This is a genomic window from Variovorax sp. SG517 (genome assembly GCF_013376045.1).
Lineage (GTDB): Bacteria > Pseudomonadota > Gammaproteobacteria > Burkholderiales > Burkholderiaceae_C > Variovorax.
Window position 1 is genome coordinate 443,462 of record NZ_JABMJG010000002.1, and the last position, 57,671, is coordinate 501,132.

The 57,671-nt window shown below is 68.7% G+C and carries 48 protein-coding genes (1 of these 48 cut by a window edge); 25 read left to right on the forward strand and 23 right to left on the reverse strand.

The annotated features are described in order from the left end of the window. Positions 1-19 precede the first annotated feature (19 nt). Entirely contained in the window at positions 20-694 is a 675-nt protein-coding gene (locus FHT32_RS07610; protein WP_256098914.1) for a helix-turn-helix domain-containing protein, read from the reverse strand. 235 nt (positions 695-929) lie between these two features. On the opposite strand from FHT32_RS07610, the gene FHT32_RS07615 reads away from it, so the two are divergent. The 4 genes from FHT32_RS07615 to FHT32_RS07630 are packed head-to-tail and all read left to right on the forward strand — an operon-like array spanning position 930 to position 4,951. Continuing rightward, a complete protein-coding gene (locus tag FHT32_RS07615; RefSeq protein WP_176664030.1) occupies positions 930-2,396 on the forward strand; it encodes an amidase family protein in 1,467 nt (488 codons plus the stop codon). Positions 2,397-2,405: 9 nt separating this feature from the next. Then, the gene (locus tag FHT32_RS07620) at positions 2,406-3,368 is read left to right on the forward strand and encodes a tripartite tricarboxylate transporter substrate binding protein (RefSeq protein WP_176664031.1); all 963 of its coding nucleotides are present in this window, start codon (positions 2,406-2,408) and stop codon (positions 3,366-3,368) included. A gap of 40 nt (positions 3,369-3,408) precedes the next feature. After that, a complete protein-coding gene (locus FHT32_RS07625) occupies positions 3,409-4,263 on the forward strand; it encodes a prephenate dehydratase domain-containing protein (RefSeq protein WP_176664032.1) in 855 nt (284 codons plus the stop codon). 13 nt (positions 4,264-4,276) lie between these two features. Next, positions 4,277-4,951 carry a hypothetical protein gene (locus tag FHT32_RS07630; RefSeq protein ID WP_176664033.1) on the forward strand — a complete coding sequence of 225 codons (675 nt, stop codon included), beginning with the start codon at positions 4,277-4,279 and terminating at the stop codon, positions 4,949-4,951. A gap of 102 nt (positions 4,952-5,053) precedes the next feature. Here the strand turns inward: FHT32_RS07630 and FHT32_RS07635 are convergent, their stop codons facing one another. After that, entirely contained in the window at positions 5,054-5,947 is an 894-nt protein-coding gene (locus FHT32_RS07635) for an NAD(P)/FAD-dependent oxidoreductase (RefSeq protein WP_176664034.1), read from the reverse strand. 96 nt (positions 5,948-6,043) lie between these two features. Between FHT32_RS07635 and FHT32_RS07640 the strand changes: the two genes are divergently transcribed. Then, entirely contained in the window at positions 6,044-6,682 is a 639-nt protein-coding gene (locus tag FHT32_RS07640) for a TetR/AcrR family transcriptional regulator (RefSeq protein ID WP_176664035.1), read from the forward strand. Between the two features lie 69 nt (positions 6,683-6,751). On the opposite strand, the gene FHT32_RS07645 is transcribed toward FHT32_RS07640, so the two are convergent. Together FHT32_RS07645 and FHT32_RS07650 are read right to left on the reverse strand one after the other, a co-directional pair. Then, positions 6,752-7,039 carry a hypothetical protein gene (locus FHT32_RS07645; RefSeq protein WP_218088124.1) on the reverse strand — a complete coding sequence of 96 codons (288 nt, stop codon included), beginning with the start codon at positions 7,037-7,039 and terminating at the stop codon, positions 6,752-6,754. Between the two features lie 60 nt (positions 7,040-7,099). Continuing rightward, the gene (locus FHT32_RS07650; RefSeq protein ID WP_176664036.1) at positions 7,100-8,437 is read right to left on the reverse strand and encodes a PLP-dependent aminotransferase family protein; all 1,338 of its coding nucleotides are present in this window, start codon (positions 8,435-8,437) and stop codon (positions 7,100-7,102) included. Positions 8,438-8,529: 92 nt separating this feature from the next. Here FHT32_RS07650 and FHT32_RS07655 point away from each other — a divergent pair, with 92 nt between their 5' ends. Further along, positions 8,530-9,132, forward strand: a complete 603-nt coding sequence (locus FHT32_RS07655) for a DJ-1/PfpI family protein (protein ID WP_176664037.1) — start codon at positions 8,530-8,532, stop codon at positions 9,130-9,132. On the opposite strand, the gene FHT32_RS07660 is transcribed toward FHT32_RS07655, so the two are convergent. The 18 genes from FHT32_RS07660 to FHT32_RS07745 form a co-directional block, all read right to left on the reverse strand. Then, the gene (locus tag FHT32_RS07660) at positions 9,110-10,558 is read right to left on the reverse strand and encodes a mannose-1-phosphate guanylyltransferase/mannose-6-phosphate isomerase (RefSeq protein ID WP_176664038.1); all 1,449 of its coding nucleotides are present in this window, start codon (positions 10,556-10,558) and stop codon (positions 9,110-9,112) included. The genes FHT32_RS07655 and FHT32_RS07660 overlap by 23 nt on opposite strands. Before the next feature lie 55 nt (positions 10,559-10,613). Further along, entirely contained in the window at positions 10,614-11,390 is a 777-nt protein-coding gene (locus FHT32_RS07665) for a response regulator transcription factor (RefSeq protein ID WP_176664039.1), read from the reverse strand. After that, positions 11,383-12,492 carry a UDP-glucose 4-epimerase GalE gene (gene galE, locus FHT32_RS07670; protein WP_176664040.1) on the reverse strand — a complete coding sequence of 370 codons (1,110 nt, stop codon included), beginning with the start codon at positions 12,490-12,492 and terminating at the stop codon, positions 11,383-11,385. The genes FHT32_RS07665 and galE overlap by 8 nt, the downstream gene beginning before the upstream one ends. Positions 12,493-12,520: 28 nt before the next feature. Continuing rightward, positions 12,521-13,768 carry a glycosyltransferase WbuB gene (locus FHT32_RS07675; protein WP_176664041.1) on the reverse strand — a complete coding sequence of 416 codons (1,248 nt, stop codon included), beginning with the start codon at positions 13,766-13,768 and terminating at the stop codon, positions 12,521-12,523. Then, the gene (locus tag FHT32_RS07680; RefSeq protein ID WP_176664042.1) at positions 13,765-15,024 is read right to left on the reverse strand and encodes a polysaccharide biosynthesis protein; all 1,260 of its coding nucleotides are present in this window, start codon (positions 15,022-15,024) and stop codon (positions 13,765-13,767) included. Before FHT32_RS07680 ends, FHT32_RS07675 begins: the two co-directional genes overlap by 4 nt. A 24-nt stretch (positions 15,025-15,048) precedes the next feature. Further along, positions 15,049-15,981, reverse strand: a complete 933-nt coding sequence (locus tag FHT32_RS07685) for a hypothetical protein (RefSeq protein ID WP_176664043.1) — start codon at positions 15,979-15,981, stop codon at positions 15,049-15,051. Positions 15,982-16,033: 52 nt separating this feature from the next. Beyond that, a complete protein-coding gene (locus FHT32_RS07690) occupies positions 16,034-16,984 on the reverse strand; it encodes a hypothetical protein (RefSeq protein ID WP_176664044.1) in 951 nt (316 codons plus the stop codon). Next, on the reverse strand, positions 16,981-18,081 hold the full coding sequence (locus FHT32_RS07695; protein ID WP_176664045.1) for a glycosyltransferase: 1,101 nt from the start codon (positions 18,079-18,081) through the stop codon (positions 16,981-16,983). The genes FHT32_RS07690 and FHT32_RS07695 overlap by 4 nt, the downstream gene beginning before the upstream one ends. Before the next feature lie 27 nt (positions 18,082-18,108). After that, entirely contained in the window at positions 18,109-19,431 is a 1,323-nt protein-coding gene (locus tag FHT32_RS07700; protein WP_176664046.1) for a hypothetical protein, read from the reverse strand. Positions 19,432-19,456: 25 nt separating this feature from the next. Then, on the reverse strand, positions 19,457-20,452 hold the full coding sequence (locus tag FHT32_RS07705; protein ID WP_176664047.1) for a GDP-L-fucose synthase: 996 nt from the start codon (positions 20,450-20,452) through the stop codon (positions 19,457-19,459). 70 nt (positions 20,453-20,522) lie between these two features. Further along, the gene (locus tag FHT32_RS07710) at positions 20,523-21,245 is read right to left on the reverse strand and encodes a sugar transferase (protein WP_176664048.1); all 723 of its coding nucleotides are present in this window, start codon (positions 21,243-21,245) and stop codon (positions 20,523-20,525) included. Then, the gene (locus FHT32_RS07715; RefSeq protein WP_176664049.1) at positions 21,242-23,569 is read right to left on the reverse strand and encodes a polysaccharide biosynthesis tyrosine autokinase; all 2,328 of its coding nucleotides are present in this window, start codon (positions 23,567-23,569) and stop codon (positions 21,242-21,244) included. Before FHT32_RS07715 ends, FHT32_RS07710 begins: the two co-directional genes overlap by 4 nt. 46 nt (positions 23,570-23,615) lie before the next feature. Next, positions 23,616-24,830 carry a polysaccharide biosynthesis/export family protein gene (locus tag FHT32_RS07720; RefSeq protein WP_176664050.1) on the reverse strand — a complete coding sequence of 405 codons (1,215 nt, stop codon included), beginning with the start codon at positions 24,828-24,830 and terminating at the stop codon, positions 23,616-23,618. A gap of 85 nt (positions 24,831-24,915) precedes the next feature. Then, positions 24,916-25,869, reverse strand: coding sequence for a hypothetical protein (locus tag FHT32_RS07725; protein WP_256098915.1), 954 nt, complete (start codon positions 25,867-25,869; stop codon positions 24,916-24,918). Continuing rightward, on the reverse strand, positions 25,862-26,686 hold the full coding sequence (locus tag FHT32_RS07730) for a serine aminopeptidase domain-containing protein (protein ID WP_176664051.1): 825 nt from the start codon (positions 26,684-26,686) through the stop codon (positions 25,862-25,864). Before FHT32_RS07730 ends, FHT32_RS07725 begins: the two co-directional genes overlap by 8 nt. Then, positions 26,683-27,471 carry a 4'-phosphopantetheinyl transferase superfamily protein gene (locus tag FHT32_RS07735; protein ID WP_176664052.1) on the reverse strand — a complete coding sequence of 263 codons (789 nt, stop codon included), beginning with the start codon at positions 27,469-27,471 and terminating at the stop codon, positions 26,683-26,685. The genes FHT32_RS07730 and FHT32_RS07735 overlap by 4 nt, the downstream gene beginning before the upstream one ends. 5 nt (positions 27,472-27,476) lie before the next feature. Further along, complete coding sequence (locus FHT32_RS07740; RefSeq protein WP_176664053.1) at positions 27,477-32,474, reverse strand: non-ribosomal peptide synthetase; 4,998 nt, start codon at positions 32,472-32,474, stop codon at positions 27,477-27,479. After that, the gene (locus FHT32_RS07745) at positions 32,471-39,763 is read right to left on the reverse strand and encodes an amino acid adenylation domain-containing protein (RefSeq protein WP_371132144.1); all 7,293 of its coding nucleotides are present in this window, start codon (positions 39,761-39,763) and stop codon (positions 32,471-32,473) included. Before FHT32_RS07745 ends, FHT32_RS07740 begins: the two co-directional genes overlap by 4 nt. A gap of 728 nt (positions 39,764-40,491) precedes the next feature. Between FHT32_RS07745 and FHT32_RS07750 the strand changes: the two genes are divergently transcribed. From FHT32_RS07750 to FHT32_RS07840, 19 genes are all read left to right on the forward strand, one after another. Next, entirely contained in the window at positions 40,492-41,310 is an 819-nt protein-coding gene (locus FHT32_RS07750; protein ID WP_256098916.1) for a class I SAM-dependent methyltransferase, read from the forward strand. Between the two features lie 76 nt (positions 41,311-41,386). Next, positions 41,387-42,136, forward strand: a complete 750-nt coding sequence (locus tag FHT32_RS07755; RefSeq protein ID WP_371132145.1) for a peptidoglycan DD-metalloendopeptidase family protein — start codon at positions 41,387-41,389, stop codon at positions 42,134-42,136. 149 nt (positions 42,137-42,285) lie between these two features. Beyond that, the gene (locus FHT32_RS07760) at positions 42,286-42,468 is read left to right on the forward strand and encodes a hypothetical protein (RefSeq protein ID WP_176664056.1); all 183 of its coding nucleotides are present in this window, start codon (positions 42,286-42,288) and stop codon (positions 42,466-42,468) included. 115 nt (positions 42,469-42,583) lie between these two features. Further along, entirely contained in the window at positions 42,584-43,717 is a 1,134-nt protein-coding gene (locus tag FHT32_RS07765) for a DNA repair exonuclease (protein ID WP_176664057.1), read from the forward strand. Further along, positions 43,714-46,356, forward strand: a complete 2,643-nt coding sequence (locus FHT32_RS07770) for an AAA family ATPase (RefSeq protein WP_256098917.1) — start codon at positions 43,714-43,716, stop codon at positions 46,354-46,356. Before FHT32_RS07765 ends, FHT32_RS07770 begins: the two co-directional genes overlap by 4 nt. A gap of 246 nt (positions 46,357-46,602) precedes the next feature. Beyond that, positions 46,603-46,749: a hypothetical protein gene (locus FHT32_RS07775; RefSeq protein ID WP_176664058.1), complete on the forward strand. Its 147-nt coding sequence runs from the start codon at positions 46,603-46,605 to the stop codon at positions 46,747-46,749. A 16-nt stretch (positions 46,750-46,765) separates the two neighbouring features. Continuing rightward, positions 46,766-47,350 carry a prepilin peptidase gene (locus FHT32_RS07780; protein WP_176664059.1) on the forward strand — a complete coding sequence of 195 codons (585 nt, stop codon included), beginning with the start codon at positions 46,766-46,768 and terminating at the stop codon, positions 47,348-47,350. 33 nt (positions 47,351-47,383) lie between these two features. Beyond that, complete coding sequence (gene cpaB / locus FHT32_RS07785; RefSeq protein ID WP_176664060.1) at positions 47,384-48,226, forward strand: Flp pilus assembly protein CpaB; 843 nt, start codon at positions 47,384-47,386, stop codon at positions 48,224-48,226. Positions 48,227-48,317: 91 nt separating this feature from the next. Then, positions 48,318-49,811: a type II and III secretion system protein family protein gene (locus FHT32_RS07790; protein WP_371132156.1), complete on the forward strand. Its 1,494-nt coding sequence runs from the start codon at positions 48,318-48,320 to the stop codon at positions 49,809-49,811. Between the two features lie 11 nt (positions 49,812-49,822). After that, entirely contained in the window at positions 49,823-50,119 is a 297-nt protein-coding gene (locus FHT32_RS07795) for a hypothetical protein (protein ID WP_176664062.1), read from the forward strand. A gap of 146 nt (positions 50,120-50,265) precedes the next feature. Then, positions 50,266-50,475, forward strand: coding sequence for a Flp family type IVb pilin (locus FHT32_RS07800; RefSeq protein WP_176664063.1), 210 nt, complete (start codon positions 50,266-50,268; stop codon positions 50,473-50,475). A gap of 108 nt (positions 50,476-50,583) precedes the next feature. Continuing rightward, entirely contained in the window at positions 50,584-50,760 is a 177-nt protein-coding gene (locus FHT32_RS07805) for a Flp family type IVb pilin (RefSeq protein WP_176664064.1), read from the forward strand. A 40-nt stretch (positions 50,761-50,800) separates the two neighbouring features. Next, positions 50,801-52,066, forward strand: a complete 1,266-nt coding sequence (locus tag FHT32_RS07810; protein WP_176664065.1) for a pilus assembly protein TadG-related protein — start codon at positions 50,801-50,803, stop codon at positions 52,064-52,066. A gap of 16 nt (positions 52,067-52,082) precedes the next feature. Further along, positions 52,083-52,541, forward strand: a complete 459-nt coding sequence (locus FHT32_RS07815) for a TadE/TadG family type IV pilus assembly protein (RefSeq protein ID WP_176664066.1) — start codon at positions 52,083-52,085, stop codon at positions 52,539-52,541. Then, positions 52,538-52,969: a TadE/TadG family type IV pilus assembly protein gene (locus tag FHT32_RS07820; protein ID WP_176664067.1), complete on the forward strand. Its 432-nt coding sequence runs from the start codon at positions 52,538-52,540 to the stop codon at positions 52,967-52,969. The genes FHT32_RS07815 and FHT32_RS07820 overlap by 4 nt, the downstream gene beginning before the upstream one ends. Before the next feature lie 24 nt (positions 52,970-52,993). Then, complete coding sequence (locus tag FHT32_RS07825) at positions 52,994-54,145, forward strand: AAA family ATPase (RefSeq protein WP_176664068.1); 1,152 nt, start codon at positions 52,994-52,996, stop codon at positions 54,143-54,145. A 44-nt stretch (positions 54,146-54,189) separates the two neighbouring features. After that, positions 54,190-55,560 carry a CpaF family protein gene (locus tag FHT32_RS07830; RefSeq protein WP_176664069.1) on the forward strand — a complete coding sequence of 457 codons (1,371 nt, stop codon included), beginning with the start codon at positions 54,190-54,192 and terminating at the stop codon, positions 55,558-55,560. A gap of 29 nt (positions 55,561-55,589) precedes the next feature. Further along, complete coding sequence (locus FHT32_RS07835) at positions 55,590-56,582, forward strand: type II secretion system F family protein (protein ID WP_176664070.1); 993 nt, start codon at positions 55,590-55,592, stop codon at positions 56,580-56,582. 11 nt (positions 56,583-56,593) lie between these two features. Continuing rightward, positions 56,594-57,508: a type II secretion system F family protein gene (locus FHT32_RS07840; protein ID WP_176664071.1), complete on the forward strand. Its 915-nt coding sequence runs from the start codon at positions 56,594-56,596 to the stop codon at positions 57,506-57,508. Between the two features lie 75 nt (positions 57,509-57,583). On the opposite strand, the gene FHT32_RS07845 is transcribed toward FHT32_RS07840, so the two are convergent. Further along, positions 57,584-57,671, reverse strand: the 3' end of a protein-coding gene (locus FHT32_RS07845; protein WP_176664072.1) for a response regulator transcription factor. 599 nt of this gene lie beyond the right edge of the window; only the last 88 of its 687 coding nucleotides appear in the window; its start codon lies off the right edge, out of view — the gene reads right to left on this strand; it ends in the stop codon at positions 57,584-57,586.

Below are 57,671 nucleotides of genomic sequence, written 5' to 3' on the forward strand. Positions count from 1 at the left end.
GGCCCAACCTACAACACCCTTAGTCCCTGAGGGTAAACACAACCGAAAGATAGCTGACGGGCCGCTCGAGGATGGCCTCGGCCCCGTGAAGCGCGGTGGCGTCGAACAGGAGCGAGTCGCCCGGACCGATCGACATCACTCTGTTCCCATAGCGGTATTTCAGTCGACCACTGAGGAAGTAGAGGAACTTGGTTCCGGGATGTTGAAACGTCGTATAGGGCTCGGCCTCTGCAGTCAACTCGACCTTGTAGGGCTCCACGAAAAGGTTGCCCGAGAGCAGGTGGCCGATCAGTTCGTAGCTGTAGCCGCGGATGACACCTTCGCGCTCGACTCGCAGTCCCTTTCCCGCAGGTACGTACGAGCAATCGGTCCGTCGGATCTGATCGACGAAGAAGCGCGACATGGGCACATCGAGAGCGGTGGAGATGCGGTGCAGCGCCTCGATGGAAGGCGACACGAGCCCGTGCTCGATCCGCGACAGCATGGAGCGCGACAAGCCGGCCCCTTTGGCAAGAGAAGCTGCCGAGATGTCACCGGCCAGTCGCAGTGAACGAATCTGCCCCCCGAGTTGCGCCGCCGCTTGACTGCGCTTGAGTGCTTCTTTCTCGACGCGCGGGCGGGGCTTGGCAAGACGCGCGGGGACACGCGACTTCGTGGCGGTCGGGAATGGCGAGGGAGTTTGCTTGGCAGCCAAAACGCGATCTCCTCGGAAGAAAGGTCTGAGCAGATGTTGAGTGTGGGTAAACAGCGCCCATTGTCTCGGAGGAAACGCAGCCTTGCGCGACATCGACGCAAATGCATGCGATGCAAGTCTTGAGGCCTATCCATCGTTACTGAAGAATTCTCGTGTCGAGCGGCCTGCGAACTGACCCGACAAATCAGCAAAGCGCTGCTCGCAAGGGCGCGAATCGAACCAAGGACCCTTCGAAGTGATCGATTACGAGAAATATGACGCCCTGGCGTTGGCCGACCTGGTGCGGCGTCGCGAGGTGTCTCCCAAGGAGTTGCTCCACGAGGCATGCAAGCGCATCGACGAGCGAAACCCCGAACTCAACGCCGTGGTCTGGGAGAACCGCGAACTCTCAGCCCAACTGATCGAGGACGGCTTGCCCGATGGGCCGTTCTGCGGTGTCCCCCTTCTGGTCAAGGACAGCGGCATGCCGGTGACGGGCTTCGTGTCGACCAACGGGTGCCGGTTCTTCGAAGGGGCGACGCAGACAGCCGACTCTGAGCTCACGTCACGCATGCGCAAGGCCGGCTTCGTGTTCGCCGGAATGACTACTTCCCCCGAGTTCGGCATGAACATCACCACAGAGGCGCGCATCTATGGCCGGCCGACACGCAACCCGTGGAATCTCGAACGCAGCGCCGGCGGGTCCAGCGGCGGGTCCGCCGCTGCGGTTGCCGCTGGCATCGTCCCGATGGCTGCTGCCTCCGATGGCGCGGGTTCCATCCGCATCCCCGCGTCCGCATGCGGACTGTTTGGGCTGAAGCCGTCCCGTGGCCGCGTTCCGGCGGGTCCGAAGAAGGGCGAAGGTCTCGCCGGACTGGCCAGCTATCACGCGGTCTCACGATCCGTGCGAGACAGTGCAGCAATGCTCGACGCCTTGGGCGGCGCGGATCTTGGTGCGCCCTATGCAGCACCCACCCCCGACAACGGCTTTCTGGAGGCCACCCGGCGAGCGCCCGGCCGCTTGCGGATTGGTCTGGTCGAAACCTCGCCCAACGGCACACCGATCGCCGACGAATGCCTCGCCGCGATCCGCGAAACCGCCAGGCTGTGCGAATCGCTGGGCCATCATGTGGAGCCGACGACCCTGCCCAATATCGAGTACGAGCAGCAGACGGGCATCTTCAAGCTGCTGATCGGGGTCTCTGCACTCGGTGCGATCGAGGCGCGATCGGCGATCCTGGGGCGACAGCCGAACCGCGATGAACTCGAGCCGGTGACCTGGGAGGCGATGGAATACGCCTCGAGATGCTCCGCATTCGACTATAGCAAGATCGTGTCTCTCGCACATGCCTTGGGTCGCAAGCATGCGCAACACATGCTCGGCTTCGACGTACTGCTGACGCCGACACTGCAGCACCCGCCGGCACCGCTCGGAACGCTGGCGTCGCCCGACATGACCTTCGAGGGGATGTTCGCCCACCATGCCGGCCATATTTCCTTCCTGTCGCTGGCCAATGCGGCGGGCGTACCGGCGATGTCGGTGCCTCTCGCGTGGACATCCGACGGTCTGCCGATCGGATCGCACTTCCTGGGTGCCTTCGGCCAGGAACAGTTGCTCTTCTGCCTGGCCGCGCAACTCGAAATTGCCGAGCCATGGTTCGACAAGCGACCACCCATGGCTCTGCAAGAGTCTCCCGCTCCCGCCCGTTCCATCCAAGCCTAGGAAACATCCATGCGCAGATTGCTCATCACGCTCGCTCTCACGATCGGGCTGATCCAGGCGGCCTCGGCCGACACCTTTCCGTCGAGGCCCATCACGATCATCGTCCCGTATGGCCCCGGAGGCGGCACCGATCTCTTCGCACGCGTTCTCGCCTCTTCGCTCGGCTCCAGACTCGGGCAGAGCATCGTGATTGACAACGTCCCCGGAGCGGGAGGAACGATCGGCATCCAGAAGCTCAACAACGCGCGCAGCGACGGATACACCCTCATCGTCGCGAGCGGGATGGAGTACGAGATGCAGGCGCTCTCGAATCCCGACGCACCGGTCCGGACCACGGACCTCAAGGCCATCGGCAACTTCGGGACCCAGCCGATGGTGCTTGTCGCGCGGCCGGGCCTCGGCGTCAAGACCGTGGATGAATTCGTTGCACTGGCCAAGTCCAAGCCTGGAAAGATCTCGATGGCGGCGGTGGGACCGGGCACCGCCCTCCAGATCACGGGGCTCATGATCCAGCAGGCGGCCGCCATCCAGCTGATCGACGTTCCCTACAAGGGCTCCGGTTCGATCGTGACCGACATTCTTGCGGGTAACGTCGACGTCGCAATCATGTCACCGCCCACCGTCCACGGGCTCGTGCGCGAGGGAAAGCTGATTCCCCTGGCGGTCTCCGAGGCGGCCAGATCTCCCGTTATGCCGGGCGTTCCGAGTCTTTCCGAGACAGCTGCCTTCAAGAACATTGACACGAAGATCGGCTACCCGCTCTATGGACCGAAGTCCCTTCCGCAGCCAGTGGCCGAACTCCTGGTGAAGCATGCCAACGAGATCCAGGCGGACCCACAGTTCCAACAGGCGCTCCTGAAGTTGATGGTGGCCCCCACTAAGCGCATCGCCGCGGAAGATGCCGACGCGCTGAACGCTTCGCAGCTTGCCCAGTTCAAGGCGGCGCTGGCAGGCAAGCCAGCTGCCAAGTGAAACACACTCACATCCATCAAACGCTTGACCAAGGAGCACCATGCTGCGTCTTCTGAAAATCGGGGTGTTCTCGTCCATGCTAGCTACTTCAGCCGTGCACGCCGGAGTCGGCTATCTTGGACCGGCTGGCAGTTGGACCCACCAGGCATGCATCGACCTCTACGGCGAACAGGCACTGGTGCCCTACAGCAAGGACCAGCTGTTCGCTGCGTTCGCAGAAGGAAAGATCGACAAGTTCTGCATCCCGGTGACGACATCCGTCGTCGGTGTGACGCCTTACCTGGATGACGTCCTGGCGATGAACGGAGCAACTATCGTCGCGGAGTATCCCAAGATGCTCGGCTACAGCATGCTCGTGAAGTCCGGCACGACGCGCGATCAGGTGAAGACGGTCGTGGCTCATCCTGTGGCTCTCGAAGAGGTCAAGCCGTGGCTCGACAAGGAAATGCCGAGCGTGACGCGCAAGCCTGCGGCAACCGGCGGAGCAGCCGCGCAGGAGGTGGCCAATTCTTCGACTCCGGACCTGGCTGCCATGGGGTCGCCATCTGCCGCGAAGATCTACGGCCTTGTTCCGCTGATCAACGGCATTGAAGAAGGACCCCACAACGTGACGCGTTGGTGGGTCATGGGACACGACATGCCTGCAGCGACCGGCAACGACAAGACGACGCTGCTGCTGTCGACTTCGGACAAGGCATTCGGTCAGGGCATGAAGTCGCTCTCACCGGTGTCAGACCGCGTGCTGACGATCTATGAGCGGCCCAGCAAGAAGACGCTGGACAGCCATGCGTACGTCGTCGAGCTCATCGGTCATGCAACGCAGGAGCCGTTGAAGGGATTCCTGCGCAAGCATCCCGAGTTCAAGCTACTCGGCTCTTACCCGCGAACGTATTGAGGATCACCTAGACATGCCAGCAACCAATTCTTCTACAAGTCCTGCTGCAGGGACAGTCAGATTCGCGACCCTTGGCCCCGGCGGCACCAATCATGAGTTGATCACGCGGCGCTATCTCGCGTCACAGGGCATCGACGACTTCGAGATCAAGCTGATCCTTTCGTTCAAGGATGCGATCACGATGCTGCTGGAAGACACTGTCGACTATGTCATGCAATGCGCCGTGCATCCGGAGACGCCACAGACCCTCGGCGAAAACTTCAGATCGGTCTTCGCGATCGACTGCTTCATCTCCGACAGCCAGGAGCTCGCTGTCCTCTCGCGCCGCGATGTCCAAAGGCCTGAGTCGATCGGCGTGCTGTTGCCGGCGAACGAGAAGTACACGGATCTATCGAGATGGAAGCAGGTCGTTTCCTATAGCTCGCTGCCCTTGATCAACGAAGCCCTGCTGGTTGGCGAGATCGATTCCGGGCTCGTTTATCGGGCCTACGCTGACAAACATCCCGAAGTGCTGCGCGTGGACGAAGTCATCGGATCGCCCGACGATGTGTGGATCGTCTACGGCAGAAAACGCGCCTTCAAGGAAAAGCTCATCGGCTTCGGCGACGGCGCATTCCTGGATGACGTTCGAGTTCGCCTCACCGAGAGGGCCGCGGCGCGCCCACGAGCTGCTGTGCACATCGACTGAATGTAAGCGTGGCCTCAAGACCCTCTGGCGAGACGACACGGGCAGCTGACGCGCCGGTTCCCGGCCAATGCCGCTGAGTCCAGTCGAGGATGACCTTTGCTTTCAAGCCAGCATCGACTGCTGGGCGAAGATGCCCGCCATTGCGCCCTGCGACGATGCCTGGGTGACCGAGGGCAAGAAGGGCGTCGCGAGGTCGCCCGCGGCGTAGATGCCGGGCATGCTGGTCTGGCGGCGCTCGTCGACCTTGAGGACGATGCCAGTGGGCGTATCGACCGTGGCGAGGCCCAGCGATTCATGCAGGCTTGCGGACGGCTTGTTGCGCGGATGGGCGAACAGGACATCGACCGCGACATTGCGGCCGGTGTCGAGATTGACGGTGGAGATATGGCCCTTGTGATGGGCGATCTCGATGACCCGGCCGTCGACGACCGCGATGTTGCGATTCGCCAGATCGGCCCGGATATCGGGCGCAATGTCGCGTCCGTCGGCAAAGACGGTCAACTTGTCGGTCCAATCTTGAAACAGCCTGGCGGACTGGTGCGACTGCGGGCTGGACCAGACGAGGCCCCAATGCTGGCCGGCGACTTCAAAGCCATCGCAATAGGGGCAGGGCACGATGGACGTGCCCCAGCTTTCGGCAAAGCCCGGAACATCAGGCATCTGGTCGACGATGCCATAGCTCAGGATCACGCGGCGCGCCCTCAGGCTTTCCTTGTCGTCAGTGACGACGCAGAAGTCGTCGATGGCGCCGGACACGCTCTCGGCCCGGGCATTGACCAGCCTGATCGCTGGATAGCGCGCCAGCTGTTGCCGCGCCTCGGCCAGGATGTCCAGCGGTGGCTTGTGATCGTGGCCGAGCAGGCCATGCGAGTGGCCGGCAAAGCGGTTGCGCGGCCGGCCGGTGTCGAGAACGATGACCTTGCGGCCGGCACGGCCGAGCTGCAGGGCCGCCGCGAGGCCGGCAAAGCTGCCGCCGATGATGATGACGTCATTCATGGTGATGGTTTCCGGGTGAGTCGGTTTATTAATGGACTTTCAAGTACAGTAATGTGGTGCATATATAGTAGACTGTCAAGTCCACTAAATATGCCCATGACCCGATCCTCAGTTCCCGCTCAGAAGCCTCAGCGTGGGCGGCCGCGCGATCCCGAGCGCAGCCGGCGCATCCTGGAAGCGGCGCAGACGCACTTCGACCAGCATGGTCTGGAGCGAGCCAGCGTGGATGCCATCGCCGCCGACGCGGGCGTCTCCAAGATGACCGTGTACAGCAACTTCGGCTCCAAGGAAGGGCTGTTCCAGGCGGTCGTGCGCGACAGGACGACAGCAGTTTTGGCTGGCTTCCCGGGCGCCGGGACGCTCGACCCGGATCAGCCGGAGAAGGTGCTGCTGGCGATCGGCGCCCGGTTTCTCGCGCTGGCGCGCGGGGACGCGCTGGGCGCGTTGCGCGCTGTTTATGGCGTCGCCGGGGTGCAGCCGGAAGTCTGCCGTGCGTTGTACAAGGAGGGCCCGGAGCGTGTGATGGACGAGCTGGCTGCATACCTGCGCCTTGCCAACTCGGCGGGCACGCTGAAGGTGCGGAACCCGCTTCAGGCGGCGGACCTGTTCCTGTCGATGTTCCTGGGCTCCGGGCACATCCGCGGAATGCTGAAGCTCGAGATGCCGGATACCCGGGAAGACAGGGCTCTTCTTCGCGAGGCCGTGAGGGTCTTCATGGCGGCATACGGCACGTAGGCTCCGCGGTGCAGCATGAGGGCGCGAACACTTGGCGGGAGGCAGAGATCCGGGCGCCGATCCCGCATCTCACGCTTCGGTGGCGGCGCCTTTCTGTCCTTCAGCGCCATCGGCCTGCTCGGTTTCTAGCGTGATCTGGCTGACTCGAACGCGGTGAACAACGAGCTCATCGATCTCCAGCCTGCGGATTCGAGCCCGCCCCACAAAAAGCCGCCCGATGGACAAGGCCCCGATGGCCAGCGCACCGAGCGCTGCGGCGCCGATCACGATGGAGCCCATTGCGGTCGTGCCGACAGCGTGCGCGCCCGTTGCGGTTGCCGGCGACGCGCGTACGGACTTTGATGGCTTCAGGTTCATCGAAACTCCTTGGAACGGTGGCTCTGCTGCCAGGCCCGATTGTCGCGCCCGCAGGCGCTTTCAGAACGCCTGCTCCCCAACCACCCGCCGTACCGTCCGCAGCGCACCGCGCAACCCATCCAGCCCCACGGACCCCAGCGCCAGCCGCAGCGCATGCGGCACGTGTTTCGAGGTGGCGAAGGGCTCGGCGGTGGATACCGAGACGCCTTCGCGCATGAGCGCAGTCGCGACGCGGTCGGCGCGCGTTTCCTCCGGCAGGGGCAGCCACGCGAAGTACGACGACGGGTGCCGCACGCACTTCAGCCCCGCGAGTTCTTCGCCGGCGATGAGCTGTCGCGCCATCGCGTCCTGCCGCTTCTGCGATTCGAGGCGCTCGACCGTGCCGTCTTCCAGCCACGCGCAGGCGATGGCCGTGGTCACGCCCGGCGTGCACCAGGTGGTGGCGCGTATCGCGCGTTCGAGCTTCGGCACGCAGGCCTCGGGCGCGGCGACGAAGCCCACGCGCAGCCCGGTCGCAACGCTCTTGGAAAGGCCGGAGACATACACCGTGGTTTCGGGCGCCAGCGTTGCCAGCGGCGGCGGCGGGTCTTCGGCCAGGAAAGCGTAGGCCGCGTCCTCGATGACGAGCAGGCCGTGCCTTCTTGCGATGGCCGCGAGGCGGCGGCGACGGCTCGCGCTCATCACCCAGCCCAGCGGGTTGTGCATGGTCGGCATGGCGTAGACGGCACGCACGCGGCGCCGCGCGCACAGGCGCTCCAGCGCGTCGAGGTCGGGGCCCTGGCCTGACGCGGGTATGGGTGCCATTTCGAGCCGGAGTGCCTCGGCGAGCACCTTGAAGCCCGGGTAGGTGAGGGCGTCGATCGCGACCACGTCGCCCGGCTGCAGCAGCGCCATCACCGTCACTGCGAGTCCGTGCTGCGCGCCGTCGACCAGCAGCACCCTCGACGGCTCGACGGCCAGCCCGCGCGATTCGAGGAGGTGCCGGGCGAAGCAGGCACGTTCGTGCATTCGCCCGCCGTGCGGCGCGTAGCGCAGCATCGCCTCCAGCTCGCCGCCGGTGGCGAGTTGCCGCAGCGCGCCGCGCAGCAGTTCGGCCTGTCCGGGCAGGGCGGGGTAGTTGAAGTTCAGGTCGAGCATGTCGGCGGGCAGCGCCCGCTGGTCGGCCTCGGTGCCGCCGGGCATGGCGGTCTCGCGCACGAAGGTGCCGCGGCCGACCTCGCCGCTGACCAGGCCCATGGCCTCCAGCTCCGCGTAGACGCGCGAGGCCGTGACCAGGGCCAGCCCGTGGCGCTCGGCCAGCCGCCGGTGCGTCGGAAGGCGGGTGCCGGGCTTCAGCTGTCCGGCGCGGATCTGGACGGCGAGTTCGTCCACCAGTTGCTTGTATCGGGCTTCGGCCATCGTGCTGCGGATGTATCCATGACAATTTTTTGATTGTATTGATCACCGTCACTACGATGGCGAATCCACCTCGCATCCCACGGACCGACACCATGCACATCGCCATCCTCACCTTCGACGGCTTCAACGAACTCGACTCGCTCATCGCGCTGGGCGTGCTCAACCGCATCAAGAAGCCGGGCTGGCGCGTGAGCATCTGCTGCCCGACGCCGGAAGTCACGTCGATGAACGGCGTGACCATTCGCGCGCAGACGCTGCTGGAAGAAGCGCGTTCCGCCGACGCGGTGGTCGTGGGCAGCGGCGTGAAGACGCGCGAGGTGGTCGCCAGCCCGGAGCTGATGGGGCGCCTCGCGCTCGACCCGGCACGGCAGCTGATCGCGGCGCAGTGCTCCGGCACGCTGGTGCTGGCCAGGCTCGGACTCGTCGAGGGTGTTCCGGCCTGCACCGACCTCACCACCAAGCCCTGGGTGCAGGAGACCGGCGTGGAGGTGCTGAACCAGCCGTTCTTCGCGCGCGGCAACGTCGCCACCGCGGGCGGCTGTTTCGCTTCGCCGTACCTGGCCGGCTGGATCATCGCCCGCACAGAGGGCGTGGAGGCCGCGGCGGACGCGCTGCACTACGTCGCGCCGGTGGGCGAGAAGGAGGCCTACGTGGCCAACGCGCTGAAGAACATCAGGCCGTATCTGCCGCAATGACCTGCTGGTCGGCCGGCGCGCACCGGCCGTAGGTGTCGTCGAAGCGCACGATGTCGTCCTCGCCCAGGTAGCCGCCGGTCTGCACCTCGATCACCTCGAGCACCGTCCGGCCCGGGTTCTCCAGCCGGTGGATGGCGCCGGAGGGCAGGTAGATCGATTCGTTCTCGTGCACCAGCGTGACCTCGCCGTTGCAGGTGGCGCGCGCCGTGCCTTTCACCACCACCCAGTGCTCGGCGCGGTGGTGGTGCATCTGCAGCGAGAGCTTGGCGCCGGGCTTCACGGTCAGCCGCTTCACCTGGAAGCGCTCGCCCAGGTCGATGCTGTCGTAGGCGCCCCACGGCCGCACCACGCGGCGGTGCTCGGTGGCCTCGGCGCAGCCCTCCTGCGAGAGCTTGCGCACCACATCCGCCACCTGTTCGGCGCAGCCCACGCCGGCCACCAGCACCGCGTCGGGCGTGTCCACGATGATGAGGTTCTCGGTGCCCAGCGCCACCACCGGCCGGTGGGGCGCGTGCACGAAGGTGTTGCGCGAATTCAGCGCGCTGGCCTTGCCGCTGAGCCGGTTGCCGGCGTCGTCCGCCGGGTGCAGGCTGGCCACCGCGTTCCAGCTGCCGACGTCGCTCCACAGGCCCTCGAACTTCACGACCGCGATCTGCCGGTGCTTCTCGAGCACGGCGTAGTCGATGCTCTCGGTGCGGCATGCCGCGAAGGCCGCGGGCTCCAGCCGCATGAAGCTGCCGTCGTGCGTCGCGCCGGCGGTGGCCCGCTCGCAGGCCTGCAGGATGTCGGGCGCGTGCTCGCGCAGCGCCGCAATCAGCGTGCGCGCCTGCACGAGGAAGATGCCCGCGTTCCAGCTGTAGCCGCCCTGCAGGATCAGCATCTCGGCCACGGCGGCCGTCGGCTTTTCCACGAAGCGCACCACGGCCTGGCTGTGCCCGTCGGCAAGCGGCGCTCCGGCCTCGATGTAGCCGTAGGCCGTGCTCGGAAAGCTCGGTACCACGCCGAAGGTGACGATCTTGCCCGCCAGCGCAGCCTCGATGCCGCTGCGCACCGTGCGGGCGAACAGCGGGGCATCGGGAATGTGATGGTCGGAGGGGGCGAACAGCAGCAGGTCGTCGGCGTCGGCCACCAGCGCGGCCGAGGCCATGGCGGCCGCCGTGCTGCGCGCCACCGGCTCCAGGATCTGCCGGCCCTTGGCGCAGGCGTTGTCCATGGTTTCCTTCACCAGGAAGCGGTGGTCCTCCGAGGTGACGCAGGTGATGGCGGAGTTCAGCAGCGCCAGCCGTTCGAGCGTGAGGTGCAGCAGGCTCTTGCCGCCGACCAGCGGCGCGAACTGCTTGGGCAGGGCCTTGCGCGAAAGCGGCCACAGCCGCGTGCCGCTGCCGCCGCAAAGAACCACGGGATGGATGGGAAGAGGGGTGTTCATGATCGCCAGCGTCGGGTGTTGGTAAGCCAGGTGAAACCGGGAAGGACCGGGGCGCTCAGATCAGCCCCGTGTATGCCGCGTAGCTCACGGCCTGCGCGCGCGAATGCACGTGCAGCTTCTTGTAGATGTTCTTGATGTGCGCGTTGACGGTCTGCCCCGAGATGCCCAGCTTGTTGCCGATTTCCTCGGTGACGTGGCCGCGCGCCACGAAGCGCAGGATCTCGCACTCGCGCGCGGTGAGCGTCGCTTCGCGCTGCACGGGTTCCGCGGGCGGCAGCGCGCCGGGTGGCCGGTAGCTCAGCCTCGAGAGCAGCCTGCGCGCCAGCCGCGGCGTGATGGCCGCGCCGCCGTTCACCACCTGCAGCACGGCCTGGGCGAAGCTCTGCAGCCATGCGTCCTTCAGCAGGTAGCCGGTGGCTCCCATCTCGAAGGCGCGCAGCACGTGCGATTCGTCTTCCAGCGCGGAGATCACGACGATCTCTCCGGTGCGGTGCTGCTCGCGCGCTTCCTGGATCAGGTCGAAGCCGGTGCCGTCGCCCAGCCGCAGGTCGACCATCAGCACGTCGAAATCGTGCGTGGCCAGCAGCCGCCGGCCGTCGCGCAGGCTGCCGGCCTGGCCTTCGAGCTGTATGCGCAGGTCCGACAGCAGTTCCTGGGCGATCACGCGGCGCATGAACTCGTCGTCCTCGACGAGCAGCACGCGCACGGGCGAGTCTTCCTGGCCGGTCAGGAAGCCGGGCCACAGTGGCGCGGCGGGCGCGCAGATGCCCGATGAATACCCCGGCCGGCCGGTGCCCTGCTCGCCGGGCGGGGGAGAAGCGTTGTCAGGCATGGCTATGTCCCACGTTGGAGTTGATGTTGGCATCGCTGTTGTCCTGGTAGCGCGGAAGATTCGTGGCGAAGGCCGGTGCCGGGTCGTCGAAGCCGTGCGGGTTGGCGGCTTGCCAGCGCCAGCTGTCGGCGCACATCTGGTCGAGGTCGCGGCGCGCGCGCCAGCCGAAGGCGAGGAGCGCCCCGCGCGCGTCGGCCCAGTAGGCGGGCGCGTCGCCGGGCCGGCGCGGCCCGATGCGCAGCGCGATGCGGCGGCCGCTCGCGCGCTCGAAGGCCGACACCACTTCCAGCACCGAAGCGCCGTGGCCGGTGCCGAGGTTCGTCATCAGCACGCCCGGCTGGCGCGCCGCATGGCGCAGCGCCGCCACGTGGCCCTCGGCCACGTCCATCACGTGCACGTAGTCGCGCACGCCGGTGCCGTCGGCGGTGTCGTAGTCGGCGCCGTGCACCACCAGGCAATCGCGCTCGCCGGCCGCGACCTGCGCGACGTAGGGCATGAGGTTGTTAGGGGGACCGTGCGGCAGTTCGCCGAGCAGGCCGCTCTCGTGCGCACCCACCGGGTTGAAGTAGCGCAGGCAGGCGATGCCCCAGCGCCCGTCGGAGCGCGCGAGGTCGGCCAGCAGGCTCTCCACCATCGCCTTGGTGCGGCCGTAGGGGTTGACCGCGTTGCAAGGCGCGGACTCCGGAATGGGCGAGGGATGCGAGTCGCCGTACACCGTGGCCGACGATGAGAACACCAGCGTGCGCACCCCCGCACGGCCCATGGCCTGCACCAGAGAGAGCGTGCCGGCCAGGTTGACGTCGTAGTAGCCCAGCGGATCGGCCACCGACTCGCCCACCGCCTTCAGCCCCGCCAGGTGCACCACCGCGCGCACCGGGTGCGCCGCGAAAGCGCGGTCGAGCGCCGCCGCGTCGCGCACGTCGGCGCGCACGAGCACGGGCTCGATGCCGGTGATGCACGCCACCCGCTTCAGCGAGCGCGCGTCGCTGTTGACCAGCGTGTCGAGCACCACGGGCCGGTAGCCCGCCGCGATCAGCGCCACGCAGGTGTGGCTGCCGATGAAGCCGGCGCCGCCTGTGACGAGGATTGCGGGGGCTGGCATGGTGGCTTGTCCTGGCGACGGGGCCGCGTCATGCGGCGATGCTGTGCTGCAGTTCCTCTTCGAGGCGCTGCAGGATCACGTTGCGGTCCAGCTCGGCTTCGGCGAAGCGCCGGCCGATCGCTCCCATCAGCTCGCGCGTGGCGGGCGACATCGAGAGCTGCTCGATGGCATCGGCCAGCGCGGCGGCGTCGCCGGGCTCGACCACCACGCCGCGGCCCCACACGGCCTCGCTGAGCGCGGTGCCGGCATGCGCGGTCACGATCACCGCGCGGCCGCTGGCGAGCATGCCGCCCAGCTTCGAGGGCATGACCAGGTCGGCCGCGTCGGCGCGCTGCGGCAGCACGTGGATGTCGGCCATGCCCAGCAGCTCGTTGAGCCGCTCGGCCGGCTGCAGGTCGAGGAAATGCGCGTTGCCCAGCCGCACGCAGGCATCCATCAGCGAGGCGCGGCTCGGGCCGTTGCCGCAGAACACGAAATGGATGTCGTGGGAGCACACCAGCAGCCGCGCCGCGTCGGCCAGCAGCTCGATGCCCTGCTTGCTGCCGAGGCTGCCGGCGTAGAGCACCACCACCGCCTCGGCCGGAATGCCCAGTTCGGCCCGGTAGCCCTGCGCCGATGCGCCCGTGGCCAGCGCTGGGCGCTCGACGGGGCGGATGGCCTCCACGTCGACCCAGTTCGGGAACAGCACCAGCCTGGACTCGTCCACGCCTTTCTCCCTGGCCTTGGCGAGCATCGTGGAGGAAATGGTCGAGACGCGGTCGAACTTGCGCATCAGCCAGCGCTCGGCCGCCAGCGCGAAGCGGCGCACCCGTTCGCCGCGCACCCAGCCCAGGCCGAAGGCGGCGTCCACCTCGTAGTCCTGGATGTGCAGCCACGCACTGGCGCGAAGCAGCTTCGCCAGGCACAGCGCGGCCGGCGCGCAGGACACGGGCGGCTCCACCACGAACACCACGTCAGGCCTCCAGCGCAGCTGCGCCAGCAGCAGCGGAATGCTCGACAGCGTGAAGGACAGCAGGTGCCCGATTCGCCCCAGCGCGCGCGGTTTCTGCGGCACCCAGGTGGGCGCGCGCCAGACCTTGACGCCGTTCCAGTCGTCCTTGCGATAGGCCCATGCCGAGTAGCCCTCGGACACGGCCCATTGCGGAAAGAAGGGCGGCGACGCGATCACCCGCACCTCGTGCCCGCGCGCCTGCAGCCACTCGGCCATCTCGCCCGAGTACTTGCCGATGCCGGCCAGCTCGGGCGCGAAGTTCATCGAGTAGACCAGTATCTTCATGACGCCCGTCCCCGCGCCAGCAGGCGCACGATGGGGAAGAAGCCGAAGTGCAGGCGCATGCGCGTCTCGCACAGCACGAAGTCGGTCACGCAGGCAACGAAGAAGACGTAGTGCGGCTTGCCCGGAAAGAGCACCGCCACCGCGCCGTAGGACGCCAGCCGCAGCGCCACTTCGAGCAGCGCCCACCGGCCGAGCGAGCCCATGGTGGTCTTCAGCGACAGCACCATCTCGTGGTGGATCGTGTAGGTGCGCAGCAGGAAGTACGGCGCAATGCACAGGAAGATGGAGCGCGCCTCGTTGCCCAGCTTGAGCAGCGGCGCGGCGGCCGCGACGAGGGCCGCCAGCCCGACGAAGAGCGCGCAGCCCAGCAGGAACGAGTGCTTCGCCAGGCGCAGCTTCGCCGCGGTGAAGTTGCCGGCCTCGGTCTCCAGCATGGCCGGCGTCTTCGTGAAGAGGAAGGACTGCACGAACTGCGACGGCGCCTCCGCCAGCAGGAAGGCGATCTTGAAGGCGCCCACGTAGCCCAGCGGCATGAAGTACGCCACGATGAGCAGGTCCGACTTGCGCAGCAGGAACATGAGCAGCGAATACACCGTCGCGCCGGCCTGCGAGCCCAGCTGCAGCGCGGCACGGCCGACCGGCGGCGCCGAGCCGTTGGCCGGCAGCCCCACCGCCAGGCACACCACCACCACGGCAATCAGGTTGATGAGCAGCAGGTGAGCCACGCCAAGATCGAAGCGCACCGCCACGCACAGGCTCACGCCCGCCACCAGCACGGTCGCACGGATGCCGGCCTCCAGGTTGAGCAGCCCCGCATGGCCCAGGCCCCGGCTGAAGGACAGGCGCAGGCTGTTGAAGGAGAACACCGCCAGCGTCGCCACCAGGATGGCGAAGGGCGCGTCGCCCACGGGAAAGCGCTGCACCGTGAGGATCACCGTCACCAGCACCGTGGCCAGCGGCAGCCCGATGGCCAGCGTGCGCACCACGTCGCCGCGCGTCACGCCCGGCGGCACCGTGGCCGCATGGCGCGAGAAGAGCAGCGAGCTGCCCAGCGTGCCGACCACCAGCGCCACCTCCATGACCGACTGGTAGATCGAGTACTCGCCGAAGCGCGCCGGCGGAATGCTCGCCGCCATCAGGAAGATCGCCAGGAAGCCCGACAGGTACACATACAGCCGCGACGCGAGCGCGCCCAGCCCCGACAGCCAGGCCATGCGCGCGCCGGGCGGCGTGAGTGGCAGGCTGAAGTGCTTCATGGCGCGGGCTCGCTTCTGGTTCGGCTATTTGCCGGCCGGCACGCGGTTCACGCGGCGCGTGTCGAACACCCGGCGCGCGAATGCACCGGCGCGGAATGCGTTGTTCTTCGCGCGGCGCGCCATCTGCAGCGCGTAGGTGACGGCCGCCACGGTGAGCATGTGGCCGCGCAGCGCATAGGGCATTGCCATCTTGGCGCTGCCCTGGAAGTGCAGCGCCACCACCTGCGTCATGTCGCCCGTGGCGCTCGTCAGCCAGGCCTTGCCCTCGCGCCAGGCGATGCGCTTGGCGCCGCCCAGCACCTTGAATTCACCGCGGTGCAGGTTGTGCATGCCGTTGATGTTGTGGTCGACGACCGTGCCGTCGAGCACCCGGTTGATCGGGTCGTCGTTGCCCGTGGCGTGTGCCCAGAGGTAGAGCAGCGTCATGTCGGACACGCCGCCGCGCACGCCCCGCGCGGCGAAGCGCGCCGCGATCTCGCGCAGCTTCCTGCGGCCCGAGGGCGTGGCGTAGCTGTCGAGCACGTAGGCCACGAAGCGGCGCAGGCCGTTCGAGGTCCAGTAGCTCACGTGCGGCGAGATCTGGCAGGGGTTCCAGTCGTCGGCGGACTGCATGCGGGAGCCGGAGAAATCGGCCTTGCCCGCCAGGCGCCTGATGTGGAGTCCGGCACCCTGGAAAAGCAGCACGTCGCTGTCGACCAGCACGAAATCGCGCACTTCCGGATGGGATTCCAGAAACCGCGCTAGCAGAAAGTAGCGGCGAAAGCAGATCTTCTCGAACTCCGGAGGGTTGCTCGACAGGTGCACGTACGAGCGGCAGAAGCGCTCGTAGGCCGGGCCGGCGTCGGTGTCCGACAACACGAAAAGCGGCTCGCCGGCCAGCGCCGCCGATTCGCGGCACAGCGCGAGGGTCCTGTTCTGGCGGTCTTCGACGACGATGAAGGGCAGCGAAGGGTTCATGGCACTTGGTGAAGGGTTGATGGACGTGACAGCGATTCGTTGTTGGGCGACTTCATGGCTTGCTGCGCGCGGTGACGCTCTTCATGAGCGCCACGTGCGCGGGAAGAAAGCGGCCGGTGGCGTCGATGGGCATGTCCAGCGTGAAGAGCCCGTTCGCGGCGGCGGCTTCGGAGATCCAGTCGCGCAGTTGCGCCGCGGTGAAGCGCGCCGGAGACTCGCGCCCCCACGAGGCGCCCAGCGGCGTCAGCACGTGGAAAGTCAACTCCGACGGCGGCCTGCTCAGGTGCGCGGGCGGCTGCATGTATTCGCCGGCCATCAGGTTCTGGCAGGGCGCCGACTTGGCGCTGAAGCGCTCCGCGCCTTCGCCCGCGTTGAACGCCAGCAGCCGGCTGGCCGCCCCGGCGCGTGTCGCGCCGCAGAGCATTTCCCAGCCCGCGGGCGTGATGCCCCTGGTGTTGTAGGTGCCGTCGAACCACCAGCCGCTGGCGAGCACGCCGTAGCGTTCCGACCAGTCGCGGATCACGCTCGACCAGGCTGCGATGAAGCGCGCGGGCGGAGGCTCCTGCTCCGACACGTCGCCCAGGCAGTCCATCAGCGCGCGGTCGCCCTGCGGCGCGCGGAACGGCAGGTACAGGATCAGCGTGATGCCCCGGCTGCGCAGCGCCCGGCCGATCTCCAGCGGAAGGTCGCGCGGCGATCGATTGGCGGCGCTGGATGGGCACAGCACTTCGAGCGCGGCATTCGGTGCGATGTATTGGCCGTTGTTCTGCCCGAGCGTCAGGATCAGGTGCGAGGCGCGCATTTCCGCGAGCGAGGACGCGAAGGCCTCCACGTCGAAGCGCCTGATCTCGCCGATCGACTGCTTGTCTGGCAGGTAGTGCACCATCACGCCGAAGCCCGGCACCGGAGGGGCCGAGGGCTGCGCGTGGCCTGCCGTCGGCAGCGCCGCCAGCAACGCAAGCGCCGCGAGAAGGCGCATGGCGCAGGGCATGAAGCTCGTCATGGCATGGCCCCCGCGAGCGACAGCGCGCCGCGCTTGAGCACGAGATAGCGCCCCGCGACGTTGGCGGGCGCGCAGGTGGCGGCATGCGCCCACGCCGGGCGCGTGTGCGCGTGGTGCGCGAGGTATTGGGCGAGGTCGTGGGCGAGCGATTGCGGATCGCCGTCGTCGGCACCCACGAAGAAGGCGTAGTCGGCGAAGAGCTCGCGATGCACCGGGATGTCCGACAGCAGCAGCGGCACGCCCAGCGTCGCCGCCTCGGCCGCCGAGAGATTGAAGCCCTCGAAGGTGGACAGCGAAATGAAGGCGGTCGCGCCCTGGTACAGCCGCAGCAACTCCTCGCGCGAAACCAGCCCCCGGTGCCGCACGCAGCTGCGCACCTCCGGCGCCAGCATGGACACCATGCGCCCGACAGCGTCCGCGCCGTTGCCGGTGATGTCGAGGTAGTCGACCAGACCGGCGCTCTTCATGCGCTCGAAGAGGGCGAGGATGCCGTCGAAGTTCTTGTGCGGGTAGTAGTGGTAGGCGGCGATCAGGTAGCGCTCGCCGGCAGCAGGGGCGGCAATGTCGGCCGGGGCTGCCGAGGGCCGGGGCGCATCCACGGGATTGAAGATCACCGTCGAATGCCAGCAGCGGCCGAAGTGGCGCTCGAAGTCCCGCTGGCTGCTGCGGCTGATGAAGACCACGTCCGCCGCGCTGCGCGCCGCGCGCCACAGGTTCCAGTCCAGGAACAGGCGCTTGCCGCGCCCGAAGTACTGCGGGTAGGCCTTGTACTGCAGGTCGTGCACGACCACGATCGAGTCGCGGTGCCGCCCCAGCGGCGTGATCGGCAGGTAGTAGTTGGGGAACACCGAGAACAGCTGCTCGCCGGTGAGCAGCGTGCGCAGCCGATGGAAGTTGTAGAGCAGCGTGTCGAGCACGAAGCGGCTGATCTTCAGGCGCTGCGCCAGCGCGAAGAGGCGCGGATGCCGCTCGCTCACCGGCTCGACCCGGTCTTCCGGCGACAGGCGCATGTGGCGCAGCAGCACCTCCGACACGTTGAGCACGCCGCCGGCCGCCTTGTTGAAGCGGATGGTGTCGTAGTAGAGGAAAGCGGCCATGGCTTCTTTTCTTTCTTTCCGGGCTCTTCAGGCGCCCGGCAGGCCATGCCGCAGCGTGCGCGCGGGCATGCGGCGCGCACGGGAGCTGAGCGCGCCGGCGATGGCGGCGGCGATCAGGCCGGAGACCATGAAAGGCCCCCAGCCCAGGATCGGCCCGCGCATGAACGGCACGTAGGCGGCCAGCAGCACCAGCGCGGCCAGGTAGGTGCTGGACACCGGCCGGTTCGGATCGACGGCGCGGTCGACCGCCCGGAAGCCGGCCGAGATCGCGAAGCCGAAGAGCGCCGGCCCCGCCAGCCCGAAGTCGAAGTACGCGGTGGTGAAGGGCGGCAGCGACAGGTTGCTCTGCGAGAAGTTGCCGAGGATGGCCGACCAGCCCAGCGGGTCGAAGTCGGGAAACATCTTCAGGTCGCGCGGCAGGAAGAACGAGAACGCCGACAGCAGGTAGCGGCCCCAGCCCAGGTCCGGAATGGGCGCGCGCTCCAGGATGCCCGCGACCACGTACATGGCGTCGAAGTCCTGGCTGAAGGGAAAGGTGCGAAGCTCCTCGCCCCACATGCTGCCGCGCGAGATCAGGTTCAGCATCGGCCCCAGGCCTGCGATGGCGCCGAAGATCGCGCCCGCGAGCAGCCAGCGACGGCCGCGCCCCAGCGCATGGATGAGCAGCGGCAGCAGCCCGATCAGCAGCACCTGCCGCGCCGTGTTCACCGGGTTGGCCGCCGCCAGCGCCAGCGCGAAAGCCAGGCCGGCCGCGCACCAGGACCATGGCGTCCTGCGGCGCACCGCATGGACGGCCAGCGCCACGAAGCACAGCAGGACCACCAGCTTGGGCAGCGTGGAATAGAAGATGAAGTCGATCGGCACGTTGTCTTCGCCGCCCACGCCCACGATGCCGCGCGCCACGAAGTTGAGCTCGGGCTTGATGAACAGCGAGGCGAAGGCCGCGAGCGAGCAGCTCAGCAGCAGGAGCAGCGGGTGGGCCACGCCCACCAGTTGCTTGTCGTGGCGCCCCGGATGGTGCACGGGCCCGTCGGGAACGCCCAGCCGCGCCGCTTCCACGCCGGCCATGTACAGCACCAGCAGCGTCAGCGCCAGCGTGTGCGACTCCGTGCGCATGACGCCCGCGTCCCAGAACTCCAGGTCGTTCGCGATCTGCATCGCCGGCGCGATCGAGAAGTAGGTGAGGATCGCCGTGTAGTGGATCAGCAGGAACACGCTGCCGCCGGAACCGCCAAGCATCGCGAGCTGCACCAGCGACAGCACCGCCACCGCCGCATAGCCCCATACCGGATCGACCAGGCCGCAGAGCATGGCGCAGATGATGCCAGACCAGAAGGAGAGGGGGCGCATGGGGGGCCTGCAGTGGATGGCTGCTTCAGACGTGGACGTGGGCCTGGACGGGCTCGGCTTCCTCTGCCGGCCGGATCGCTTGCTGGTAGTCGGCATAGGTGCGGCGCAGTCCTTCGGCCAGCGGCACCGTCGCGTGCCAGCCGAGGCTGTTGGCGCGCGAGACGTCCAGCAGCTTGCGGGGGGCGCCGTCGGGCTGCGCGAGGTCGTAGCGGATGGTGCCGGCGTAGCCCACCACGTCGCGGATCAGCTCGGTGAGCTCGGCGATGGAAACGTCCTCGCCGGTGCCGAGGTTGATGTGGCCGCGCATCGCGTCGGTCTGGCGGTCGTACTCGGCGCGCGACAGGTTCATCACCGCGAGGCAGCCTTCCACCATGTCGTCGACGTACAGGAACTCGCGCCGCGCGCGGCCGCTGCCCCAGATCAGCACGCTGGGCGAGTTGCCGATCTTGGCCAGGTGGAAGCGCTGGATCAGCGCCGGCACCACGTGGCTGTTCTCGATGTGGTAGTTGTCGCCGGGGCCGTACAGGTTGGTCGGCATCACGCTGCGGTAGTCGATGCCGTGCGTGGCGCCGTACTGGCGGTTGTAGCTCTCGCAGAGCTTGAGCCCGGCGATCTTGGCGATGGCGTAGGGCTCGTTGGTGGGCTCCAGCTTGCCGTTGAGCAGGTATTCCTCGCGGATCGGCTGCTCGGCCATGCGCGGGTAGATGCAGCTGGAGCCCAGGAACAGCAGCCGCTTCACGCCCGAGACGAAGGCCTGGTGCGTCACGTTGGTGGCGATGGCCAGGTTCTCGTAGATGAACTGGGCCGGGTAGGTCATGTTGGCGTGGATGCCGCCGACCCTGGCGGCCGCCAGGTAGACCTGGTCGATCTGCTCCGTCGCGAAGAAGCGGGCCACGGCCGCCTGGTCGAGGAGATCGAGCTCGGAGTGGGTTCTCGTCACCACGTCGTGACCCAGTTCGCGCAGGCGCCGTGCCGTCGCCTGACCCACCATGCCGCGATGACCTGCAACAAAGATTCGCATATGAGCTTTCGGTGAAGTGGTTGATGTGGTTGAAGTGAGCGGAAATGCGGGTGCCGGTATGTGGGCCGGGCTAGCGCGACCCGCGCGCCCCCGTCACCACCCCGAAGGTCTTCAGCAGGATCACGAAGTCCCGCCACAGCGACAGGTGGGCCACGTACTCCGCGTCCATCGCGGCGCGGCGGCGGTAGCTGATCTCGTTGCGTCCGCTGATCTGCCACAGGCCGGTGATGCCCGGGCGAACGGCGCAGTAGTGGTCCCAGTAGTCGCCGTACAGCTCCTTCTGCGCGAACATGCAGGGGCGCGGGCCGACCATGCTCATGTCGCCCTTGAGCACGTTCCAGAACTGCGGGAACTCGTCGATGCTGTACTTGCGCAGGAAGGCGCCGAAGCGGGTGATGCGCGGGTCGTGCTCCAGCTTCTGGTAGACGGCCCACTCGCGGCGCGCGGCCTCGTTCTGGCGCAGGTGGCGCGCCAGCACCGCGTCGGCGTCGGCCACCATTGAGCGGAACTTGTAGAACTTGAAGACGCGCCCGCCCTTGCCGTAGCGCGGCTGCATGTAGATGGCCGGCCCGCCCGAGGTGTAGAGCACGCCCAGCCAGATCAGCAGGTAGGCCCAGCCGAAGAAGAGGAAGAACGAGCCGGCCATCAGGATGTCGGCCGCGCGCTTGGCGCGGCGCAGCCAGGGCGCGCCGCCCAGCGGCATGTACGGGGCCGTGTTGGCGGCCGCGCCGATGCCCGCCTTGCCGGGGCCCCGCCCCGTTCCGGTGGAAGAGGGAGATCTGAGCGTGCTCATGATTCGGCGTGCTCCGGCAGGATGCGCTTGGGCATGACGGTGTCGGCCGTGTCCAGCGCGAACGGCGGGTCGCGGCGCGCCACGGGGGCGTAGCCGTAGTAGCCGTAGCCATAGCTGCGGTTGTGGCGACGGGAGGTGTCGACCGCGTTGAACACCACGCCGTGGAAGGCCGCGCCCACGTGGGCCAGGCGCTTGCTGGCTTCCAGCAGCTCGCCCATCTCGCTGTTGTCGGCCCGGGCCACCAGCAGCAGGGTGCCCATGCTCGGCGCCATCGCGGCGGTCTCGGAGGCCAGCAGCGTGGGAGGCGCGTCGACCACCACCACGTCGTAGCGCGTCGAGAGCGTCGACAGCGCGTGCGCGAAGGCGTCGCTGGTCATCAGGCCGGCCGGGTCCGGGTGCAGCGTGCCCGCGGACATCACGTCCAGGTAGGGCAGCACGTGGTGGTGGATGGCCTGCTCCAGCGGCACGCCGCCGGCGATGGCGTCGGACAGCCCGTCCTTGCGCTGCAGCCCGAACTCCTCGCTCAGGCTGCCGCGGCGCAGGTCGGCGTCGATCAGCAGCACGCGCTTGCCCGAGGCGGCCAGCAGCGTGGCGAAGTTCGACGACACGAAGGTCTTGCCCGCGCCGGCCGTGGCGCTGGAGATCAGCACGCGGTTGTTGGGCGCGCCCATCATCACGAACTTCAGCGCGGTGCGCAGCCGCCGCAGGCCTTCGAGGGCCGGGTCTTCCACGTGCAGCGCCGCGAGCACCTTGATGCCGGGCTTGCCGTCGCGCACGGCGCGGTCGAGCACGCGCTGCTGCGTGCTCAGCGGGATGGTGGTGTACACGTTCAGCCCGGTGACGGCCTCGATGGATTCAGGGCTGCCGATGGATCGCTTCAGGTTCTTGCGCGCCAGCGCCGCGGCGCCGCCGGCGAACAGGCCGCCGGCCAGCGCCAGCGCGACCACGATCAGCGACTTCGGCCGCACCGGCTTCTCGGCCACCAGGGCCTGGTCGAGCACGCGCACGTTGGCAACCTTGCCTTCCTTGGCCAGCCGCATCTGCAGCGAGCTGTTCAGCAGCGTCGCGTAGAGCTCGGTGTTGACCTTGATGTCGCGCTGCATGCGCAGGGCGTTCTGCTGCAGCATCGGCATGCGGCGGATGCGGCCGTCGACCGTGCCCAGCTCCCTCTTGAGCGAGGCGATTTGCGCGTCCAGCGTCTTCACCATCGGGTGCTCGGAGGTGAAGCGGCCCACCAGGTCCAGGCGCTTCTGCTTCGCGTCGAACAGCTTGGCCTGCAGGTCCACGTTCTGCGACAGCGCATTGCGCGCCTCGTCGTCCAGGTTGACGGTGCCGTTCTGGTTGCGGTACTGGTTGTAGGCGTCTTCCGACTGCTCCAGCTGCTGCTTGAATTTCGGCAGCTCGGTGCCCAGGAAGGCCAGCGCGCGCTCGGCCTGCACCGTCTTCTGGTCGATGTTCTGCCGCACGTAGAGGCCTGCGATCTCGTTGAGCACGGCCGCGAGCTGGTTGCGGTTGCCCGACTGGAGGCTCACGTCCATCACGCCCGACTGCTTGCCTCTCTCGACCACGCGCAGGTCCTTCTGCAGGCCCAGCAGCGTGAGCTGCTTCGAATGGCGCACCAGCTCGAAGGCGCCGCCGGGGCGGGCGTCGATCGAGCCCACCAGCAGGTGCAGCGCGCCACCGGGCACGGTCGCCTCCAGCGGCACGCCGACCTTGCCGTGCAGCGGGGTTTCGATGGCCGGGTTGGTCAGCGTGTAGCTGCCGTCGGCTCCAGCGACCAGCGTGAACTTCTTGCCCTCGAGCGCCGGCGGCACGTCCATCCGCGCCACGGCAATGCTCTCGGTGCCCGAGACGTAGTTGCCGTAGCCCAAGATGCCGGGAGAGGAAAGCTGGCTCGAATGCCGCGAGATGAACTCGCCCACCACCGGGATGTAGCGCGGCTTCGCGTCGATGTAGAGCAGGGTGTTCTCCATCGCCTGGCCCAGCACCATGCGCGAGCGCAGGATCTCGGTCTCCCCGGCGGTCGGCGTCTTCACGTTGATGCCGCCGCCCCCGTTGGCGTCGCCGGGAAAGTTGCCGCCCGAGCGGTCCGGGTCTTCCACCTGGATCAGGATGTTGGCCTCGTACACCCGCGTGCCGAACAGCGCATACCCCACGCCGGCCAGCAGCGCCAGCGCGGCGATGCCGGCAATCAGCCAGCGGCTGTCGATCAGGACGTCGAGGTACTCGTGGAACCGGGATTCCCGGGCCCAGGCGGTGGTTTCGATCACCGTCACGGGAGCCGCCGAGGGGGCGGGGAGCGTAGCTTGCCAGCGCGCGTTCATGGGTGTCACCTCTTGCTGTTGCTTTCCTGGAGCGGATGCAGGGCGCCTAGCGGCGGGCGGTGTCGCGGGCCAGGTTGACGACCTGGGCGGCCGGCAGGATCAGGCTGAACACGCGGCTCCAGCTCACCAGCGGCACGCGGTCCACGTACACCACGTCGCGCGGCTGCAGCTCGAAGCGGTCGGCCAGCGCAAGTGCCACCGGGTTCTTCGCGTTGAGGGCGAAGACCTGCTGCACGTCGAGGTTGTCGGGCGCGTTGCGCACCACGTAGATCTGGCCGGGGTCGGAGGTCGCCAGGTCGGGGCCGCCGGCGTCGCCCAGCGCTTCGTTCAGGCTCAGCCGGCCGTTGTTGCGCATCTGCAGCGCGGACGGCGCCCGCACTTCGCCCATCACGTAGACCCGGCTGTCTTCCCGGGTGCCGACGTTCACCACGTCGCCGTTGCGCAGCGGGATGCCGTTGCCGTCCACGCCCAGCGACTGCAGCATCGGCAGGTTGATCTCGGTGGAGACGCCGCCGCGCGTGAGCGTGATGCGAGCGCGGTCGCCGGCCTGGGTGAAGCTGCCGGCGCGGCTGATGGCCTCCGACAGCGTCATCGGCACGTCGGTGAAGATCTGCAGGCCCGGCGTGCGCACCTCGCCCTGCACGTAGGCGCGCTGGCTGCGGAACGACTGGATGCGCACCGTCACCTGCGGGTCCTTGATGAAGGCCTTGATGCGCCGCGCGATCAGCTCCGAAGCGCCGCTCTCGGTCAGGCCCTGCACCTTGGTGCGCCCGATGTAGGGAAAGAAGATCTCGCCCTTGGCGTCGACGATGAAGCCGGGCGCCACGGTCACGCCGGTGGGGTCGGACTGCTGCGCGATCACCGCGCCGGCGTTCGGCAGCAGCTCCGGATGGTCGTACACGATGATGCCGACCACGTCCCCGGGCCCGATGGTGTAGACCGGCGCCGCCGCGAAGAGGCGCTTGATGTTCTCCGGCGGGCCCTTGGGCTTCTGCGCGAGCTGCGTACGGATCAGGTCGGGCGTGATCGGGATGATCTTTCCGCTGTCGGCCGAGGCCGTGCTGTCGCCCGTGGTCTTGCCGTAGCCGAGCGGCCCCACCGAGCCGAAGCCCGGCGCGCAGCCCGACAGCGCCACCAGCCCGAGCGACAACAGCAGGGCCAGGCCCAGCCATCGCAGCCGCGACTCGGCCTGCGCACGGGCCAGGACTGCTGCGAGAGGGCGCGTTCCGCATGACTGCGTCGCTGGATCATGACGTTGCATGGTGGTCTCCTTGACGGCTGGTTAAGGGCTGGTTGAAGGCTGGTTTGGTGTTGGCTATGAATGGGGCGAGACCGGGATGCCTCGATCAGGGCGCGGCCCAGGTGGTGGGCATGGCCGGTTCCACGCCGGCCGGCGCGCGGCTTTCCTGGCTGCGGCGTTCGGTGGCGGCGCCGAAGCAGCGCTCGGTGACCCAGTCGCCCACCGAGCGCAGGAACAGCTGCTGTCCTCGCTCGGTGCAGACCGTGTGGTCGACCTCGCCCATGAACTCGTACTGCACTCCCTGCGTGAAGGGCTTGCGGGCGAGCGCGCCGAGCTGGTCGCGGCCGCGGTCGCAGACATGCAGCGAGCCCGAATACAGCAGCTGCACCGCCACCTTGCGTTCGACCAGCCGCTCCAGCGCCGCGCCGAACCAGATCGCATTTGCTTCGGGCGCGCGCCTTTCGGCGAAGAAGCCCGGCAGCGGCACGGTCGAGTGGCTGCGCAGGAAGCGGCGCTGCAGCCAGCGCCGGGCCTTGCCCGGGAACGAGGGATGCGCGGGCGCGGCCAGCGCGCGGCGCAGGTTGCGCTCCAGGCGGGCGCGCAGTTCCGGAAAGGCGAAGCCGTCGAACAGCGACACCGCCACCACGCGCTTGTCGGCCAGCGCGGCCGACATCGCGTGCTGCACGCCCGAGCACATGCCGACGATCACGAACTGGCGTGCGCCCAGCGCGCGCTCGGCCGCATCCATGGCCGCCTTCAGGCTGTGCACGGCGCGCACCTGCAGGTCGGAAGACGTGTCGAGCGCGTCGCTGTCGCCGATGCCGCCGAGGTCGAAGCGCAGGCTGCCCACGCCGCGCTCGGCCAGCAGGTGCGCCAGCTTCACGTTGATGCGGCGCGGCCCCACGCGGTGATTGGCGCCCATGTTGAACATCAGGCAGGCAACGCCGCCCGGCGCCGGCCGCGCGGGCGCCGTGAGCATGCCCATCAGCGCATTGCCGGGGCCGAACAGCAGCGGCGTCTGCTTCGCGGCCGCTTTCAGGTCGTACTTCGCGTCATTCATGAAGAGCCCCCTGGAGGCGGTTGAGCGCATCGGCCGGGACCATGGCGCTGTTGGGGTAGGGGTCGGAGGTCCAGTCGAGCTGGTGGCTGAAATACGCGAGCCGCACCGGCATGTGGCGCGACTGCTGGTCGGCGGCCCACTGGGCGGTGCGCTCGTCGTCGGGGCCGGCCAGCACCAGCGTGTCGTGCAGCGCGGTGAGCGGCAGCGACTCGGGCACCAGCGCCGCCAGCTGCGCACGCAGCGCGGGCGACAGCAGGGTGCCGAGGGCCTCTTGCGGGATGGCCTCCGGCTCCTGCACGAGGTCGCGGCGCCAGGCCAGGTCGGGGATGCAGAAGGTGGTGTCGATCGCCGCCACGTGCTGCTCGCGCAGCAGCCGGGCGTAGCGGCGCCCGTCGATCACCGGTTCCCACAGCACCAGCCGCACCGGATCGCAGCGGCCGCCGCGCGCGGCCAGCACGGCCACGGTGGCGCCGAGCCGCGCGCCGACCCACACGATGGAGGCGGCGGGCACGCGCCGGCGCAGCTCCTCGTGCGCGGAGCACAGGTCGCGGCGCCAGCCGTCGAGCTCGCCCTCTATTTCCTCTCCCGGCGAATCGCCCGAGCCGTAGAAGTCGAAGCGCAGCGTGGCGATGCCCGAGCGCGAGAGCCGTTCCGCCAGCACCTTGAAGAAGCGGTGCGTGCGCAGCCCCTCCTGGCCGAAGGGCGGGCACAGCAGCACGGCTGTGTCGTTCCCGCCTCGGTCTTCCTCGGCCGGGTGGAACACGCCGAAGACCTGCCGCGAGGCCGGCCCGAACATGATCGGCTCGAAGCGCGTCATGGAGCGGTCTCCATGCTGCGAGCCGGGGCGCCCGCTTTCCGACGGAGGGACTGGCCGTTGGCATACCCGCTGTTGTCGGCGGGGCCTGCCGTGCCGAGCCGGTTCGCGCGCGCCTCGGTCTGGCGCCACTCGGCGAGCGCGCCCACGCAGTCCAGCCGCGCGGGCGCGGGCCCGAGCACCAGCCACAGGATGCGGCCGGCCACCGAGAGCTCCACGCTGCGGCAGTCGGGCTCCAGCCCCACCTCGAAGCTCTGCGACGACACCAGCAGGCCCACGCCGATGGCCTTCAGGCAGGCCTCCTTGCGGGTCCAGCAGGTGAGGAAGGCGCGGTCGCGCTCGTGGGCGGGCAGGGCGGCCAGCGCCTCCTGCTCGCTGCGCGTGAAATGCTCGGCCGCCAGGATCGCCGCGTCCGGTACCGGGCGCAGCAGCTCGATGTCGGCGCCCAGTGGGCCGCGCCCGCCGATGGCGATCAGCGCCAGTCCCTGGCTGTGGCTCAGCGAGAACTGGGTGCGCGCATGTCCGGTGAGCGACGGCTTGCCGAAGGAGCCGACCGACAGGCGAAGCTCGGCGTGATGCAGGCCGGTGTACTCGCTCAGCGCCTGCCGCAGCGCGACGTGCGAGGCCACGTAGCGTTGCCTGTCCAGCGCGAAGCGGAAGCCGTCGGCGCGTGCGCGTTCCTCCTCCGAGAGAAGCTCCTCGGACGGGAGGTCGGTGAAGCTGTCCAGGTCGACGTACCGGCACACCGGTGCGTCGATGGAAAGCGCGTAGAGGGAGCTGCCGGTCATGTCGATCACCCCTTGCGCAGCCAGCCGCCCAGGGCGCCGAGCAGCCCGCCGCGATGCGCCTGCGCGGCCGTGCCGGCGGCCAGCTCCGCGAGATCCGAAGGCACGCCTTCGCTTGCGCCGCGCGCCGACGAGGCGATCTGCCCGAGGTTCTCGAACAGGTAGCGGCGCGGCTCCACGCGGTGCCCCAGCGTCTGCGCGGCCTGCTGCACCGCGCGCAGCACCAGCAGCGAATCGCCGCCGAGGTCGAAGAAGTTGTCGCTGGCGCGGATGTCGTTGACGTCGATGCCGATCACGCCGGCCCAGATGAGGGCCAGCTGCGCCTGCTCGGGCTCGAGCTGGCTCTGCTTCGCCTTGGGCGCGTCGCCGTTGGCGGCACCGGCCGTGGCGCTCCTGCCGTCGTCGCTCGCGGCCAGCTTGCGCAGGTAGGCCGCGCTGGTCGAGCCTTCGGTGTCGGCGATCCGCTCGAGCGTGGCACCGGGCTCCTCGGCCACGCGGTGCAGCACCTCCAGGTACCGCTCGCGCAACTGGGCGCCGGTCTCGCGCAGGTACACGTCGGCGTTGTAGATGAGCGCGCCTTCCAGTCCGTGCGGCTTGTCCATCAGCCACACGCCGATGTCGTCGGTGGCGCCGTGCTGCATCACGTGCATCTGGCGGGTCTGCAGGCTGCCGATGGAACGCGTGCGCTCGCGGGCGTCCTGGAACGAGAACATCGACTGGTAGGGCCCCGAGGTCTTGATCTGCCCCGCGTAGCCCGGCTCGGCCATCAGGCGCTCGAACGGCACCTGCTGGTTGTTCATCATCGACAGCAGCTCCTGCTTCACGTAGCGCATGAAGGCGGGCAGCGCCAGCGAGCGGTCGACCGTGAGGGAGACCGGCAGCACGTTGTTGAAGAAGCCCATCACGTCCTCGGTCTCGGCCTGCTGGCGCCCGCGCACCGGGTTGGCGATGACGATGGCCTCGTTGCCGGTCACCTGGGCCATGGTCAGCGCGTACACGCCGAAGGTGAGCATGCTCAGCGTCACGTCCATGTCGCGGGCGATCTCGCGCAGCCGCTGGGTGCTCTGCAGGTCGATGTGGATCCAGTGCGCGCCGCCCTGGCCGCTCTTGCCGGCGCGCCGGGGCATGTCGGTCACCGGCGGGCGCACGGCCCTGGCGCCTTCGAGGCGGCCGCGCCAGAAGGCGAGCTGCTCCTCGCAGGCGGGCTCGGTCAGCCACTTCTCCAGCCACTGGGCGTAGTCGCCCTGGGTGGTCATGAGCGGCGGCAGGTTGTGCGGGCGCCCGCGTTCGGCGGCGTCGTAGAACGCGGCCAGTTCGCGCTGCATCAGGTCGAAGGACCAGCCGTCCCAGATCAGGTGGTGCGGCACGAACTGGAACACGTGCTCGTTGTCGTCCAGCCTGAACAGCGTCGCGTGCATCATCGGCGCGGCGTGGATGTCGATGGGGCGGTCCGCCAGCTCCTGCATGCGCTCGGCCAGCTCGGCCTCGCGCTGGTCGGCGGGCAGGTCGCGCAGGTCGACCAGCGGCAGCGTGAATTCCGCAGACTCCGCTATCGCCTGCACCGGCCTTCCGCTTTCCGCGTCGATGTCGATGCGGGTGCGCAGCGAGGGCTGGCGGTGGATGATCTGGCGCAGCGCGTCCTCGAAGCGCGCGGGGTCGAGCTGCCCCGTGAGCCGCTGCGCGGAGGGCGCGTTGTAGACCGAGCGGCCTGGATGCAGCTGCTCCATGAAGCGGATGCGCTCCTGCGCCATGGTCAGCGGCGCGGTGGTGCGCCCGGCGCTGCGCCCGATCGGTGCCTGCAGCCCCACGCCCGCGCCCTGCAGCGCCTGGATGGACGCCGCCAGCTTCTCGGCCGTGGGCGACTCGAAGAGGGTGCGCAGCGGCACCGTCACCTGGAACTCGCGGCTCAGCAGCGTGGTGAGCCGCGCCGCCAACAGCGAATGGCCACCCATGGTGAAGAAGTCGTCGTGCATGTCGAGGCCCGGCAGGCTCAGCACCTTCTCCATGAGCGCGAGCACCTTGCGCTCGTGCTCGTTGCGCGGGCCGGCGCCGCGGCGCACCTCGTCGCGCGCCACCGCCTGCGGGGGCGGCAGCGACACGCGGTCGATCTTGCCGTTGGCCAGCTTGGGCAGCACGTCCATCGTCACCACGTGCTGCGGCAGCATGAAGGCCGGCAGGTGCTTGCGCAGGTGCACCATCAGCGTCTCGAGGTCGAAGCCGGCGCCCTGCTTGAGCGCGAGGTAGGCCACCAGGCGCACGTCGCCGGGGTTGTCCTCGCGGGCCACGACCACGGCGCGCGAGACGCCCGCCACTTCGCAACAGCGCACCTCGATCTCGCCGGGCTCGATGCGGTAGCCGCGCACCTTCACCTGGAAGTCGAGCCGCCCGAGGTGGTCGAGCAGGCCGTCGTTGCGCCAGCGTCCGCGGTCGCCGGAGCGGTACATCTTCATGGGGGTGCCGAAGATGCGCACCGTGACGAAGCGCTCGGCGGTCAGCTCGGGCCGGTCGAGGTAGCCCAATGAAACGCCTTCACCCGCGATGCAGATCTCGCCCGGCACGCCGATGGGGCAGGGCTGCAGGTCGGCATCGAGGATCCAGATCTCGGTGTTGTCCACCGGCCTGCCGATGGAGACGCCGCGCGAGGCGATTTCCTCGGGGCGCACGTGCCAGGCGGTGGAGTACACGGTGGTCTCGGTCGGCCCGTAGCCGTTCCACAGGCCTTCCATGCGCTCGCACAACGCCAGCGCCATGCTCGGGCGCAGCGCCTCGCCGCCGGTCCAGCCGCGAAAGCCCGGCGCGCCGCCGGCCCATTGGGCGTCGAGCAGCAGCTGCCACATGCCGGGCGTGGCCTGCAGCAGGGTGATCTGTTCCTCGTCGAGCGCGCGCGACAGGCGGTTGCCGTCCATCGCCACTTCGCGTTTCACCATCACCAGCTCGGCGCCGGCGGCCAGCGGCAGCAGCAGGTCGGGCACGGCCATGTCGAAGGACAGCGTCGTCACGGCGGCGATGCGGTCGGCCGGGCCGATGCCCGACTCGCGCTGCATCCACTGCAGCAGGTGCGCCACGCCGCGGTGATGGGCGATCACGCCCTTGGGCAGGCCGGTCGAGCCCGAGGTGTAGATCACGTAGGCGGCGTCTTCCGACTGCGGGTCGTCGGCGCTCGGCGGCAGCGGATCGCCGGAGAGCTGCCGCCATTCGGCGTCGCGGTCGATCTCGAAGATGCGCTGGCCCGCGTCGCCACGCCAGTCGCGCGGCGCGACCGCGATGTCCGACGAGGTCAGCATCAGCGCGAGCTTCGCGTCGCTGGCGTAGTGGTCGAGCCGGGCCTGCGGGAAGGCGGTGTCCAGCGGCACGTAGGACGCGCCGGCCTTCAGCACGCCCAGCATCGCGACGACCATCTCGAGGCTGCGCTCCAGGCACAGGCCCACGCGCTGGCCGCGGCCCACGCCGCGCGCGCGCAGCGCACGGGCAAGGCGGTTGGAGAGCGACTCGAGCTCGCCGTAGCTGCAACTGCGGGCGCCGTCGCGCACCGCGGGGCGGTCGGGCTGCAGCGGCGTGCGCGCGACGAAGCCGGCATGCGCCAGCGGCGCCCCGACCAGCGGCACCCGCGCCGGCTGCAGGGCGAGCAGGGCGCGCGCGGCCTCGGCCGACAGCACTTCGAGCCTGCCGACCGTTTCGTCGGGCCTGTGCGAGGCCGACTGCAGCACGCACTCGAACATGTCGAGCCAGCGCTGCACGCTGACCTCGTCGAAGAGGTCGGTGTTGTACTGCGCCTCCACCATCAGGCCGCCGTCGAGCGGGCGCAGGTTCACGAAGAGCTCGAAGTTCTCGTAGCGGCGGGCGATGGTGTCCTGCACCACGTCCAGCGTGGTGAAGGCCTGCGCGCTGCTGGCCACGTCGGGGTCGACATTGAAGGCCACGCTCACCAGCGGCAGCCGGCTCGGGTCGCGCTCCAGCGAGAGCTGGCTCAGCAGCGCGCCGTAGGTGAGCGCCTGGTGGTCGAAGGCGTCGAGCACGGCGGTGCTGCATTCGTCCATCAGCGCGTCGAAGCGCATGTCGGCGCGCGCGGCCAGGCGAAGCGGCAGCAGATTCACGCAATGGCCGACCAGGCCGGGCATGTCGTGCGCGAGCTGGCCCGAGGCGGGAATGCCGACCACGATGTCATCCTGCCCCGTGAGCCGGTGCAGCGTGGCGACAAAGCCGCTGAGCAGGCCGGTGAAGAGGCTGATGCCAGCCTTGGTGCTGGTGGTGCGCACCGAGGCGACCAGGCGCCTGTCGAGCAGGCGCTCGGCGCGGCGCGAATTGAAGGTGCGCGCGGCCGGGCGCGGGCGGTCCAGCGGCAGGTCGAGCACCGGCAGCGGGCTGCCGGGGAAGCGGCCCAGCCAGTAGTCGACGTGCGCCTGCATGTCCGGATGCGCCGCGGCGGCGGCTTCCTCGGCGGCGAAGTCGGCGAAGAGGGGCGCGGCCTTGAGCTTCAGCCCGGTGCCGGTTTCCTCGGCATACAGGTGGCCCAGCTGCTCGGTGATGACCGCCCACGACCAGCCGTCGCACACCACGTGGTGCGCCGACATCACCAATTCGTGCTCGGCCCTGCCGAGCCGGTAGAGCACCGCCCTGAACAGCGGGCCGTGCTCCAGCGGGAACGGCGTGCAGACCGCGTCCTCGTGCGCGTCGCGCAGCGCCTGGGCACGGGCTTCGGGCTCGAGCGCGGACAGGTCGTGCCCGGCCATGACGTTCGCGCGGGGCTGGCTCACCAGCATGCAGGCGCCGTCGGGCGAGATGGTGGAGCGCAGTGCCTGGTGGCGCGCGAGCAGGCGGTCCATGGCGCGCGAGAGGGCGGGCTGGTCGAGTTCCCCGCGCAGGCGCAGCACCACCGATTCGTTGTAGGCCATCGAGGCTTCCGTGCCCAGCGTGGCGCCGAGCCAGACTTCGCGCTGCGACGGCGTGGTCGCGATGATGGATTCGACGATCCCACCGCTCGCGGTGGGCTTGAGAACGGCGTTCATGCTGCGGCCTTTCCATTGACGAGGGCGTGACTGGCGGGTGCCGTGTCGGGCACGTACCAGAAGGGCTGGCCGTCGATGTCGCGGGCAAGCACGCTGCCTTCTTCGGCCGGCTTGTGGATGTCGAAGCCGGTGACGGGAATCGCGCGGCGCGGCAGGAAGCCCGACTCCTGCATCTCCGCGACCGATTCCTTGAAGGCGCGCTGGATGAAGGCGATGTCCTCGGCGCTGTGCGCGCTGGTGAGGAAGCACGGGAAGTTGTCCAGGATGTGGACCCCGCGGCTGCGCATCATGGCGAACAGCAGGTCTTGCAGCGGATGGTCTTCGAGCCAGCTCACGCGCCAGAGCGACGCGAAGTGGCGGACCTCGATGGGCGCGCCCACCTCCCTGCACCAGCCGGTGAGTTCCGCGGCCATGGCGGTGGTGCTCGCGTTGAGCCCCGACTGCAGCGACGGCCCGGCTTCCTTCAGGTGCGCGAGCGAGGCCTTCGCCGCCGCGAGCGCGAGCGGGTGGCGCACGAAGGTGCCCGCGAAGTAGGTCACGCCCACGCCGGGAATGGAGTCGTCGCCGTACTGCCAGGCGCCGCCGTCGAGCGCGTCCATGAACTCGCGCTTGCCCGCGATCACGCCCACCGGGAAGCCACCGCCGATCACCTTGCCGTAGGTGGCCAGGTCGGCGCGCACGCCGAAGAACTCCTGCGCGCCGCCCAGCGCGGTGCGAAAGCCGGTGATGACCTCGTCGAAGATCAGGCAGCAGCCGTTCTGCGCGGTGATCTCGCGCAGCTCGTGCAGGAACTCGCGCGGCTGGAAGTCGGGCCGGCGGCTCTGCACGGGCTCGGCCAGCACGGCGGCCAGGTCGTCGGCGTTCTCGCGGATGAACGCCAGTGCCTCGGGCGTGCCGTAGTCGAGCACGCGGATGTCGCCGAACATGCCGCTCATCACGCCGGGCGCGGCCGACAGGCCCTTGCCGCCCTTGCCGGCGCGCACCAGTACCTCGTCGAAAGTGCCGTGGTAGGAGCCGGTGAACACCACCACCGTGCTGCGGCCGGTGACGGTGCGCGCGATGCGCAGCGCCGCCATCACGGCCTCGGAGCCGGTGTTGCACAGGCCCGCACGGTCGTTGCCGGTGAGCTCGCACACCAGCGCCGTGACCTCGGCCGCCAGCGGATGCTGCGGGCCGATCTCGTAGCCGGCGTCGAGTTGCCGGCGCACGGCCTCCTGCACGAAGTCGGGCTGCCAGCCGAACATGTTCATGCCGAAGCCGTTGAGCGCGTCGACGTACTCGTTGCCGTCGAGGTCCCACATCCTCGAGCCCTTGGAGCGCTCGATGACGATCTGATAGGTGATCTCCTTCGTGATCGGCCGGAAGCCGTTGACCACGCGCGGATCGGCCATGTGGGCCCGGTTGGCCTCGGTGAATTCCTTGCTCTTGCGCGTGCGCTCCACGTAGCGGCGCACGAAGGCTGCCAGCCGCGCCTTCTGCCGGCCGCTGGGCTCGGTGGTGCGCTGGGTGTGGATGCGGGCGATGGCGCCGAAAGCCTTGCTCACGTCGTAGCGCACGGGCTGGGCGGGCTCCTCGGCGGATGCGGGGGAGGCCTGCGTTGCCGGAGCCGCCGCAGGCGCGGCCTGGGCCGGCATCACCGGCTGCAGAGTTACCAGCGGCGCGGCGGGAACGGCGCCCGACAGCAGCGCGAGCTGCTGCCGCATCAATTCCATCTGTTGCGAAATCAGCTGGGGCAACTGGGCCTCACCCATGACGGCGCTGCCTTGCATCGGCATGTAGACCGGCATGGCCACCGGCACCGGCTGCTGCGGCGCCATCCGTGATACGGAGACCGCGGTTTCGGCTGGCGCGGCTGCCGCAGCAGCCACCGGCGCGGGCGCAGCCTCGGGCGGCAGGCTCTCGCGCAGGAAGGCAGAGAGCGCGTCGAAGCCGCGGTAGTTCTCCATCAGCTGGCGGAAGCTGACGTTCACCTTGAAGTGCTTCTTGATCTGCGTGGCCGCCTGGGTCAGCGTGAGCGAGTCCAGGCCCAGCTCGCCGAAGGGCGCCTGGCCCTCGGCCTGTGCCATGTCTAGGCCGGAGATGTCCTCGAACAGCGCGCGCAGGCGCGTGTCGACGGACGAGCCGCCGGAAGGAGGAGGAAGAGGCGAGGGCGTTGCAGCAGTCACGATCGGCTCCAGGGAAACGGGTGGTACGAAGGGCGTGGGCGTGGCAGCGGCGGGCGCGGCCGCGGCGGCGGAAACGTCGGAGGAAGAAGCGATGTCGACCCAGCAGCGCTTGCGCTCGAAGGGCGTGGTGGGCAGGCGCACGCGCTGGGCGCCGGCGCGGGCCGTCAGGCGGGAGAGTTCGATGTCGGCGCCGCAGGTCCAGAGGCGGCCCAGCGCCAGGCGCAGGGTGCGGGCCTCGTCGGCCAGGCCTCCGGGCTCCACGTGCAGCAGCGCGAAGGCGTTGCTCGCGCCGTGCTGGCGCACCAGCGTCGAGAGCGTGTTGCGCGGGCCGGCCTCGACGAACAGCGGATTCGCCGTCTGCGCCATCGCGCCGCGCACGGCCGGCGAGAAGCGCACCGTGCCGCGCAGGTGCCTGGCCCAGTAGGACGGGCTCGTGGCCTCGGCATCGTCGAGCGGCTTGCCGGTGAGCGTGGAATGGATCCGGATCTGCGGCGCGCTCAGCGCGACCTTGGCCACCAGGGCCTCGAAGGGCGCGACGGCCGCGTCCATCATGGCCGAGTGGAAGGCGTGCGAGGTCTGCAGCGGGCGGCTCGGAATGCCCTCGGCTTCCAGCGCGGACTGCAGTGCCGCGATGGCGTCGAAGGGGCCGGCCGCGACGCAGGCCGTGGGGCTGTTCTCCGAGGCCAGCGAAAGCTGCGGGCCCAGCCTTTCGGCGAGCTGCGCCGCGCCAAGGCGCACCGACAGCATCGCGCCGGCCGGCTGCGCCTGCATGAGAGCGCCGCGGCGGGCCACGAGCCGGGCGGCGTCTTCGAGGCGCATCACGCCCGCGATCACCGCCGCGACGAATTCGCCGACGCTGTGGCCGATCAGCGCATGCGGCCGCGCACCCAGCGCCAGCAGCCGCCGGGCGAGCGCGTATTCGAGCGCGAAGATCGCGGGCTGCGTGGCGGCGGTGGGCGACAGCGCCTGCGGGTCGTCCGAGAACATGCGCTCGCGCAGGTCGAAATCCGTCACGCCTTCCAGGGCGGCCATGCAGTCGTCGAAGGCGGCGGCGAACACCGGGTCCTTCGCGTGCAGGTTGCGGCCCATGCCGGCGTACTGCGCGCCCTGTCCGGGGAACATCAGCACGAGTTGGGGTTCGCTCGAGGCGGCGCGGCCGCTGACGGTGCCGGTCGAGCCGGTGTCTCGCAGGGAGGCCGCGGCATCGGCCGTGCTGCCGGCCACCACCGCGCGGCGGAAGGCGTGGGCCTTGCGGCCGACCGCGAGGGTGTGGGCCACGTCGGCCAGCGCAAGCTCCGGATGGGCTTCGAGGTGCGACGCGAGCTGCCCGGCGGCCACGGCGAGCGCTGCCTCGGAGCGCGCGGAAAGCAGCAGCACCTGCTCGCCCGCAGCGGGCGGCGAAGCCGGCCGGGGTGGCGCCTCCTCGACGATGACGTGTGCATTGGTGCCGCCGACGCCGAAGGAACTGACGCCCGCGCGGCGCGGCTGGGCGGCGCGCGGCCACGGCTGCAGGCTCGCGGTCACGTGGAAGGGCGTGCGCGCGAAGTCGATCGACGGGTTCGGCGCGCTGAAATGAACCGTCGGCGGAATCTGCTCGTGGTGCAGCGCCAGCGCCGTCTTGATGAGCCCGGCCGCGCCCGCCGCCGTGACCATGTGGCCCACGTTGCTCTTGAGCGAGCCCAGCGTGCAGAAGCCCAGCGCATCGGTGTGCTCGGCATAGGCGACGGCCAGCGCCTCGACCTCGATCGGGTCGCCCATCGGCGTGGCGGTGCCGTGCGCCTCGACGTAGGAGATGCTGCGCGCGTCCACGTCGGCCGCCGCCAGCGCCGCGCGGATCACCGCGGCCTGTCCGTCGACGCTGGGCGCGGTGAAGCTGGCCTTGGCGCCGCCGTCGTTGTTCACGCAAGCGCTGCGCAGCACGGCGTAGATGGTGTCGCCGTCGGCCTGCGCGTCGGCCAGGCGCTTGAGCAGCACCACGGCCGCGCCGTCGCTGAAGACGGTGCCCTGGGCCTGCGCGTCGAAGCTGCGCGTGTGGCCGTCGGGCGAGAGCATCGAGCCCTCGTTGTAGAGATAGCCGCTGCGCGGCGGGCAGGTGACCGAGGCGCCGCCCGCCAGCGCCATGTAGCACTGGCCCGTGCGCAGCGCATGGAAGGCGTGCGCCACCGCCACCAGCGAGGTCGAGCAGGCGGTGTGCACGCTGACGGCCGGGCCCGTGAGGTTGAGCCGGTTCGCCACCCGCGTGGTGATGTAGTCCTTCTCGTTGGCCAGCATCACCTGGAACTCGCCCACCGGCTCCACCAAGTCGGGCCGGGTGCTCACGTGGCGCTGGAAATAGGTGGCGTTGTACATGCCGGCGTACACGCCCACCGGGCCCGGAGCCGCGTCGGGCACGTAGCCGGCGCGCTCCAGGGCTTCCCAGCAGATCTCGAGGAACACGCGCTGCTGCGGGTCCATGAGCTGTGCTTCCTTCGGGCCGATGCCGAAGAAGGCGGCGTCGAAGTTCTCGATGCCGTCGATCACGCCGCGCGCACGCACGTAGGCCGGGTCGTTGCGCAGGGCCTCGGAGATGCCCGCGTCGAGCGTGGCGTCGTCGAAGAAGCTGATGGTGTCGCGGCCGGCGACGAGGTTGTCCCAGAACTGCTCCACGTCGGCGGCGCCGGGAAAGCGCCCGGCGGTGGCGATCAGCGCGACGGCGTCTTCAGCATGGGTGGCCGCTGCGGTCGGTCGATCCTTGGAACCGGCCGCAGCGGCCGTGGCGGGCTGTTCGTCCGCCGGCTGCATCCGCGCACCCATCGCTTTTGGCGTGGGATTGCGGAAGAAAAGATTGGTGGACAGCGGCGTGCCCGTGCTGCGGCGGAGATCGGCCAGCACCTGCAGCACCAGGAGCGAATCGCCGCCCAGGTCGAAGAAGTTGTCGTTGCGGCCGACCTTCGAGATGCGCAGCGCGCGGGCGAAGGCATCGCACACCTGCCGTTCGATGGCGCCGCGCGCTTCCTCGAAAGGCTGCGCGAGCTCGGGGCGTTCGCCGGCCGGCTCGGGCAGCGCCTTGCGGTCGAGCTTGCCGTTGGGGGTGACCGGAAGCCGGTCGAGCCAGACCTGGGCGGCCGGCACCATGGCCGCGGGCAGGCGCTCGCCGAGATGGGCGCGCAGGGCCTCCCACGACGGCCGTTCTTCTACAGACTGCGAAACCAGATAGGCCACGAGGCGCAACTGCCCACTGCTGCCGTCTGGCCGGGCGACCACCGCGCACGACTGCACGCCGGGATGCGAGAGGATCGCCGCCTCCACCTCGCCGGTCTCGATGCGGTGGCCGTGGATCTTCACCTGGCCGTCGCGCCGGCCGATGAATTCGATGGTGCCGTCCGGCAGCCAGCGCGCGAGATCGCCGGTGCGGTAGAGCCGGTCGCCAGGGGCGCCGAAGGGGTCGGGCACGAAGCGCGTGGCACTGAGTTCAGGCTGCCGCAGATAGCCGCGCGCCAGCCCGTGGCCGCCGATGCACAGCTCGCCGACGAAGCCGGTCGGCAGCAGCGCCATCGAGGGACTGAGCACGCGCAGCACGGTGTCCTTGATGGGCCGGCCGAGCGGCACCGAGCGCAGGTCTTCCGGCAGCGGCGACGCGATGCGGTGCGTGGCCGCGAAGGTGGTGCATTCGGTCGGGCCGTAGCCGTTGCTCAGCGCGAGGCCGGGCAGCGCGGCCAGCGCGCGGCGCACGTGCGGCACGGAGAGCGCCTCGCCGCCGGTGAAGAGATGCCGCAGGCCCGAAAGATGGGCCGGGTCGTCGTCGACGACGGCATTGAAGAGCGCGGCCGTGAGCCATGCGGTGTGCACGTCGTGGCGCGCGATGGTGCGGGCCAGCCCGGCGCCGGTGGGCACGCGTTCGTCATGGATCACGCAGCAGCCGCCGTTGAGCAGCGGGCCCCAGATTTCCAGCGTGGCCGCATCGAAACCCAGCGGGGCCGCGTGCAGCATGGCGAGGCCGGGCGCGAGCGAAACGTAGTCCACGCCCACGACGAGCCGCAGGATCGAGCGATGGCAGATCTCGATGCCCTTGGGCGTGCCCGTCGAGCCCGAGGTGTACATGACGTAGGCCACCGATTCCGCGTCGATGGCCGGTGGATTCCATGAAGTGCGGTTTTCGTTGTCTTGCTGCTCGTCGACCAGAAAAACGCCGTGATGGGGGGGGACGAGGTGGCGGTGCTCCTGCGTGGCCAGCACGTGGTGCGCGCCTGCCTCGTCGAGCATGTAGGCGATGCGTTCGGGCGGGTAGTCGGTCGGCACCGGTACGTAGGCGGCGCCGGCCTTGAGGATGCCGAGCTGGGCGACGATGGCCGCCATCGAGCGGTCGAGCAGCATGCCGACGCTGTCGCCGCCGCGAACGCCCAGGGCCTGGAGGCGCCGGGCGAGATCGTCGGACTGCCGGTCGAGCTCGCCGTAGCTCATCCGGGCCTCGCCCTGCGCGAGGGCGATGGCGTCGGGCGCCGCCGCGGCCTGCCGGGCGAACATGGCGGGCACCGTGAGGGCTGGGTCGATCGGCGAGAGGGCGATGTTCCAGGCGCCGAGTTGCTCCGTACGATGGGCGCGGGGCAGCGTGCGGATGTCGCCCAGGGCCGCATCGGGGTGGTCGAGCAGGTCTTCGGCGGTGTCGGCGAGTGCCGCGAGCAGCTGCTCGAGCGTGGCGGAGTCGATCAGGCCGGCGGCCGCGTCGGCGTGCAGCGATGCGGAGGCGGCGTCGAAGCGCAGCCGCAGCGGAGCATCGGTGCCCCGTGTGTCCATTTCTTCGCGCAGCCAGAGCGTCGCGGGCGCGGCGGCGTGCCGGGGCTTCGGTTCGCTGCGGCGGCCGAGGTCCAGCTCCGCCAGCCAGTGGCCTGCGGGCATGGTGGTGTCGAACGCGACGGTGGTGGAGAAGCACGCGGGCGTGTTCTGCCCCGCGCCTGCTTCATTCAGTACGGGCCAGAGGCTTCCGAGCCAGCGAGCCTCCAGCAGCAGCCAGGCGCCTACGAAGAGGGTGTCCGGCAACCGGCCGCCGATGGCCGGCGAGCCGGCCAGGTTCCGCGCGAAATGGGGCGAGAGCGTGGCGGAGGCGGCGTGGCGGCTGGCCGATCCTTTCGAATTGGATCGCGACACGAACAGGTCTTCCAGAGCGAGCTCCGGATCGCCTTGGCCTGCCTGCGAAACAGTTTGAATTTCCACGTAAGTATCCCAAAAGAAATACGACAAAAGTAATTGAGCGAATGGAAAATCCATTCGCGCAATTAAGAATGAGAAGCTGGAACCTGTTTTTTCGTGTGTTCATCCTAGGGTGTTTCCCGCAGCCGATGTGTGTACTTTAGGCCCTGGTTACAACTGGATAATGTTATTTCTGAAACGTACTACCCGAATCGTCCAGTACGAGGTAACTGATGCGCCATCGGTGGTGAAAAAGCGGTCCAGCGGCCCATCTCGGGTGCCGCAAGAGCGCGGTCGAGGAGGGGTACTCCTGGGGAGACTTCAGGCGGAACAAGGGGGCGGCAAGAGGGAAAGGAGGGGCGAGGGGCGCCTCGGCGGGCCGCCGCGCCGCCGTCTCGGGCGCGGGCCTCGCTTCACCTGCGAGCGAGGCGGAAAGTGCACCGGAAGTGTGTCGAAAAATGAAACATCCTCCCAGAGCCGACTGTTATGAATTGCCGATGCCTGTAACCGTATAAGAAATATCTGTACAAAATCAGGAAATTGAAAAAACTGGTGAGGATGCGCTGTTCGCGCCAAATCCAATTCACCAGGTCCTGACAATGCTCGGCGACATCCTATTACCCGATGTAGTTCTGGAGCGCCGCGGCCATTATCTGGAATCAATTCTTCCCGGTAATTCGGATGCATTGACAGCCAACGCGATCTACTTCGGCAACGAGGCGTGGGCGCGGGAATATCTGGGCTCCTGCCACCGGGACGAACACTTCCGCCGCCGCTGGCTGGCCGCCTGTGGCGACTGGACGGACAAGGTCGTCATCGACCTGGGCTGCGGGCCGGGCAATGTCTTCGCAACGCTGGGCGGCATGCCGAAATTGCTCATTGGCGTCGACGTGGCAGCGGGCTCGCTGGAACTTGCCGCGATCGAGGGCTACATCGCGGTGCTGGCGGATGCCGCGCACACGCCGTTCCGCTCGCAGGTGGCGGACATCGTCGCCATCAATGCCACGCTGCATCACTGCGACGACATGAAGGCGGTGCTGGAGGAAGGCGCCCGCCTGGTGAAGCCCGGCGGCCTGCTGGTCACCGACCACGATCCCCAGTTGACGGCTTGGGACTACCGTGGGCTGGCCCGCCTGCTGTGGAACATGCGCCTGTGGGTCTACCGTGCGATGGGGCGCGGCTTCCACAAGACCGGCAGCCGGCAGTCGTGGTGGCTGCGCACGGCAATACACCACCGGCCCGGCGATGGCGTGACCAGGGAGCTCTTCGAAGCCACGCTGGCGCCGCTGGGCTTCGAGGTGCGCGTGCATCCGCACAACCACCAGGCGGGGGCCCGCGTCCTGGATGGAGAGGCCGGGCCGATGCAGTGGAAGTACCGCCTGGGCAGCCTGCTGTCGGGCCGCGACCCCGGCGCGCCCTCCAGCGCGCTCTCGCTGATGTGCATCGCCAGGCGCACGCGAGCGAAAAACCCCGCGGCCGGCCGATCGCCCGGCCACTGCTGGTAGCCTCCCGGATTCTTCGAGCGTAGCCGCGGGGCACCGGGGCGCGCGAGATCCAGGTCATCCAGGAAGGAATCCGCTAGTGGTTGTTGTGACAGGAAGGAACTGGCGTGCCGGCGTGGTGCTGGCCGCGGCATTGATGGTGGCGGCGTGCTCCACGTCGCCCAAGGCACCGGTGGCAGGGCCGGGCGAATACGTCGTCCAGCCGGGCGACACGCTCTACCGCATCGCGTCGAAGTCTGGCCGTTCGCCGGGCGACATCGCACGCTGGAACAACCTGCAGGACCCGGACAAGCTGGAAGCAGGGCAGGTGCTGCGCGTGGTGCCGCCGGGCGGCGGCGCTTCTTCCGGGGCATCGCCCGAACCGTCTGCGGGCAGGAGCCCGGGCGCGGAGCGTCCCGAACGCGCCGAGCGCCCCAGGCCTCCCAGGGCCGCGGCGCCGGAGCCGGCCGCGCCGCCCGCATCGAGACGCAGCGACTGGGCCTGGCCCGCGCCGGGCCAGGTGATCACGGGCTTCAACGGCAGCAGCAGCAAGGGCATCGACATCGGCGGCAACACCGGCGACCCGGTGGCGTCCATCGGCGCGGGCAAGGTGGCGGTGACGGAAACGATGCGCGGCTATGGCAGCGTGGTCATGGTCGACCACGGCGGCTCGTACATGTCGGTCTACACCAACCTGCGCTCGGTTCAGGTCAAGCAGGGCCAGCAGGTGAAGCAGGGCCAGAAGCTCGCCGAGATCGGCAGCCCGGACGCCGGACGCGCCAGGCTGCACTTCGAGATCCGCTACCGCGGCAATGCCGTCGATCCGCGCCAGTACCTGCCGGCACGGTAGGAAGGGTGGGGCCGGACGCGTTCGAGGGCGTCCTGGCCCCGGCCCCTCGCGTCCTGCTCTGGCGAACGGCATCCCCCGAATTGGCGATACCGCGACGCCCGCGAAGTACGCAGACTTCCGCTCCTGATTCTGTATACATGGGGGCGTAGATGGAAGTCGTGCACTGGGTGTTCCTCGTTCTTGGCAGCGCGCTGGCCCTGACCACGCAGTGGTTCCTGATCGCGCCGTTCAGCCTGGACTGGCAGCCGCTGCGCGCGCAGATCGTCGCGCAGGCCACCCAGGCGGCCGCGCTGCTGGAAGAGTGCGCCGCGACGGCCGACTCCACTGCCTAGCCGCCGGGCCCCGCACGGGGGCGGCGGTCGACGTCGGACCTGAGCGCGCCATCTAAGATGCGCACTCTTCTCGAACGACGTATGCAGACGCGGTAGGCAAAGGGGGCCACGACGCATGATTTCTTTGCTCCACACCGCGGACTGGCAGATCGGCCGCGTTTTCTCCCAATTCGAACCCGACGACGCCGCCGCGCTGTTCGAGGCGCGCTTCAAGGCGGTGGAACGGCTGGCCGCCATCGCGGCCGAGCGCAAGGTCGATGCCGTGCTGGTCGCGGGCGACGTGTTCGATCTGCAGACCGTGTCGGACAAGACCATCCGGCGCATGTTCAACGCCATGCAGGGCTTCGCGGGGCCCTGGCTGCTGATCCCGGGCAATCACGATTCGGCGCTGAGCGAATCCGTCTGGAGCCGCGCGCAGCGGCTGGGGGCCATCGCGCCGAACATCGTCTGCTGCCTGGAGCCCAGGCCCCATGTGGTGGCGGGCAAGTTCACGCTGCTGCCCGCGCCACTCACGCAACGCCACACCTACGGCGACCTCACCGAGTGGTTCGCCACCGCGGAGCTGGAAGACGAAAGCCTGCCCCGCATCGGCCTCGCGCACGGCAGCGTGCAGGGCATCCTGCCGGAGGACATCGACTCGACCAACCCCATCGCCGCCGGGCGCGCGGCCCAGGCTCGGCTCGACTACCTCGCGCTCGGCGACTGGCACGGCACGCGGCGGATCGACGATCGCACTTGGTACTCGGGCACGCCTGAGACCGACCGCTTCCGGGCCAACGATTCGGGCCAGGCGCTGCTCGTGGGCATCGAGGGCGCTGGCGCGGTGCCGGTGGTCGAGCCGGTGCGCGTGGGCCAGTTCGACTGGCAGCAGTGGGAGCCGCGGCTCGCGGTGCCTTCCGACATCGACGAGCTGGTGCGCAAGCTGGAGCAGATCGGCAGCGGCGACGTGCTGCAGCTGCGCGCCCAGGGCACCTGCGACCTTGCCGGCCACGACCGGCTGAGCGCCGCGCTCGATGCAGCCCGCGCCAGGGCCCGCGCGCTGGTATGGGATGGCGAGGCGCTGCGGCTGGAGCCGACCGAGGACGACATCCAGGCGCTGCATGCCGACGGCTTCGTCGGCGAGGCGCTGCAGGCATTGCGCGAGCAGCAGGGCGACGCCGATGCGGAACTGGCACGCGACGCGCTGCTCACGCTCGCGCGCATCCTCGGCGCGCAGCAGGGTTCCTCGCACGCGGGAGCCAGCGCATGAGCATGAAGCTGCAGCGGCTTCGCATCGAGAACTTCAAGCTGTTTCGCGCGCCGTTCGAAATCGACGGCTTCACGGACGGGCTGAATCTCTTCGCGGCTCCCAACGAATCGGGCAAGTCCACCGTCGCCGAGGCGATACGCGCCGCCTTCTTCGAGCGGCACCGCTCCAGCGCCGTCGAGCACCTGCGGCCATGGGGGGAGAGCTCGGCCACGCCCTTGGTGGAGGTCGATTTCGAACTCGACGGCAAGCCATGCCGGCTCACCAAGGCCTTCCTGGGCAAGAAGCGCTGCGAGCTGGTGATCGACGGCAGGACCATGGACGGCGCAGTGGCCGAAGACCACCTGGCGGCGCTGCTGGGTTTCCGGTTTCCGGGCAAGGGCGCCAGCACGCCCGAGCACATGGGCATTCCGGGCTTGCTGTGGATCAGGCAGGGCACTTCGCACGACATCGCCAGCGCGGTGGGCTTTGCCAGCGACCACCTGCGCAACGCGCTCGGCGAATCGCTGGGCGAACTGGCTGCCAGCAACGGCGACGCAGTGCTGAAGGCGGTGGAGGCCGAGCGCAACGAGCTGCTCACGCAAAGCACGGGGGTTCCGCGCGGCGCCTTCGCCGACGCCAACAAGCTGCGCGGGGAACTTGAAAAGAAGCTGGAAGAACTGCGTGCCGACGTCGAGTCCTACCGCTCGGGCGTGGATCGCCTTTCCGGCCTGCGCCGCGACCACCAGCGCGACGAGGCAGCGAAACCATGGACGGCATTGCGCGAACAGCTCGTCGTCGCGCAGCAGCGGCTGGAAGAGGCCAGGGGACTGGACCAGAAGAAGACTGCGCAGGAGGCCGCGCTGAAGCAGATCGGCGCCCAGGTGAGCTCATGGCGCACCCAGCTCCAGGCGATGGAGCGCGAGGAAGCGACGCTCGCCCAGCGCGAGAAGAACCTGCAGGCGACGCAGGAAGGCCTTGCCCGGGCTGTCGGCGAACTCCAGGCCTGGGAACCCCGTCAGGCCGCAGCGGTGAAAGCCGATGCCGCCGCGCGCGAGAACCTCCGCCTGGCGCGGCAGGCGGCATCGCGCATCGCGCAGGAAAAGGCCGTCGAAAGCCTCTCCGAACAGCTCGACGCACTCAAGCAAAGCCACGAGAAGGCCCGCAGCGAGCAGGAGAAAGTCACCCGACTGCAGGCCGAGGCGCAGGCGCTCGCGGTTCCCGAAGCGGAGCTCAGGCGCCTGCGCCATTGCGCGGAGACGCTTCGCACCGCGCAGGCCCGGCTCGACGCCGTGGCCACCGCGCTGGAGTTCGACCTGCAGCCCACGGCGAAGGTCCGCGTGGCCGGCGTGGAGCTGGGCGGTGCGCGGCGCCAGACCGTCATCTCCCGGACCGACATCGAGATCGAAGGCGTCGGCCGGATCAGCGTGCTGCCCGGCGGCGCGGATCTCGATGGCTTGGCCAACGAGCACGCCCGCGCCCGCGACGAACTCGCGGCGCTGCTGCAGGGCCTGCGCGCCGAAAGCCTCGCCGCCGTCGAGGAGCGCGTGCGACAGCAAGCGCTGCGCAAGAGCGAAGCCGCGGCGGCCGAGGCCGTGCTCGCGGCCCTGGCGCCCAGGGGGCTGGGCGCGCTCGCCGCGGACATGGCCACGCGCGAGGCCCGTCTCGCGGAAGCCAGGAAGGCGCTGCAGGACATGCCGCCCGCACCGGCGAGCGATGCGGGGTCGCTCTCGAGCGCGCAGGCCGAGTCGCAGGAACTTGCCGCGCGCGCCGCGCTGGAAGCGGCATCCGCCGCGCTCAACGACGCGAAGGTGGCGGCCGGGAATGCACGCGAACAGGTCAAGGCCGCCGAGGACGAGCTCGCGGCGGTCAAGGCCACGCTGGAAGATCCGGCCAGGGCCGGCAGGAAGGCGGAGGCCGGCGGCGCGCTGACCGATGCGCTCGCGCAGCAGTCGGCCGTCCAGGACAAGGTGGCCGAACTGGCCCGGCAGCTGCAGACCATCAACCTGCCGGTGCTCGCGCAGGACGTGGAGCGGCTGGAGCGCAGCGTGAGGCAAGCGGAAACCACGCACAACCAGCGGGCCACCGAGATCACCCGGCTGGAAGCCGAGCTCGAGGCCCGGGGCGCCCTGGGCCAGGAAGAAGCAGCCTCGGAGACGCAGCGCGAACTCGAACACGCCACGCGGCGCTGCGCGGAACTCGAACGGCGGGCGAGGGCGCTCGACCACCTGCTGAAGCTGCTGCGCGAGAAGCGCTCGGCGCTGGCGCAGCGCCTGCGCGCGCCGCTGCAGAAGCATCTGGACCACTACCTGCAGATCCTCTTCCCGGGCGCGCAGGTGGAGGTCGGCGACGACCTCTCGCCGGGCCGCATCACGCGGCAAGGGCTGCGCGGCGTCCAGAGCGGCGCCTTCGAGGAACTCAGCGTGGGCGCGCGCGAGCAGATGGGCGTGGTCGCCCGCCTGGCCTACGCGGACCTGCTGCAGGAAGCGCGCAAGCCGACCCTGCTCATCCTCGACGATGCGCTGGTGAACACCGACGAGGAGCGCCTGGGCCAGATGAAGCGGGTGCTGTACGACGCGGCGGCCCGCCACCAGATACTGATCTTCAGCTGCCACCCCGAGGCCTGGCGCGATCTCGGCGTGGTCGCTCGCAGCATTCCCTGAGCTCCCTTCCTGCGGCACGGCGGCGGCCATAGGCCGTTCGGCCATCGGCCGCTTGTCACGCCGCGTCCCGGGTGCTTTGTCATGCCCGGGAGCCCGCGCGCACGGGGGGTTTGACTCCCTCATAAAAGGGCGCCCTGCTCATGTGCGGAAACGGCGCGATTCCTACAGTCATCCCCAAGGCCCAACGCCTCTGCCCATGCCGGGCAACAGGTGGTCCGGGCCGGCAACGACAACCGGGGAATCTGCATGGAACCGCTCGCACTGCTGCCGACGACCTTCATGAACCTTCTGCGCGAAGACGCAGGAATGTCGTTCATGGAGTTCGCGCTGATCGGCGCGCTGGTGATGGTGGTTTTCATGCTGCTGATGCTCGCCATCCGGCGCAGCGCCTGAACCCGTGGAGCCCATCATGCAAGAACTCGACGCCGTTCTCGAACTGCTGGCGATGCTGGCCACCGACGTGCGCACCGTCGCGCTTTTCGCGCTGCTCGCCGTGGCCGCGGTCAGCGACTGGCGCTTCTACCGCATTCCCAACTGGCTGACCTTCGGCGGCGCGCTCTTCGCGCTGGTCTACGGAACGATGGCCGCGCGCACGCCCATGGCCGGGGCGGCGAGCGCCTTCGGCGGACTGGGCGTCGGCTTCGCGGCGATGGTGCCGTTCTACGTCATCGGGGTCATGGGCGCCGGCGACGTCAAGCTGATGGCGATGGCGGGCGCCTTCATCGGGCCCGAGCAGACGCTGATGGCAGTGCTCTTCACCTTCATCGCGGGCGGCCTGGCGGCCATGGCCTTCGCCATCCACCGCCGCCGCGTCGGACACATGCTGGCCAACGTCAAGGACGCCGCACAGGGCGTGATGTTCTCCAGCATCGCCGGAATCCGCCCCTCGGGGCGAATCGATGCCAGCCAGTCCGTGGGGAAGCTGCCCTACGGCATCTGCATCGCAGCGGGCACGGCAATCGAAGTGCTCGCGCACCAGCTGGGCTACGTCTAGCCCTCTCATCCCTTACCTGCGACGGAGGTTCACATGAAGAACATCAAGGCGATCGGGCTGATCCTGCTGGCCCTGCTGACGGGCCTGGCGGCAGCCGTCTACGCGGCCGGCTGGATCTCCAGACAAGGCGGCATCGCGTCCAACAAGGTCGTGGTGGCCGCAGTCGACATCGAACTGGGCAGCCGCGTCAACGCTCAGATGCTCACCACCGTCGACTGGCCCAGCGGCTCGGTGCCCAGCGGCTCGTTCGGCGACATCAAGGCGCTGCAGGACCGCGTGGTGAAGGTCGGCGTGCTGCGCGGCGAGGCGCTCATGGAGGGCAAGCTGGCCCCGGTGGGCACGCAGGGCGGGCTCTCTGCGGTGATCGCCAGCGGCAAGCGGGCCATGACGGTGCGCGTCAACGACGTGGTGGGCGTGGCGGGCTTCGCGCTGCCGGGCAACTACGTCGACGTGATGGTCAACGCCCAGCAGGACAAGGGCCGCGGCGAAGAAGCGCTGCAGATCAGCAAGACCGTGCTCGAGAAGGTGCTGGTGCTGGCGGTGGCGCAGGAAGCCAACCGCGACGACACCAAGCCGAAGGTGGTGAGCGCCGTCACCCTCGAGCTCTCGCTCGAGGACTCCGAAAAGCTCGACCTGGCCCGCAGCGTGGGAACCCTGTCGCTGGTGCTTCGCAACCAGATGGACAAGACCACGGTTGCCACCGACGGAATCACCAAGGGCCAGCTCTTCGGCGCGAAGGAGATCGTGCAGGTCTCCACCGCCGCGGCACCGGCTCCCGCCCGCCCGCGTGCCCGTCACGCAGGCCCCGCCGCACAGCCGGCTTCCCAGTGCGTGGAGGTGATCCAGCACTCGGGCAGCTCGCTCACCTGCTTCTGAACCCAAACGACAGGAGGAACACCAAGTGCGCCATATCTCCACAAAACTCGCCAGCCTGCTGGCGACCCTCGCGACCGCGGCGACTCCCGCCATGGCCGCGGAGGTCGCGGCAACCGCCTCGGCCACGGGCGCCATGCCCGCGGCAGCAGTCTCCTCGACGTCAGCCGCCGCCGCGGCTGCGACGGGCAACGCCGGCCCGGGCGGCAGCCGCCGCTGCACGGCCATCATTCCCGACGACCAGCCGACCCAGGCCGTGCTGGGCAAGTCGGTGGTCATTCCGCTGAAGGCGCGCGTGGTGCGCATCGTGGTCAGCGGCCAGCCGCCCGCCCGGGCCCCTGTGCCTGCCGCCGCGGCGGCAGCCGTGCCGGCTGGCATGCAGCCCGCCCAGGCCCAGGCTGCGAACGCGAACAGCGGTGACGGCGTCGCGGATGTCGACGTGACATTGCTGAGCCCGACCGACCTGTTCTTCCGCGGCCGCCAGGCGGGCTCGATGAACGTGGTGCTGCAAAGCGCCGACGGCACCTGCTACATCAAGGACGTGATCGTCACCATCGATCCGCTGGCTCTGCAGGCCAAGCTGGCCGAGCTGATGCCCGACGAGCGCCGCATCCGCGTTCGCAGCGCCGAGAAGTCCATCGTGCTCACCGGCGAGATCAGCGACGCGCTCAAGCTCGACGACGTGATGAGCCTGGCCTCGGCCTACGGCGCCGACGGCAAGAAGGTGGTGAACCTGCTGCGCGTCGCTACGCCGCAGCAGGTGATGCTCGAGGTGAAGATCGCCGAGGTCAGCAAGACGCTGCTCGACCGGCTGGGTTCGCGCGTGGGCATTGCGCGCACCGGCAACGGCGGCCTGAACAACTACTCGCTGATCTCCAATTTCCTGAGCACCGGCGCCGGCCTGGCGCAGGCGCTGCGCATCGGGCGGACCTCGCTGACCATCGACGGCCAGAAGGACGACGGGCTCGTGCGCATCCTCGCAGAGCCGAACATCATGGCCATCAGTGGACAGCAGGCCAGCTTCCTGTCGGGCGGCAAGATCTTCATCCCTGTGGCACAGAGCGCCGCGGGCGGCGGCGGGACGAACATCACGCTGGAGGAGAAGGAATTCGGCATCGGGGTCAAGTTCACCCCGACCGTGCTCAACGGCGACCGCGTCAACCTCAAGCTGGTGTCCGAGGTGTCGGACCTGACGCAGACCGGCTCTCCGTTCACTACCGTCTCGGGCGTCACCGCCGTGCTGCCCTCGTTGACGGTGCGGCGCGCCGACACCACCGTGCAACTCAACGACGGCCAGAGCTTCGTCATCGCCGGGCTCATCAAGAGCAACGTGAACGAGACGATCAAGCGCTATCCGGGCCTCGGCGAGGTGCCGGTGATGGGCGCGCTCTTCCGCAGCACCGAATTCCAGAACGAGCAGACCGAGCTGATGTTCGTCATCACGCCGCGCCTGGTGCGTCCGCTGGCCGAGTCGCCGCGGGTGCCGACGGACAACCACGTCGTTCCGAGCCGTGCCGAGGTCTATCTCAACGGCGCGCTCGAGAGCTCGACCCCGGCCCCGGCCGCCCCCGCCAGCGAAACCCCGTGAGGAGCACCGTCATGTTCATCATCAGATCGATCACCGTCGGGCTCGTCTGCCTTCTCGGCGCCAGCTGCTCGACCGTCACGCCCAACTACGACGCGCGCTTCGGCGACGCGGTGCGGGACGCAAAGAAGAAGATGACCATCAACCCGAACGCCGGCAAGAACGGCGACCCCGTCACCGGCATGGACGGGCGCGCATCGCGCGAGGCGATGCACCAGTACCAGGAGTCGTACAAGACGCCGCCGCCGGCGGTCAACGTCATCAACATCGGTGGCCAGATCGGCGGACAGGGCGCCGGCGCCTCGAAGTGATGAACGCACGCATTGCATTAGCCAAGCCCGCTTCCTCGGGACTCACGCGGAAAGGAGAGTGACACGAATCGAAACGAACTTTCTTCCCTCATTCATGTTTTCTCGAACCCGATTTCCAACCGTTCAAACCTCGAAAGGAACGAATCATGCAAAACTTTTTCAAGGCCATCGGCCAATCGACCCAAGGCTTCCTGCGCGAAGAAGAGGGCGCCCAGGTCGTCGAGTACGCGCTGATCATCGCGGTCGTCTCGATCGCGCTGGTTGTCGCGCTGAAGGGCCTCACGGCCAACAACGGCGGTTTCACGAGTTTCATCACTCGCGTCACGACTTGCCTGACGGGGACGAACTGCCAGTAAGCAGTTCTTCGGGGAGGGAAGCGGGTCCATGTCACATGGCCCGCTTCGTTCCATCTCCCCGTCCGCTCCCACGCATTCTTCGTCAACAACGAACCGGGGTTCATCATCATGTTCAAGTCATTTCTGACAGACGAGAGCGGTGCGCAAGTGGTCGAGTACGCACTGATCATCGCCGTGGTTTCCATCGCGCTGGTGGTTGCATTGCAAGCGTTGTCCGACGGCACTGCTCTGGGCGCACTCATCGACCGTGTCACGACATGTCTGGGCGGCACGAGCTGCACCTGACCCGGCCGCTGCGCGCGCTCACTCAACCAGGGAGCTGACCATGTTCACCTGCCGCCAGCATCGCCGCCAGCGCGGCGCGATGATCGTCACAGCCGCGCTGATCCTGCTGTTCCTGATGGGGTTCATGGGCATCGCCCTGGACTTCGGGCACCTGTTCGTGGTCAAGACCGAGCTGCAGACAGCTGTAGACAGCTGCGCCCTGTCCGCTGCGCGCGAGCTCGACGGACAGGGCACGGCGATCACCCGTGCAACGAGCGCGGGCCAGACCGCCGGCAATGCCAACCGCGTGAACATGCAGTCGAGTACCTGGAGCGGGCAGGGCCAGATCGTCGCGAGCGACATCACCTTCCGCGACGCCTCCTATGCCGTCACCACGACGCCCGCCCTGGCGCGCTATGCCCAGTGCGTGCATACCCAACCCAACATCAACATCTGGCTCATGAAGGCGATGGGCGCCTTCTCGGGCGACACGGCCGGCAACCCCGCGACGCGCAGCGTCACCGCGAGAGCGGTCGCCACCCGGGCCAGCGCGCAGACCGCATGCCCCATTCCTGTCGCGGCCAAGCCCAAGACCGGCGGCACCGCTCCGAACTACGGTTTCGCCGTCGGCGAGTGGGTGACGCTCATCATGGCGCAGAACGCTGCCACGGGCGGGCAGATCGGCTGGGCCAACCTCGATGGCAGCAACAGTGCATCCGAAACCGAAGCCGAGCTCAACGGCCGATGCGGCGCCAAGGTCGGCGACACAGTCGGCACGCCAGGCGTGCAGACCTCCGTGGCCGACGTGTGGAACCAGCGCTTCGGCATCTACAAGAACAGCAGCGACCCGAGCACGGCACGGCCCGACTACACCGGCTACGCCTATACCTCGCTCAACTGGCCCGCGCAGTTCAACGCCTACAACGGCCCCGCCCCGGGCTCCGGGACTGGCCAGAACTTCGTGACCAAGCGCGCCGCCTTCGCGTCGTGCGCCGACACCGGCACGAAGGTGAAGGGTGCGAACAGCTGCGAATCGATCACCGGCCTTTCGCTCAACAGCTTCCAGAACCTGGCTGCGCCGGGCAACGTCAGCGGAGGCCACATGCAATACGGCATGGACCGGCGCTTCGTCACCGTGCCTGTCGTCGATGGCGGCAACCACGTGATCGACTACCTTTGCATGCTGATGCTGCAGCCGCTGAGCATTCCGATGACCGACACGCAGCTGGAATTCCTCGGCAACGCCGGTGCGACCGGCAGCCCCTGCACCACCAGCGGGCTGGCGGGTGGATCGGCCGGGCCGCTGGTTCCGGTCCTGGTGAGATAGGAAGAGGAGGCACGCCATGAAGCCGTCTCGTCGTGCACAGCAGGGCGTAGCGCTTGTCGAACTCGCGCTGATCATTCCGCTGCTGCTGTTGCTGACCTTCATCACCACGGAATTCGGCCGCGCGATGTACGAGTACAACGCGGTGGTCAAGTCGACGCGCGACGCCGTGCGCTACCTGTCGGTGCAGACGCCGGGAACGAAAATCACCGAGGCGCGCAACCTGATCGTGTACGGCAACACGGCCGGCACCGGCTCGCCGCTGGCGCGCGGGCTGAGCCTGTCGAACGTGCCGGCCGGGAGCTGCTGCACCTGGCAGTCGGTCGGCGCGAATCCGATCATCACCACGGTGACGGTGCGCGTCACCGGCTACACCTTCCATTCGCTGTTCCCCTCGGTGTTCGGCGTGGCCTTCGCCAACGCCAGCGGCAACATGGTCTTCAGCGACATCACCGCCAGCATGAGGGCGCCATCATGAGAAGAAACCGTTCCACCGGCGCGACCACGGTCGAGTTCGCGCTCGGGCTGATCATCTTCCTCATGTTCCTGCTGGGCATCGTGGACTTCGCCCGCATGCTGTTCACCTGGAATGCGGCCCAGGAGGCCACGCGCGCAGGGGCCAGGTACGCGGTGGTGTGCGACGACACCGCCCAGCAGGCGCTCGTGCTCGCACGCATGAAGGCGCTGCTGCCGCAGATCAGCACCGTGTCTGTGGCCTGGGCGCCCTCGGGCTGCACCGCCGCCACCTGCCAGGGCGTCACCGTCAGCATCACCGGGCTCAACTACCAGTGGATCTCGCCGATCGCGAGCGCGACCGCGCCGCTGATCCCGATGCCGGGCTTCTCCACCTACCTGCCGCGCGAGGTCATGCGCAAGGATCCGAACAGCGCGGCCATCTGCTCCTAGCCAACCAACGCAACGGAAAAGACCATGAAGATCGCCATCATTTCCCCCAATCCCAGCCACCTGCAGGACATGCGCAAGGTGCTGGAGGCGCGCTCGCACACCGTGTCGCTGTTCGAAGGTGGAAAGAGCCGGATGCAGTGGGCCGTCGAGAAGGCCTCGCCCGACCTCGTGCTGGTCGACGGCATGTGCTGCGACCTCCAGGAGCTGGCGCTGATCGAGAAGCTCACGCTGCGGCACCCGGCGATCGCGGTGGTGCTTCTCTGCGCCATGCAGACGCCGGAATTCCTGATCCACGCGATGCGCGCGGGAGTCCGCGAGGTGCTGCCGTCACCGGCTGACACCACGGCACTGGAAGCCGCCGTCGAGCGCATCGCGCTCAAGATGGCCGGAACCCAGGCTCGCGCTCCGGGGCAGGTGGTGGCCTTCATGCCGTGCAAGGGAGGCAGCGGCTCGACCTTTCTCGCAACCAACGTCGCCTACCAGCTCTCCCGGGAGCGCTCGGTGCTGCTGATCGACCTGAACCTGCAGTTCGGCGACGCGCTGTCGTACGTGAGCGACCTGCGGCCGACCTCCACGATGGCGGACGTTGCCCGCGACATCGGCCGCCTGGACGCCTCGCTGCTCGCGGCGAGCGTGGTGGCGGTGTCGCCCGGCTTCAGCATTCTTCCGGCGCCGGAGGACCTTTCCCGCGCAATGGACGTGAAGGCCGAGCACATCGACGCGATCCTGCAGATCGCGCTGGGCGTGTACGACTTCGTGCTGTTCGACCTTGGCCCGCGCATCGACACGCTCTCGATCCGCGTGCTCGACCGGGCCGACCGCATCTTCCCCGTGCTGCAGCCGAGCCTGCCGCACATCCGCAACGTGACGCGGCTGATGCAGGTGTTCAAGTCGCTGGGCTATCCGCCCGCCAAGGTCGAGCTGCTGGTGAACCGCAGCGCCGGCGGCGGCGAGATCGGCCTGTCGGACATGCGCCGCTCGCTGGTGGGCGCGACGCTCACGATCGTGCCCGACGGCGGCAAGGACGTCGATGCGTCCATCAACCGCGGCGTGCCGCTGGCCGAGATGTCGCGCGGCAGCGCGCTCGCCAAGAAGCTCGCCGACATCGCCCACTCGCTCAGCCCGCGCCAGGAGGCGGCGCCCGGCTTCATCGGCCGGCTGTTCCGCCGCGCCTGAGCGAACACCCGGTCAACCCATTCAAACAGCAAGGCAGGTTCCCCATGTCATTCAGAGAACAGCTCAATGCCATCGAAGCCGACGTCGCCGCACGCCCCGCAGGGCAGGCCGTCGAGCAGGCCGTGTCGCCCTTCGCGTCGGATGCCTACAAGTCGCTGAAGGAGCGCATGCACCTGAAGCTGCTGGAGCGCTTCGACCTCTCGGCGCTGGAGACGCTCAAGCCCGAAGTGCTGCGCCAGGAAATCTCGACCATGACCACGCGGCTGCTGCAGGAGGAGCCCGAGGCGCTCAACGACATCGAGCGGCGAACGCTGATCCGCGACATCCAGCACGAGATGCTCGGCTTCGGCCCCATCGAGCTGCTGATGGCCGACCCGTCGGTGTCGGACATCCTGGTCAACTCGCACGAGAAGATCTATGTGGAGCGCCGGGGCCGGCTGGAGTTGACCAACGTCAGCTTCACCGACGAGAAGCACCTGCTGCGGATCATCGACAAGATCGTCTCGCTGGTGGGGCGGCGCATCGACGAATCGAGCCCTATGGTCGATGCGCGGCTGCCCGACGGTTCGCGCGTGAACGCGGTCATCGCGCCGGTGGCGCTCGACGGGCCGATGATGTCGATTCGCCGCTTCGCCAAGATTCCGCTGCGCATGGAGAACCTGGTGAACGATCTCAAGACTCTGACGCCGCAGATGGCGCAGATGCTCGAAGGGCTGGCGCAGGCGAAGGTCAACATGCTGATCTCCGGCGGCACCGGCGCCGGCAAGACCACGCTGCTGAACATTCTCTCGGGCTTCATTCCGCCGAGCGAACGCATCATCACCATCGAGGACGCAGCCGAACTCCAGCTGCAGCAGCCGCACGTGGCGCGCATGGAGACGCGGCCGATGAACATCGAGGGCAAGGGCGAAATCACGCAGCGCGCGCTGGTGCGCAACGCGCTGCGCATGCGGCCCGACCGCATCGTGATCGGCGAAGTGCGCGGCGCCGAGGCGGTCGACATGCTGCAGGCCATGAACACCGGCCACGAAGGCTCGCTCACCACCATCCACGCCAACACGCCGCGCGACGCGCTGGCACGGCTGGAGAACATGATCGGCATGGCCAACCTGAACCTGCCGCACCGCACGGTGCGCCAGCAGATCGCGTCGGCCATCACCGTGATCGTGCAGGTGCTGCGGCTGGTGGACGGACGGCGCAAGGTCACGAGCATCCAGGAGATCACCGGCATGGAAGGCGAGGTGGTCACGATGCAGGAGATCTTCAACTTCCACCAGACCGGCATGGGCCCCGACGGCCAGGTGCGCGGGCATTTCCGCGCGACGGGCGTGCGGCCGAAGTTCGCGGAGCGGCTGCATGCCTACGGCGTGGAACTGCCGGACACGATGTTCGACCCCGACAAGCACTACGAATGACCTGACCAGCCAAGGAACAGGAGACCATCATGCTCAACAACCTGGGGGGAAACACCCTCATCACCATCACCGTGCTGGTGTTCGTGACGGTGCTGCTCATGCTCGAGGGGCTCTACATGCTGTGGCGCTCCTACAAGGGGCCCGAGGCGCGCAAGATCGAGAAACGGCTGCAGGCGTTCTCGGCGGCAACCGACCGCACGCCGCAGGCTCATCTGGCCAAGGAACGCATGCTCAGCGAGGTTCCGTGGATGCAGCGCATGCTGCTGACGCTGCCGCGGGCGCACCGGCTGGATCGTTTCATCCTGCAGGCAGGACTGGACTGGACGGTTTCCAGCTTCCTGCTGGTTTCCAGCGTGCTGGGTGTGTTCGTGTTCTTCGTCCTGATGCTGGTGGTGCGCGAGTCGCTGCTGTTCGCGCTCGTAGCCGGCTGCTGCGCGGCGATCCTTCCGGCCATCTACCTGCAGCGCCAACGCAGCCGGCGGCTGACCCGCATGGAAAAGCAGCTTCCCGAGGCGCTGGACCTGGTGACACGCGCCCTGCGGGCGGGGCATTCGTTCGCCAGCGGCGTGCAGATGATCGGCGAGGAAATGGCCGAGCCGATCGCCGGCGAGTTCCGCATGGTCGCCGACGAGGTGAACTTCGGCGTCTCGCTGCAGCAGGCCCTGACCAATCTCAGTGAGCGCGTGCCACTCACCGACCTGCGCTACTTCGTGGTGTCAGTGCTTATTCAGCGCGATTCGGGCGGCAACCTGACAGAGGTGCTGACCAACCTCAGCCGGCTGATCCGCGAGAGGCTCAAGCTGCTCGCGCGGGTGCGGGTGCTGTCGTCCGAGGGGCGGCTGTCGGCCTGGATCCTGAGCCTGATGCCGTTCGCGCTCGCGGCGCTGGTGAACGTCTTCAATCCCGAATTCATGACACCGCTGTGGACCGATCCGATCGGCCAGATGGTGATCAAGTACATGCTGGTGCTGATGCTCGTGGGCATCGTGCTGCTGCGCAAGATCGTGAAGATCCGCGTCTGAAGGAGAAAGCCATGACCATGCTGTTTCCCATCCTCGTCTTCCTGGCCGTGTCGCTGGCGATCGTCGGCCTGGCCGCGTGGCTGTCTCCCACGCGCACCGAGCAGCGCCTGCAGGCGGTGTCGATGCCGGCGGGCAAGTCGGCCTGGACCGAGACCGCCGTCAAGCTCGTCGGGCCCTTCGCGCAGCTCTCGTCGCCCACCAACGACGCGGAGCTTTCGCCGCTGCGCGTGCGCTTCCTGAACGCGGGCATCCGCTATCCGGATGCCTACCTCGTGTACTTCGGCATGAAGACGCTGCTGCCGCTGGGCCTTGCCGCATTCGCATACGTCGGCCTGCGGGCGTCGGGAGCGGCGGACGACAGCACGGTGATGCTGCTGTGGCTCGCGGTCGCGGCGCTGGCCGGCTGCTACCTGCCCAACCTGGTGCTGCGCATGCTCATTCGCTCGCGCCGCCGCGAGATCTTCGAGAACTTTCCCGATGCCGCGGACCTGATGCTGGTGTGCGTGGAAGCAGGGTTGGGCCTCGATGCCGGGCTGGCCAAGGTCACGGAGGAAATCCAGGTCAAGAGCAAGGCGCTGGCGCAGGAACTGCACTGGACCAACCTGGAAATGCGCGCCGGCGCCACGCGCGAGAAGTCGCTGCGCAACCTGGCGCTGCGCACGGGCGTGGAGGAGATCGGCACCTTCGCGACCATGCTGACCCAGGCAGACCGCTTCGGCACCAGCATCGGCGAGTCGCTGCGGGTGTTCTCCGAGGATCTGCGCCACAAGCGCCATGTGCGTGCCGAGGAACTGGCCGCCAAGGTGCCGACCAAGATGCTGATACCGCTGGTGCTGTGCATCTTCCCGTGCATCTCGCTGGTCATCCTGACGCCGGCGGCGATCCGCATCATCCGGATGATCATGCCGATGCTGAGCGGGACTTGAGAACGAATTGAGCGCTCCCCTGGAGCGTCTACCGGACTCAAACGCCGCGCCGGCACCCGGCGCGGCGTTTGCGTTTCAGTGCTGCACGGCGTCGAGCTGGTGCTTCACCGCGTAGATGTACAGCTCGAGGCGGTTCGAAACTCCGAGCTTCTGGTAGATCGAG

Coding starts and splice junctions, on each gene's coding strand:
- FHT32_RS07620 (WP_176664031.1), top strand. CDS start 2,406: ATGCGCAGATTGCTCATCACGCTCGCTCTCACGATCGGGCTGATCCAG.
- FHT32_RS07625 (WP_176664032.1), top strand. CDS start 3,409: ATGCTGCGTCTTCTGAAAATCGGGGTGTTCTCGTCCATGCTAGCTACT.
- FHT32_RS07630 (WP_176664033.1), top strand. CDS start 4,277: ATGCCAGCAACCAATTCTTCTACAAGTCCTGCTGCAGGGACAGTCAGA.
- FHT32_RS07635 (WP_176664034.1), bottom strand. CDS start 5,947: ATGAATGACGTCATCATCATCGGCGGCAGCTTTGCCGGCCTCGCGGCG.
- FHT32_RS07640 (WP_176664035.1), top strand. CDS start 6,044: ATGACCCGATCCTCAGTTCCCGCTCAGAAGCCTCAGCGTGGGCGGCCG.
- FHT32_RS07645 (WP_218088124.1), bottom strand. CDS start 7,039: ATGAACCTGAAGCCATCAAAGTCCGTACGCGCGTCGCCGGCAACCGCA.
- FHT32_RS07650 (WP_176664036.1), bottom strand. CDS start 8,437: ATGGCCGAAGCCCGATACAAGCAACTGGTGGACGAACTCGCCGTCCAG.
- FHT32_RS07655 (WP_176664037.1), top strand. CDS start 8,530: ATGCACATCGCCATCCTCACCTTCGACGGCTTCAACGAACTCGACTCG.
- FHT32_RS07660 (WP_176664038.1), bottom strand. CDS start 10,558: ATGAACACCCCTCTTCCCATCCATCCCGTGGTTCTTTGCGGCGGCAGC.
- FHT32_RS07665 (WP_176664039.1), bottom strand. CDS start 11,390: ATGCCTGACAACGCTTCTCCCCCGCCCGGCGAGCAGGGCACCGGCCGG.
- galE (WP_176664040.1), bottom strand. CDS start 12,492: ATGCCAGCCCCCGCAATCCTCGTCACAGGCGGCGCCGGCTTCATCGGC.
- FHT32_RS07675 (WP_176664041.1), bottom strand. CDS start 13,768: ATGAAGATACTGGTCTACTCGATGAACTTCGCGCCCGAGCTGGCCGGC.
- FHT32_RS07680 (WP_176664042.1), bottom strand. CDS start 15,024: ATGAAGCACTTCAGCCTGCCACTCACGCCGCCCGGCGCGCGCATGGCC.
- FHT32_RS07685 (WP_176664043.1), bottom strand. CDS start 15,981: ATGAACCCTTCGCTGCCCTTCATCGTCGTCGAAGACCGCCAGAACAGG.
- FHT32_RS07690 (WP_176664044.1), bottom strand. CDS start 16,984: ATGACGAGCTTCATGCCCTGCGCCATGCGCCTTCTCGCGGCGCTTGCG.
- FHT32_RS07695 (WP_176664045.1), bottom strand. CDS start 18,081: ATGGCCGCTTTCCTCTACTACGACACCATCCGCTTCAACAAGGCGGCC.
- FHT32_RS07700 (WP_176664046.1), bottom strand. CDS start 19,431: ATGCGCCCCCTCTCCTTCTGGTCTGGCATCATCTGCGCCATGCTCTGC.
- FHT32_RS07705 (WP_176664047.1), bottom strand. CDS start 20,452: ATGCGAATCTTTGTTGCAGGTCATCGCGGCATGGTGGGTCAGGCGACG.
- FHT32_RS07710 (WP_176664048.1), bottom strand. CDS start 21,245: ATGAGCACGCTCAGATCTCCCTCTTCCACCGGAACGGGGCGGGGCCCC.
- FHT32_RS07715 (WP_176664049.1), bottom strand. CDS start 23,569: ATGAACGCGCGCTGGCAAGCTACGCTCCCCGCCCCCTCGGCGGCTCCC.
- FHT32_RS07720 (WP_176664050.1), bottom strand. CDS start 24,830: ATGCAACGTCATGATCCAGCGACGCAGTCATGCGGAACGCGCCCTCTC.
- FHT32_RS07725 (WP_256098915.1), bottom strand. CDS start 25,869: ATGAATGACGCGAAGTACGACCTGAAAGCGGCCGCGAAGCAGACGCCG.
- FHT32_RS07730 (WP_176664051.1), bottom strand. CDS start 26,686: ATGACGCGCTTCGAGCCGATCATGTTCGGGCCGGCCTCGCGGCAGGTC.
- FHT32_RS07735 (WP_176664052.1), bottom strand. CDS start 27,471: ATGACCGGCAGCTCCCTCTACGCGCTTTCCATCGACGCACCGGTGTGC.
- FHT32_RS07740 (WP_176664053.1), bottom strand. CDS start 32,474: ATGAACGCCGTTCTCAAGCCCACCGCGAGCGGTGGGATCGTCGAATCC.
- FHT32_RS07760 (WP_176664056.1), top strand. CDS start 42,286: ATGGAAGTCGTGCACTGGGTGTTCCTCGTTCTTGGCAGCGCGCTGGCC.
- FHT32_RS07765 (WP_176664057.1), top strand. CDS start 42,584: ATGATTTCTTTGCTCCACACCGCGGACTGGCAGATCGGCCGCGTTTTC.
- FHT32_RS07770 (WP_256098917.1), top strand. CDS start 43,714: ATGAGCATGAAGCTGCAGCGGCTTCGCATCGAGAACTTCAAGCTGTTT.
- FHT32_RS07775 (WP_176664058.1), top strand. CDS start 46,603: ATGGAACCGCTCGCACTGCTGCCGACGACCTTCATGAACCTTCTGCGC.
- FHT32_RS07780 (WP_176664059.1), top strand. CDS start 46,766: ATGCAAGAACTCGACGCCGTTCTCGAACTGCTGGCGATGCTGGCCACC.
- cpaB (WP_176664060.1), top strand. CDS start 47,384: ATGAAGAACATCAAGGCGATCGGGCTGATCCTGCTGGCCCTGCTGACG.
- FHT32_RS07790 (WP_371132156.1), top strand. CDS start 48,318: ATGGCCGCGGAGGTCGCGGCAACCGCCTCGGCCACGGGCGCCATGCCC.
- FHT32_RS07795 (WP_176664062.1), top strand. CDS start 49,823: ATGTTCATCATCAGATCGATCACCGTCGGGCTCGTCTGCCTTCTCGGC.
- FHT32_RS07800 (WP_176664063.1), top strand. CDS start 50,266: ATGCAAAACTTTTTCAAGGCCATCGGCCAATCGACCCAAGGCTTCCTG.
- FHT32_RS07805 (WP_176664064.1), top strand. CDS start 50,584: ATGTTCAAGTCATTTCTGACAGACGAGAGCGGTGCGCAAGTGGTCGAG.
- FHT32_RS07810 (WP_176664065.1), top strand. CDS start 50,801: ATGTTCACCTGCCGCCAGCATCGCCGCCAGCGCGGCGCGATGATCGTC.
- FHT32_RS07815 (WP_176664066.1), top strand. CDS start 52,083: ATGAAGCCGTCTCGTCGTGCACAGCAGGGCGTAGCGCTTGTCGAACTC.
- FHT32_RS07820 (WP_176664067.1), top strand. CDS start 52,538: ATGAGAAGAAACCGTTCCACCGGCGCGACCACGGTCGAGTTCGCGCTC.
- FHT32_RS07825 (WP_176664068.1), top strand. CDS start 52,994: ATGAAGATCGCCATCATTTCCCCCAATCCCAGCCACCTGCAGGACATG.
- FHT32_RS07830 (WP_176664069.1), top strand. CDS start 54,190: ATGTCATTCAGAGAACAGCTCAATGCCATCGAAGCCGACGTCGCCGCA.
- FHT32_RS07835 (WP_176664070.1), top strand. CDS start 55,590: ATGCTCAACAACCTGGGGGGAAACACCCTCATCACCATCACCGTGCTG.
- FHT32_RS07840 (WP_176664071.1), top strand. CDS start 56,594: ATGACCATGCTGTTTCCCATCCTCGTCTTCCTGGCCGTGTCGCTGGCG.